The organism is Providencia burhodogranariea DSM 19968, assembly GCF_000314855.2.
Classification (GTDB): domain Bacteria; phylum Pseudomonadota; class Gammaproteobacteria; order Enterobacterales; family Enterobacteriaceae; genus Providencia; species Providencia burhodogranariea.
Genome location: NZ_KB233222.1, coordinates 187,730 through 245,400, shown reverse-complemented (window position 1 = coordinate 245,400; position 57,671 = coordinate 187,730). Strand labels below are relative to the sequence as shown.

Here is a 57,671-nt window from a genome sequence, read left to right as displayed (position 1 = left end):
AGACTATCATAATAAAAAAGACATAAATGGGTGTCATTTTTATGACTTTTTGACGGCCTTCAATTGTCATACCACCAGACAAGCCAAGAAATAGCGCTACAGTAGTTAATGGGTTAGATAATGGTAATAAAACAGCGAGTCCAATACCGATTGCTGTTAACAAATCAAACATGACCACCTCATTTTAATTTAAAATCAAGGTAAAAAACTAAGAATACTTTTAGTATAACTAATATTGACATCTTGAATTTTACTATTCTTGCTTTCTAATGATGATAATATTTTGACTCTATCATGACCTTCTAACACCTGTGTGATAATACCTATTAATATCTCTTTCACCTCTTTATCTTTAGATAATTCATAGATATTCAATAAAGATAATAAAACATAAAGAATATTTAAATTTTTTGTTTTTGAAAATGAATTTAAATTCATAATAATTGTGTTTTTTAACTTTGAAATTTCATTTCCTTTATCTAAAAAAACTTTTACCTTTACAAAAATGAAATTTACTCTTCTTTTTTCTATTTGCTCTGCACTGCTTAATGGTATGATATATAACATCAAAATAACGATAATAATTGAAAAAAGAAGAGCAATTGCCGTATTCGAAAATGAAACAAAATCAAAAACCATCGGATTAGTGAAGTTTATTAGAAATATTATTGATATACATATAACATGTGAAATTAAAAAAGATAATTTCCCTATAGTCTTAAGCACACCTAATAAAAGAAAAACAGGAATCATAATTAATAAAGCCTGTGAAAAACTGGACACTTGAATGAGAAAATAAAACTTCAGGAGATAACTAACCGCAATCACAAATAATGCAACTATAAATATAATAAATGCGAGTTTATTCGCCTTTGGAATAGTAATGCCAAAAGTAAATGAAATACTAACAAGTACTGCTAGAATATATCCGTAATCCCACCCGGTATTAAACCAAAAAACCACACTGATAATCAGACTTAAAACTAATCTCATTGTATTTAAACAAGCATCTCTCCAATCAAAGAAATAATAACAATTAGAATCATTTCCTCTGTCTAATTTATTTTTTATACTAATAAATTGATTATAACCTTTGTATTTCAACATTCCTTTATCGGATAAACCTAGCATAATAAAAGTAATAAACATGGGTAATTTTAACACTTGGCTACTTGTTTTTTTAAATGAAATAAAATTACTTTCATATTGACTTAATTCATCATACGCTACACTTGTCGTAATGATGTCTTTTATATATTTAACTGTATTATCTTTGTGCCCTTTAAATAATTCCGATAGTGCTAATTTTTTGTCCATCTTGATTTTATTCTTAAGCAATTTACTTTGAAAAGGATTTCGTTTAGATGGTAAAACATACATAACAAAAGTATAAGCTACAATACCGATCGTTACTTCCATTAACCGTTCTTCAGACAACTTAAAGATAGTCATCGGTAAAGGATAAACAGAAGTGCCAAATGCAATAATCGCAGAAGTGTATCCAGAGAGCGAAAACATATACTGCATCATGTAGCGTGAAACTAAAGTTAAGAATAAACAAGTAGATAGCCAAGTTATAATTAATGACGTAAATAGCCATTGATCATTAATACTGACATTTGCTATTAGCGTTACGGCAATAACACCAATCAAACTGCCAGCTAACCTTGCTCCCATTTTTGCAAGACTTAATGACAGATCAGGATACCCAATGATTGCAACGGTCATCATTGACCAGTACGGTTTATCAAAACCAAAGTATGAAGATACATACCAAGCTAATATAATTGCCAGCATGTACTTTATTGCAAACATCCAGTTTAATTTCATATTTTATTCTTCAATAAATACAGTACAGGTTGTACCCGGAATAAGGTGTAAACCCTCAATGTCGTTTAAAGAAACTTTAATCGGAACTCGTTGAGCTAAGCGAACCCATGGGTAGTTAGGCTGTACATTTTCAAGAAGCTGATTACCTGTGCTAGAGTTATTATCATCTATTGCTCGACCTATACTTTGCACCTTACCTTTGAGCTCTTCATTATTACTATAAAGTTTTATCGTTACGTTATTATTTATAGCAACATTACGCATTTTTGTTTCTTCTAAATAAGCAATAACATAATAAGAATCTTTATCAATAATAGCGAATAGCGGAGTGGCTGACCTTATATAATTACCTTGTCTTAAATTTAAATTAGTAATGAAGCCATTTACAGGTGATTTAATTTGTGTTCTTGATAAATCTAATTTTGCTTTTTCAATTTTAACTTTCGCTAACTCTATTTTTTTCGTTAAGCTATCCAACCTTGACCTTGCATCTTCAAGTTCCTCCTTCGATATTGCAACCTGGCTGAGTTTAGTACGCCTTGCTAGTTGGCTCTTGGCAAAATTATATTGAACAGTGAATTCATTGAGTTCAATTTCAGATTCACGTAGCTTGATCTCATAATCTGTCGGGTCAACGACTAGTAAAAGCTCACCTTTTTTAACTTCCTGATTATCAATAATTAATAATTTTTCAATTTTACCTGATACTTCAGCTGTTATTTCACTAACTTCCGCTCTAATCCTACCATCTCGAGTCCATGGGCTTAGTGCATAATGATTCCATAATACAAAGATAGATAAAATAATAATAAATATGGATACTACAACCAATAAATATTTTTTTATATTCATTATATAACCACTTATAAATTAGTAATTACATGTGTTATTAATATACAAAAAAACAACATGGAAATATCAAATAGACTCCCCGCGTATTCATTTTTCATAACTAAACCCACATAAAAAACTCTTATTAATAACCATAAAAAAAACCCAAAAAAAAGACTAAGGTTATCCCTGGTATAAAAACTGTACCTCCCAAAATCAAATCTTCCATACAGTCATCCCATGCTCGTTCAAATAAACACTTACACTTTACGTCACTAATTACTCGATATAGTAGTACACTTGCATGATGTATAATAATTTTAAACAGTAACCAGATTAAACATTTGATTAAATAATATGAACAACCTTATTTTGCAGATTATTCATCTAAATAACAAAAGGTAATTTAATGAAATTAGTTTATTATACTGACTAAAAATGACAAAGATTTCAATACTAATTATTAGAATATATATTTGAATATCATACAATTAACCAAAAAAACCCTAATTAACAAATCGTGTTCTTATCATTGATGACCTCTATTTTCAATTCGTAATAATTAAAATAGCATCTGGATAGCATAACTAATTTCTCACTCAAAGAGTGATTTCGCATATATAATTAAAAATGCAAATTAAAACCATCCAATTGACAAATAACGTTATTTTCATCAATTATATTGTTTTATAATTTATATTAATTATAAAAACAACGCATTTAAAAACCCAATAAAACCATTAATCAATAACACCCCAATCATTATAACTGATTTTTAAGCATGATTTTATTTTTGATATTTAACGTTTGTGCTTGATAAGTATATCATTAAATTTAATTTTTCATTTTAATTTAAGGCACGCAGCTTAAATTAACTCGCTATAAATAATTTTAAAAATCTATAGATCAGAAAATATTATTAAGTAATATATCTTTTACTGCGTATATTTTAATCCACTCGTGTTATGATAAAGCTCATTCATTGGAGGATTAATCATTATGCTATTTTTCGATTACCTAATGAAACTAACTGGCGGTCATTCGTCTACAACCAGCGTTACCTGCCCACTTTGTGGCTTTAAATCATCTCAACAAACATCTAAGATTCGCTTAAAGCGCACAATGCTTTGCCCAGGATGTAAAGCGTTATTTATTGCCCCACATTAACACTTTTTTTTCAGTAAAAATTTGCATTCTATATCCGTCATACGTTCAGTTGCATGGATTATATTCTAAACATAGCGGCCTCACTCAGCTAGCTGAGTCACTGTGTTATCAATATTTCTTTTACTTTTTTTCATCAAAACAGCTTCGCTGACTGTGTTCATGCATCTTGAAATATTTTAGGTATATAAGTCATTTTCTTGCAGTCGCTAAATTTGTGACGCCCTTTTTTATCTGAGGGAATGTTTCTTTACGGTTTTAATCGCGACTCCTTTGCATTCACATTGCCATAGAGCAATCCCATGAAAATTAATATTAAGAAGTGGATTAACGCACACCGAATCGTGCCATCTGAATCAGAGAGTTATCGCGCCTCTGATACTAATGTATTAAATGAAAATACAATCAAAGCAGAGTTATTTTCAGCGGCACAAATGGAGTGCTATGGAGAAAAACTCGCGCGCTCACATAAACTTTCTCCTGATAGACTTCCTTATTATCTTCTCAAACGTCTTGGGGAGAATGAAGCTGTCATCACGCAAAATTGTTATTTACTCAATGAAGGCAATAAAGCAAGTATTATGCCTGCGGGAGAGTGGCTGCTGGACAATTACTATTTGATTGAAGAGCAGATCCGAATTGTACGACAACATTTGCCGAAAAATTTTGGTAAAGGGCTTCCCTCATTGACATCACCACATAATTGTCCCCGTATTTATGACATCGCAGCAGAGGCAATTGCTCATGGAGATGGACGTTGGGATAAAGCAAGTTTAGCGAGTTATATCGCTACCTATCAGCAAGTGATGCACCTTACATTAGGTGAGCTTTGGGCATTACCGGGTATGTTACGTTTAGCTTTAATCGAAAATATTCGTCGGGTCAGTATCGAGGTCTCAAAAGCCCAAGAGGGACGTAATCTAGCAGATATGTGGCTAACACGAATTTTTGAATGTGTTGAAAATTCCCCTGCGGATTTGATTTTAGTTATTGCAGACATGGCCCGTACACGGCCGCCTCTCAGTAGCGCATTTGTCGCCGAAATGGTACGCCGTTTACAAGGGCGTGGTAATATACTGGCACTCCCTTTGAGTTGGATTGAACAACGCCTTGCTGAACAAGGTGTCACAACTGATGGGCTTATTTATCTTTTTAATCAACAACTCGCCACCAATCAACTTTCAGTAAGCAATAGTATCGCAGGTCTGCATTTACTGAGCGAAATTGACTGGGCTGATTTCATCGAATCAATGAGCGTAGTAGAGCAAATATTACGGAAAGATCCTGCTGGTATCTACCCTTTAATGCACTTTGATACTCGTAATCATTACCGAAATATTATTGAAATACTCGCGAGACGAAGTCATTTAAGCGAGCTTGAAGTATCTCATTGTTTACTCGAACTCGCTGAAGAAACCGCCCCCAATAATCCCGAAAATCATGTTGGTTATTTCCTGATAGGCGAGGGTCGTAAGCAATTTGAAACACGATTACCCGTAAAAGCATCATTGATTATTCGTATTAAACGTAGTTTTAGTCATGCACCATTATTTTCATGGCTTGGTAGCCTGAGTTTCTTAACCGTTGCGATAACAATCAGTATTTTATATGAAACATCGTTGCAGGAAATTGGCTGGCTTCTCGTACTACTTGTAACGCCACTTCTCGTGGTTATCAGCCAATTAGTGATCAATTTACAAAGTGATGCCACTACTCGGTTTAGCAATCCGCTCCCCTTACCTCGAATGGATTTTTCCACCGAGATCCCAGTGGAATTCACGACAATGGTCGTGACTCCTTGCCTGCTAACTGATCGTGACGCGATAGAAAAATTACTCAACAGCATGGAAGTGTGTTGGCTCGGTAACCAAAGCGACAATCTTTATTTCGCATTATTGACTGACTTTACCGATTCAACGGTGGAAAATTCACCGGAAAATAACACACTACTAGACTGGGTCGTCTCACAAACTCAAAATCTCAATCGACGATATCCGTCTAGCCGACCACGTTTCTATCTACTCCATCGCTCGCCAAAATGGAATCCCCAACAGGGAGTTTGGATGGGCTATGAACGAAAACGAGGCAAACTTGCTTTATTGAACAGCTGGTTGCGCCAACCCAGCTCACAGTTTTCGACTGTTTCAGTTACCAACCCAAGTCAGTTACCGGAACGAGTTAAATATGTCATCACGTTAGACAGCGATACTATTTTACCTCGAGATAGTGCACATAAGCTCATTGCAACGATGGCACACCCGCTGAATCACCCCGTCTTTGACCCAGAGCGTCAACGAGTCGTGAAAGGATATGGTATTTTGCAACCAGGACTGGCAGAAGAGATCCCTCGTAATGGTCAAGGACGTTATGCCGCAATATGCAGTGGTATATCGAGCAATAATCCTTATTTAGTCATGTCTTCGGATATTTATCAGGACCTTTTCAGCGAAGGATCATTTGTTGGCAAAGGGATTTACGATGTTGATACATTTATGTTAGCCACTCAAAATGTCTGTCCAGATAATCTTGTCCTTAGCCATGATTTACTCGAGGGATGCTATGTGCGCTCAGGACTTGTCAGTGAAGTTTTGCTTTACGAACAATATCCAAATAATTATTTATCCGATGCCTCAAGACGTGTGCGTTGGATCCGCGGCGACTGGCAATTGCTTAATTGGTTGAAATCCCGCGTCCAAAAAGCAGATGGGAGTTATAATAAAAATCCATTATCAGCTCTTTCATACTGGAAATTATTCGATAATTTACGACGTAGTTTAGTGACGCCATCCTTACTGGTACTATTATTTTGTTCGTTATTATGGGTACCTAATCCATTTTACTGGTTAAGTATATTAACAATAGTGTGGCTACTGCCAACGGTGCTAACCACCCTTTACGACCTTTTTAATAAGCCTTCACGCCACCCTATTGGGCAACATCTAGTCTTAGTTTTATCAGGCGCTCTAAAACGCCTTTTACGTTCTGGACTCAACTTTCTTACGTTACCGCATGAGGCTGGATATTCGCTTTACGCAATAGCAGTAACGCTCTGGCGCCTAAATGTCAGTCACCGTGACCTTAGTCAATGGGTTAGTTATAGCCCATTAGCTGATCATAAAAAAAATTCACTGATTCGTTTTTATCGAATAATGTGGATGAACGTAATCAGCGGCGTAGTATTGAGTACTTTGAGTTTATATTTCGCACCAAACTTTTTAATTATCTCTGTGTTGATTGGCCTACTGTGGTGTTTAGCACCTTTATTACTCAGTTGGATGAGCAATCAACCTGTTCGTAAATCATTTTCGCCAAACAGCAACCAAAAACAGCTATTGCGCCAGTCAAGTCGTGAGATTTGGGCATTTTTTGAAACCTTTACCTCAGCAAAAGAGAACTGGCTTCCACCAGATAATTACCAAGAAGTACCTCGTTCAGTCATCGCACATAGGACGTCTCCAACTAATATTGGCTTATCACTAATGGCAAACCTGACTGCGTGGGACTTTGGCTATCACCCTGCTGGCGAAGTATTGCAACGGATCACTTTCACGCTTGATACGCTCGACAAAATGGAGCACTTCCGAGGGCATTTGTATAACTGGTATGATACCTTGACGCTTGCCCCCCTTAATCCACGCTATATCTCCAGTGTTGACAGCGGCAACTTCGCAGGACATTTACTAACGCTACGAGAAGGCTTAACTGCCATACGCCATCAGCCATTGCTAAATAGTACACAGATGCTATTAGGTCTGGATGATACTCTGGGAATTATTGAAAAGCACTGGAGAGGAAACGCACCGAAAGCACTGCATTTATTACGAAAAAAATGCACCAAATCCGCCTTGCTACCTCATTCACAGTTATATGCTGAACTCAAAAATATGCTAAACCAAAGTGAACGCTTATCAACCTTATGTCATCAAGATGATCAGCTTGTTTTACGATGGATTGAGCATTTACGTCATCAGCTGTCCCTATTTTGCCAAGAGTGGTCTAGCCTGCTTAGCTGGTTAACACCAATACAGGATCCCCAAGTATTACCATCACTTAGCTGGCTAGTTCAGGCAAAATATACGGGGGATGGTACACCAACAGAATCCGTCATTTCACTAGCTCGTCTCCGGCTAAATATTATCAGTGAGCTAGAACAACGGCTCACTGAACACGCTCGAATGGATTTCACTTTCTTATATAGTAAAGTCACTAATCTACTCAGTGTTGGCTACAACTGTGACAGCAATTTACTAGATAAAAGCTACTACGACCTGTTGCCGTCGGAAATTCGTTTGACTAATTTTCTGGCTATCGCCACCAATCAGCTGCCATTAAAAAGCTGGTACGCACTGGGTCGCTTATTTACTACTATTGATAAAGAAACTGCTCTCATGTCTTGGAGTGGCTCAATGTTTGAATACCTGATGCCAAACCTAGTAATGCCAACGTGGCCGGCTAGCTTACTTGATGAAATGAGCCAATCTGCAGTTAAACGCCAAATACTTTGGGGAAAAGAACGAGGTGTACCATGGGGCGTTTCAGAATCCTGTTACTACTCATTTGATATACAACAAAACTATCAATATCAAGCTTTTGGTGTGCCTGGGCTTGGTTTACGCCGAGGTCTGGCCGATGATATGGTCATCGCGCCATATGCGACATTTCTCGCCTTGATGGTTGCACCACAGAAAGCCTGCGAAAACCTAATCAGATTGGAAAAAAATGGTGCTCGCGGCGAATACGGTTTTTATGAAGCGCTGGATTATACGCCATCACGCCTCGCAACTGGACAGCTCTATGCAGTTGTACAATCATGGATGGCTCATCATCAGGGAATGGCATTTCAGGCACTGTCTCACGTACTACTCGATGCGCCAATGGTTGACAGATTTATATCCAGTAAAGCATTCCAATCAGCAAGTTTGCTTTTACAGGAACAGGTGCCTGATGCCATCGATTTATACAGTACACGTCGTCAATTTGAACATCATACGGGAGTGATAAAACCGGTTCGCTATGAACCTCGGATTTTCAGCGATGCGAACAGCTTGGTACCTGAAGTTCAGCTATTATCAAATAGCCATTATCATCTAATGATGACCCACACGGGGGGTGGATATAGCCGTTGGAATGATCTTGCACTCACACGCTGGCACAGTGATGTAACCTGCGACAACTGGGGAGCCTTCTGCTACATCAAGGACACACTCTCAGGTGATGTTTGGGGCAATACTTGGCAACCCACGGGTAATGCTGATATTGATTACGAGACCATATTTACCGATGCGGAAGCGGACTTTAAGTGTACTAATAAAACACTTAGCGTCAGAACGCAGGTTGTCATTTCTCCTGAAGATGATATTGAACTACGTAGAGTAACCCTGCTACACCGGGGTCACCTACCGAGAACTATTGAGTTAACGACTTATGCTGAAGTCGTCCTTGCACCTGCCACCAGCGATTTGGCACATCCCGCATTCAGTAAATTATTTATTCAGACCGAATTAATTCCCACACACGAAGCAATTTTATGCCATCGACGCCCCCGCACACCAGATGATCAATGCCCATGGCTGCTTCATATGATGGTTGTACACGGTCATTACGCTAAAACCGTTTCGTTTGAGACCGATCGAGCTAAGTTTTTAGGACGAGGCAGAAGCCCAGTAGATGCATTAACGCTCACACAAAGCGGGCAACTTAGTAATACGTCAGGCCCTGTTCTGGATCCAATACTGGCAATACGACAAACCATCACGTTACACCCAAGGCAGCCTGTCATTATAGACATCGTTTATGGTATCAGCGACAGTCGTCAACTTAGTTTGGCTCTTTTGGAAAAATATCGTGATCATACTATCGCTGACCGCGTTTTCGAACTGGCGAGATCACACAGCCGAGTCGTCTTACGACAAATGAATGCAAACGAAGATGATGCAACTCTATTTAACAGACTCGCGAGCGCGGTGCTTTACCCTTGCCCTGAACTCCGTAGTGATGCCAATATCATCAGCCGAAACCGGCGTGGGCAATCCAGTTTATGGGGATGGAACATTTCCGGTGACTTGCCTATTGTACTGCTTAATGTCACCAGTAATGAGAGCATTCGCTCAATAACTACTCTGATTCAAGCGCATCATTACTGGCGGTTAAAAGGATTAGCGGTAGACTTGGTAATCCTCAATAATAGCTCAGATGGTTATCAACAAGGCCTACAAAATCAGATTATGGAGCTAATTTATGCAGGCACAGAAGCAAATCTACTAGATAAAACAGGCGGAATTTTTGTTCGTAATGGTGAACATCATTCTGTCGAAGATAAATTACTGTTGATGAGTGTTGCACAAATTTATCTCGATGATCGCGCTGGTGAATTAAGCGAACAATTAAATCAACGTCTTAATAAAAAAGTAACGCTACAAAAAGACTTTATTCCTCGTTCCGTATTAGGAATAAACCAGCATACTAATTGGATACCAGATACCGAACAGTTACTGCATTATAATGGTCACGGTGGTTTTTCTAAGGATACCCGTGAGTATCACATTATACTCAGGGAAAATTCACCAACACCGGCACCATGGTCAAATATATTGGCAAATGCTGATTTTGGAAGCGTGATTTCAGAAGCTGGGCAGGCCTATACTTGGTATGAAAATGCCCATGAATATCGATTAACACCATGGGAAAATGATCCTGTTAGCGACCATAGCGGAGAGTCATTTTATCTCCGTGACGAAGAAAGTGGTAAAGTTTGGTCACCAACTACGCTCCCCATACGGGGTCAAGGCGATTATTTGACACGCCATGGTTTTGGCTACAGCGTATTTGCTCACCGTGAAAATGGCATTGATAGTGAGCTTACAATACTGGTCGCGGAACATGCCCCCGTAAAACTCGCCATTTTGACACTCAAGAATAGCTCTGGACGTATGCGAAAGCTCTCCGTCACTGGCTATGTTGAATGGACATTGAGTGAGTCTCGTAGTAAATCAGCACTTCACATCATCACGCATTCGGCCAATATCTCAGGGGGCTGTGGTGTGATGGCAAATAATTTTTATGGTAGCAATGGTGCCGAACGAACCGCATTTTTTGCGATAACAGGCGCTCATTGCTCGTTTACGGGCAATCGCCATGAGTTTATTGGTCGCAATGGTAGCTTGCAAAAACCAGCAGCAATGAACCTACACAGACTTTCAAATAAAACAGGGGCTGGTCTCGATCCCTGTGCAGCTGTGCAATCAGCAGTATCTTTAATCGATGGTGATCAGAAAACGTTTATTTTTGTCCTAGGTGTTTGTGAAGATCAGGCGCAAGCACATACGACAATCACTCACTATCTGAACGAAGCTGCGGTTCGTTCAGAACTCAATAATGTTAATCATCATTGGCACTCGGTGCTCGATAAAATCGTTATTAATACGCCTGATACTACGATTAATCCTTTAGTGAATGGCTGGCTGCTATACCAAACAATTGCATGTCGTATCATGGCTCGCAGTGGTTACTACCAGTCAGGAGGCGCATTTGGTTTTCGCGATCAATTGCAAGATAGCATGGCGTTGAGTAATGTCGCACCAGAACGTTTACGTGAGCAAATTTTACTCTGTGCATCACGCCAATTTATTGAAGGTGATGTACAGCACTGGTGGCATCCACCTTATGGTAATGGTGTGCGAACGCAATGCTCAGATGATTATCTCTGGCTACCTCATGCGGTTTGTCATTATGTGGAAACAACGGGAGATAGCGGAATTCTCGAACAATACATCCCTTATTTGGAAGGTCGTCAGCTCAAACAAGGAGAAGAATCCATCTACGATATGCCCGTTATCAGTACCATAGAAGAAACACTCTGGGAACATTGCCTTAAAGCAATTAAGCATGGTCTACAGTTTGGCCAGCATGGGCTATCGTTAATGGGTTCGGGAGACTGGAACGATGGCATGAACCGAGTCGGAATAGAAGGCAAAGGCGAAAGTGTCTGGTTGTCTTTCTTTTTGTACGATATTTTACAACACTTCGCAGATCTTGCTGAGTTACGGCAAGACAATACTGTTGCAGTTATGTGCCATACCGAAGCAACAAGTTTACAGAAAAATTTAGAGGCTACGGCTTGGGATGGTAAATGGTATCGAAGGGGATACTTTGATAATGGTAATCCACTGGGTTCAGCAACCTCACAAGAATGCCAAATTGATGCGATTGCCCAAAGCTGGTCAGTACTTTCTGGTGCAGCCAGTCCAGCACGTAGTACACAGGCAATGCAAGCATTAGATGAACGTTTAGTTGATAGCAATGCTAAATTAATTAAATTATTAACTCCACCATTCAATGGACATGGGCCAAATCCGGGCTATATTCAAGGCTATCTACCGGGTGTACGCGAAAATGGCGGGCAATACACCCATGCTGCCATCTGGGCAATAATGGCCTTTGCAAGAATGGGTAACACCGAACGAGCTTGGCAACTCTGGGAAATGATCAACCCAATTAACCATGGTCTGAATACTAACGATATACAACGTTACAAAGTGGAACCATACGTTATGAGCGCTGATATTTATAGTGTCTCTCCACATATTGGACGTGGCGGATGGAGTTGGTATACAGGCTCAGCAGGCTGGGCATACCGTTTGCTCACTGAAGAATTATTGGGAATTAAACGTCAAGGTGAAGTCATTCGCATACATCCTTTGCTTCCACATAGCTGGCCATCTATTAGCCTGATATACCAGCATGGCACAAGTCAGTACCAAATCACCGTTGTGCGCAGTAACCAAGACTACCAAGCATCGCTAGACGGAGTCATACTCACCGATGACAGAATTCCACTGCTAGAGGATGGGGAAAACCATACTGTCGACATTATACAGAGGTAAGACAAGCCTAAGAAAAAACGATTACGCTGAGCATTCTACTTTTTCTGTATGATATAAAAACTCGCTTCGTGCGAGTTTTTTCTTATTTTCCCATTTTAAATTTAAAAATTAAGACGACTCACTGTAAAATTATATTTATACAAAAAAAATAAAAAACTTAATTAAACCAAATTAAAAACAAATAATTATCCATATTAATTAATATAGTAGATTAATATAAAAAATACATTACCAACTTTATTTACCATACAGTCAGTATTCTCAAGATGAAATTGCATTTTCCTGAACTGCATAAGCCCGCATGGAAGAATGATGCGCTTTGGTCGCCGTCTTATTTTGCTGGTAGTGTGGGCGGTGCGCCTCTTGGGGTTTTAAAGCGGTATATTGAGCAACAAAACCGCCCTCATTAGCCCGCTTGCTCGGGCTTTGCTCTACCTCTCCCCTAAAAGGAAGGGGCTTCCCGCAAAAAAATAGGTGATAAAAGCTTTGAATTTTTAAATGATAAAGCCTTATTTGAACAAGCCGTTATCTTAAGGAGCACATCACGTTGGCACCAAGCTATCAGCGATGCTGATCTTTCTGATACCAGTCTAGGGAAACCATTTTCTAAGGCATTAGGTATAAATATTTCAAGCATCAATACGCCTAATATATACATTATTGAAGCATATATCACTTGATACCGGTACTTGGAGATCGTTAGAAGCAAAAGAAAATTATAAGAGAATACGACCTTTTGTTTTTTTTAATACATCTTCTTGTACACCTAATGAAGACGCTATCCTAATGAAAGATGGATCATATCCATCAGGCCATACAGCGTATAGCTGGGCAACAGCGCTGATTCTTGCTGAAATAGCCCCCTCCAGACAAAATTAAATATTGCAGCGTGGATATGCGTTTGGTCAAAGTCGAGTTATTTGTGGTGTACATTGGCAAAGTGATGTGAAAGCAGGAAGATTAATCGGCTCAGGCGTCGTCGCTCGTTTACACGCTAGCCCTGAATTTCAGCAAGCATTATCTTTAGCCAAGGATGAAATCAATCAAAAAATGAACAGTAATGGGAAATGAGTAAATCTTGACGAGTAATAAGCTCGATTAAATATTCACTGGAGCTAAGGGTTATTGATTTTTGCTGATTAATTTAAGTAAAGGCTTTTAATTCAAATAAAATTGACCTTCAAAGATCCCCCCCTTGAGACAATCCCCATAAATAGCATTAATAATTACCACTAAGAAAATCTAAATCACAGCCAAGATAACTAATATTATTATTACCATTGCAATGATAACCATAAAAACCAAATGCAAAATTAAAGCATATAATAACTTAATATTAGATATGTGTTTATTAAACTGACGAGTTATGGCTTATATCTTGATTTTTAATAACGAATATTGCCTTTCTAACTTCAAGTTTCAATCAAAATAAGACTATTTTAATTTATTAATAATCTATCTTTAATTTTTCATCACTAATGTTCACTACTGAATAATAACCTAGGTTACTAATACTGTACTAGTCTAACGTGAATTAAACTCTTTTTTATAGGTAATAATTATCAATTGAAAATTTTTAAATATAATACTGTCGTCTTATATAGAAAATAACTGTTAAATATAAGTTATTTTATAAAATAGCGAGCATATTTTGTTAAAAATAATGATGATATGTAGAATTTAATGCTAAATAACAGCAATTACACTTATATTCATAATGTAAGTAAATGGGCAAAAAATGAGTGATAACAGCCAAACACAAGCCTAAGCGCAATGCAATAGACCAGATAAATACGACAAGTCAGTACTAATAACTTTATTTAAGTCGGTAGGCAGAATTTAAACCCATGTTTACTTCATGTTATTAATGAGGTTTTTAATTGTTAAATACAAAGTCTATTATGAAATAATTTATTAATGCATTCATAAAGTTTATGTTCAAATGTAAATTATATTAATTTTACATAATTAAGATAAATATAATATATGCAATTTTAATTTAACTTTAATTTGGGATTATACTTGATATGTATTTAGTCAATTGAAAATAGCACTATAATTATTATGTATAAATACTTACTTATCATTTCTTATGTTAAATTTTAATCCTGTATTTATACTTAAATAAAATCAAATATCTTTATCTTCAATAAACTCCAAAAATAAATGAAATAATTCGTTACACTACATTTCATTTATTAATTAATTGACACAACAAAGAAAATAAAATAAAAAAAATCAATAACATGAGTTCAATTACTTTGATTCGTCATAATATAAATCACATTGCCGACATGTTAAACTTTAACAAAAAAAACTCACCAAGTAATGACTAACTCTGTATTTACGCAAAAAAAGAGTGGAAAAAGATTAAAACTAATCTAACATTTAAAACATAGAGACAATATGAATGATATTCATATTTCTTATTTAGAATAAAGAGTCACTAACTACTACATAGCCCTTTTACATTTGAATGACGCGTTAAGTAATTCAACTTAAACTTTATATAAATATTATCTTAGGAATTAAATTATGAAATTAAAAAATAAATTTATCGTTGCAGTTTTAACAACTGCAGCTGCTACCTCTTTCGCTTATGCTGCTGGCGAACAAGGCCAAGGTTCTGGGAAAGTACAATTTCATGGTTATATTATAGATGCACCATGCTCACTCGTTTCTCAAGATCCGATCAAGGTTGAATTTGGTCAAATTTCTCGTAAAGTTTTACAAGCAAGTAATAATACAGGAGAAAGCTCAGTTCAAGCATTTGATATTGAGCTGGCTGACTGTACTTTTGATGAATTACGTCAAGATGATCAACAAAAGGATATTCCGGGTGAGTATGTCGGTGACAAAGTCACTGTAACCTTCACATATGGTGCTGCAATAGTTGGGGAAGATACTAATGGCGATCCTATTGTATCAGATATGGTTGGTTTAGATGGTAAAGGCGCTACGGGTGCAGGGGTTGTTATTGCTTCTAACAATACTATCGTTAAAAATGGTGTACCACTGCCACCACAAAAACTACAAACTGGGCCAAATACATTAGGTTTTTCATCTTATGTTAAAGGATTAGGTATTGCTGACACAGGTACTACCCCATCAATCAAAACTGGTGAGTTTTACGCTACAGCTAATTTTACTTTAAGCTACCAATAATACATTATAACTAAATAATGAAATAACAAAAAACAACAAGACTAACGCAAACTATTAGTCTTGTTGTTTATAAAATTGGTTCTAATTTTACAGCAATCGATGTATTTATACTTGGATATTAGGAAGGCTTATGTTAGCCAAACCAAATACAGTAGCTTATTGCAAATGTAAATTTGTAACTATAGCCGTTTGTTTATTTATAAGTACACTCTCTTTTAGTACTCACGCCAATGATATTGAATTTAGTGTTAATATGCTAAATTTAGATGATAATGAAAACATTGACGTTTCACGATTCTCAAAATCCGACTACATACAGCCAGGCAAATATAATATGGCTTGGCAAGTCAATCAATTAAAAATCCCTGAACAAAACTTCACAATATATCAAGATGAGAAAAATGCAGATAATACTGTTCTTTGTATTCCAAAAGAGACTATTGAAACTTTAACTTTAGATAAAAAAACCTTAAAGGAAATTAAATTATTTCACAATGGGGAATGTTTAGATTTTAGCTCTCTTCCTGGGTCATCATACAAAGTTGATTTTGGCAACCAAACTCTTTATATAACGATACCTAAAATGTATATGGAATATTCAGAGGAAAATTGGGAGCCATCTTCTCGTTGGGATGACGGTATATCTGGCTTATTGTTCGATTACAACGCAAACATTAGCTCAATACATGATAATAGCTTATCTTCAGAGAATTTATCTCTCAATGCAAATGGTGTTACTGGTGTTAATTTAGGCCCATGGCGTTTAAGAGGAAATTGGCAAACATCTAATGGCTACGGCAAAAAAGCAAACGCCAATAACTCAACAAAACTTACCCAACTTTATGCATATAGAGCAATAAAAAGTCTTCAGTCACAATTATTGTTAGGTGAAAATTATTTAGATTCTAATTTATTTTCCAGCTTTAGGTTCATTGGTGGGGCAATTATGACCGATCAAAATATGATCCCCCCAAACTTACGTGATTATGCCCCAGAAGTATCCGGTGTCGCAAATTCAAATGCTTTAGTGATTATTTCTCAAAATGACCGAATTTTATATCAAACTCAAGTTCCTCCAGGACCATTCACAATAGCAGAACTTCCAAGTTACGCTAATGGGGAACTAGATGTCAGAATTGAAGAACAAAATGGGTCCATTCAAGAATACCAAGTTAATGCAACTTCGATTCCTTATTTAGCTAGACCAGGTAGTTTCCGATATAAATTTTCAACTGGCCGGCCTTCAAATGACGATAGACATACTACGGGTTCTGCATTTGCTTCAGGTGAATTTTCATGGGGCGTAAGCAATAACTGGTCTTTATTTGCGGGAAGCTTAAATAATCGGGATTACAATGCATTTTCTATAGGTTTAGGTCGAAACTTATATAACTTTGGTTCAATTTCATTTGATATTACAAAAAGCTATGCAGATCTTAAACAACAAAACAGTGATACCTCTAAAGGGACTGCTTATAGAGTAAACTATATTAAATCATGGGCTGAGCTTCAATCTCAGCTTCGTATGTCATTAGTTAAATATAGCAACGATAATTTCTATTCGATGTCAGATTTTTTATATTATGACTTTTACAATTCAATTGAAAAGAAAAATAAAGAACAATATTCTGTATCATTAAACAAACAATTTAGAGATGCTCGAATTTCAACCACATTAAATTATAATTATAAAACCTATTGGAATAGTGATAAAAATGATTATCGTTATGACCTAATCTTAACTAAATATGTTGATTTTCTTAATTATAAAAATATTTCATTAAATTTTAGTGGCTATAAAGGTCGTAACATGAACTATGATGATAAAGGTTTTTTCTTTAGTGTATCCATTCCTTGGGGAGACTCATCAAGTTTAAGCTATAACCTTGTATCCGATGACAATTACGTAAGTCATACTGCAGGAATGTATAATCGTGTTGATGATAAATTAAATTACCGTTTAAATATCGGTAGTAATGATTCAAGAGCGAGCGCCAATACATTTATAAACTATGATGCAAGCAATGTTAAACTAAATTTAGCGGCGAGCTACACAGAATCACAATATAAATCAATTAGCCTTAATGCCCAAGGTGGTATGACACTAACAGCTCAAGGTGGCGCTTTTCACCGTACAGGTATTGCAGGCAATACCCGCATTTTGGTTGATACAGATGGCGTTGAAGGTATTCCAATTAAAGGATATAGCATACCATCTTATTCAAATTCATTTGGTAAAGCTGTATTGCCTGAAGTCAGAAATTATTATCGAAATAAAATTTCAATTGACTTAAATAAGCTGCCTGATAATGCAGATGTTATAGATACAATTGATTTGGCTACGATGACTGAAGGTGCTATAGGTTACCGTAAATTCCAAATATTATCAGGACAAAAAATGATGAGCGTTATCACTTTACAAGATGGCTCTTATCCACCGTTTGGCGTAGAGGTTTTTAATCGTAAAATGCACAATATTGGAATTGTAGGAGAAAATGGTTATACCTATCTTGCAGGGTTAGTCCCCAGTGAACCTATTATTCTTAAATTAGATGATAACGAATGTGAAATTCAACTACCAGATGAACTTCCATCTGCAGACAAAACATTATTATTGGTCTGTACTAAAATTAAGCAGCAATAAACATAATTAATTTTGAGGTTTTTATGTACAATATAATGAAAATTGCATCGATAACAGCAATGCTGTCTATTGGTTTTTCTGCTCATGCAGCATTATCATTAGATAGAACCCGAATTATTTTCAATGGTGATCAAAAATCAGTAACATTGAATGTTTCTAATAATAGTAATTCATTGCCTTATTTAGCTCAGTCTTGGATGGAAAATATTGAAGGTAAAAAAGTACAAACACCTTTTGCTGTATTACCTCCAATTCAGAGAGTTGAAGCAGGTAAACCAACACAAATAAAAATTGAAGCCTTACCCGTCATTACACAAGAAGTACCTCAAGATAGAGAAAGTTTATACTATTTCAATTTCAGAGAAATACCGCCAAAAAGTGATCAAGCAAATGTGCTGCAGCTATCGATCCAAACTAAAATAAAACTTTTTTATCGCCCAAAAAGTATCATTGTTACAAGTACAGATATTAATAATGACCCATGGCAACCAAAACTAACACTCGTTAAAAATGGCGCCAAAATTATCGCTAAAAATCCAACCGCGTACTATACAACTGTCATTGGTATCGCACCTGCTAGCGATAAAAAAACAGTCGCCAATTTCGAAGCTTTTATGGTTCCACCATTTGGTGAAACAGCATTAAATGTTGACTATTCCTCAATGGGGCCCTCCCCTATTTTAACTTACATCGATGATTATGGTGGACGAGTTAAAATGAGTTTTTCATGTAATGCGACGAACTGTACATATATTAAAGATTCCTTAGTTAAATAACTGTAAGGTAATAAAGGTAAATACAATGAAAAAGGTCCCTAAATTTATTTTCCTGTTTTTAACCTTTTTATGTCCACTCGTATTTTTAAATTTTGCAGTCGCAGCAGATTCAGGCATTTTACAAACAAGGATCGAAGTGAGAGGGATCCTTATTGGTAATACATGTGAGATCGTCAATAATGATTTGAAGGTAGAAATGGGGCCTTATACAAATAAAGATCTGGTGTTTCACGATAGAATGCCCAGTGTTCCCTTTGAAATTCAGATCAAAAATTGTGGTGTTGATTTCAATAAGGACGCAAAAATTACATTCACCGGAAATGAAAGTTCAGTGATTGATTTGCAAGGTTTTTTAGCCTTAGATTCTACGAGTTCGACAAGTGGGTTCGCGATTGGTTTTGAAAATGATGAAGGTAATTTTTTGCCTCTTTATCAGGAAAGTAAAGTCTATCCATTAAAAAGTGATAGCGGCGTATTGAAGTTTAAAGCTTTTTTGAAAGCTGATAAAAACGCAAAGCGAATCGCGAGTGGTGAATTTTTTGCTACTGCAAACTTTTTAATTGAATATGAATAACGTTTAATGTGATAAACACTTGAAGATAACTTCGACTCATAGGCCATAAACTATGCTTAAGAAATTTTTATTATTATCTTACTGCCTATTAGCGGGATATATAGGATTGCAACCACTGACAGCCATTGCAGACAATGACTGGTACGTCAGTATTCCTGAATCTATCATTGATATGAACGCCCCTTGGAATCAACGATTTCAATATACTTCCGTTGTTTATTTGACTGATCAGGGATTAAAATCAAAAATTCCATTGCCATATAATTGTTCTACTGGATGTTGGGTTGCCGTTAATACCCAGAATGCAGGTAATATAAACGATCCTCGTTATGTTGATCCTGGCCAACCTAATGTCCGATTTAGGGGGGAAACTACTGGTGATGCATTAACTGCTCTTTATAACGATATAGGATCGATGATTTATACGTCTAAAGGAACTGCTCCAGATAGAACGGGTGAAGGTATTACATGGTGCGGAGCAGTTGCTATATCTCCATCTGGCGGTGGCTCTTCATATATTCTTCTACCTGGTGGTGAATGTGGCCGTTTGCCGCCAACTACACTATCATGTGTATTATTAACACCGGATGTGTTACTTGATTATGGTGAATTTCATAAAAGTGATCTTTTAGATAACACGATTGATAACCGTAAGGATGGAACATTTAAAATTAAATGTGATAGAGATGCGACGGTTCTATTATCTGTTATCAGCCAAGATGAAGAAAATAGTACCAATAGAGGCACACGAATTGTTTTTGATGATAATTTTGACCTTGTAAGTTATTTAACCATTAATGATAAAGCCGCTCTAACACCAACACCTTTTGAAGTGACTGGTGGCGATAATGGAACTGAATTTAAAGTGACATCAGAGCTTGCTTTAGAAGGTGAACAAAAAGTGGTTTTAGGACCATTTTCTGCCTATGCCTATATTGTATTATCGTATCAGTAACTCATTATTATCCCTTCGAATCAGAGCTGTTTAATTCCACAAATTCAAGCATAAACATTGTTTAGGATTATGAAATTAAACAGCTCTATTCCCTTTATTTCCCCCACATTATAAACATCAAAAAATATTGGTAATCGTTGAGTTAATCAAATTCGTAACATCGTTTTAATACACTAGATTGTTTCACCATGATAGGCATTATTCTATTGAAAATACTTTGTTTTTGATAAATGTTACACAAATATAGTATTTTCACCCAAGGTTAACTATACTCAGCAAAAGTGTATTTACGATGTTAAATTAAGCCATCAAATACCGATGTTGAGCAACTGTTTTGCACTAATCTTATTTGCGTACCAAAACAATTGCTATATGTATTGATTATAATGCAGGTACGAATATTTATGGTGAATGCAACACCATCCATTAAGCTTAGAAGCTTTCTTCAAATGGCCCCCTATCTCGCTATGCGAGGAGTATCTTCATTAGAGTTTTTTCAACGTCTTGGTATTTCTACTAATGTTTTTCAAAACCCTGATATTTGGGTACCTCGAGCGGCCTGCTTCCATATTGCTAATGAAATGGCGTCTATTGCAGATGACCCATTCGCTGGTGCCTATGTGGGATATCTGACTGAAATACGTTCACTCGGTGTTTGGGGCGAGATGATCATGGGTTCAACAAACATTGCTCAGGCTTGTGCATTTGCTGCAACTCATGCAGCCTTATTGCATCAAGGAGGAGAGGTAAAAATTGTTACCGAAGGACGTACCACAAAACTGATTCATCAATTCACTGGGCTATATGAAGCAGACCCGCAACAATTTATTTTCGGTAGCCTTGCTGTGCTCAGAAAAGTCCCTCTCATGTCCGGAGAACCTTCCGCTATTCGTGTACATATCAAAACATCAAGAAAGAGAGGTGACGATGCCCTTGAAGAATGTTTAGGGAGTAACCTTGTAATGAATGCAAGATACAACATGATCGAATTCGACCGTGATTTACTCGCTCTTCCCCTGAAACATATTCGGGATGATGCTTGGAAAACTACCGAAGCCCTAAAATCAACAATTGATACTGCCTCTGTCATACATAAGCAAATATCTGATCTGGAACAACCGAAACTTAGAACAATTTCAAAAAGTGTTGGCCTATCTCCTCGTACTTTGCAGCGTCGGCTTAAGTATTGTGGTGTTGAGTTTGAAACTTTACGTGATGAAATGCGCCGTAGCGAAGCGCTCCAGTTAATCTCTAGCGGTAAATATACTGCAACTGAAATTGCCTACATGGTGGGTTATAGTGACCAAGCGCACTTTACTCGAGCCTTTAAACGTTGGACTGGATACACGCCATCATTTTATCGTTCCTCCTTTAAGATTTAAGAACAGTCGATGATTGCTATCCTAAAGCTCGCTTATTTTTACTGTACCAACTAACAAAATAACAATAATCCCATCATATTACGTATTAAAATGATTAAAAAAACTCACTAAAACCCCACATCTAACGAAAAGCGGTTTTCCGCTATATTGAGCGTGTCGTGCTTAGCCCACTAGGTAGCGAACCGCTAGCTTTGCTTCTTTTAACCTTAAATAATGGCTTTTCATCCAAATAAAAATTTACCTTCTAAGCTCCTCGCACTTAATTTTATACGAAACTGCCTATTCCATCCTTGGCGCCAAATGGCAAGTCTTCATTAAGAAGTTCTTATATTGTCAATAACGATAATTTCAAACCCCGCAAATGGCCTATTCAATTTACCACTCGTGAGGCTTGAAATTGAGGTACTGGTCTATGTTTTTATCATCAGGGGGTTTAAATGTCGTATTTATACAGGGCTAGTATTGCCGCTCTCACATTGGCAATACTAGGAAGCGCAAACGCTCAGTCCGCCTCTGATGAGACGATACTTGTTGGTGTTGATAATTTTGTGCGCGCCGAGTCTGATCTCTATATGGGGAATATGGTGGCAAATGGAGGTTTAGGGAAGTTTGTACATAGCCGTGAACCTGTTCCGATTGATGCTCAAAGTGTCATCCGTATGAATCGAGATACTCTCTATTCAAGTGCTGTATTCGATCTTGATGCGGGTCCAGTAACCATCACATTACCTGAAGCTGGTGATAGATTTATGTCGATGCAAATCGTCGATGAAAACCACTACGTACCTGCTACTTTTTACGGTGCTGGCAGCCATACACTGACAAAAGAGGAAATCGGTACTCGCTATGTTTTTGTTGCTATCCGCACACTTGTCGACCCTGCTGATCCCAAAGATCTTAAGCAAGTACATACTCTTCAGGATGCAATCAACATCAATCAGGCACAGATAGGGGAATTTGTTGTACCAAAATGGGAGCCTGAGAGCCAAAAAAAGGTTCGCGATGCCCTTCTGGTACTTGGCGTGACGCTTCCTAACTATAATCAAGCTTTTGGCACAAAAAATACTGTTGACCCAGTTCACCATTTAGTCGGAACAGCATCTGGATGGGGTGGAAATCCAAGTAAAGATGCGACCTACCTCGGTGGTGTGATGCCTAAAAATGATGGTAAGACGATTTATCGACTCAAAGTCGAAGATGTTCCAGTTAAGGGCTTTTGGTCTGTGAGCGTTTATAACGAGAATGGTTACTTCGAGAAAAACGCATATGACGCTTACTCATTAAATAACCTTACAGCGACAAAAAATGATGATGGATCGATTGTTATCCAATTTGGGAGTTGCGACGGTAAAATTGCTAACTGTTTGCCAACGATGCCCGGTTGGAACTATACAGTCAGGCTGTATCAGCCTGAAGATGAAATTCTAAACGGTCAATGGAGTTTCCCACAGCCACAGTAATTTGTTCGGCTCAATCGAAGCCGCTTCCCCCTAAAAACGATAAGTCATCGGTCTCAGCTCCGCCGAGACCGAACCATAATAATTATAAAAATGGAGAGCGACATGAAATCCAAATGGTTTCTGATGTTTATTGGAGCATCCGGAGTAGCCAATTTTTCTGCCGTAAATGCGGAAGAAGTCGAATTTGCAAAGAAGTTAGCCAACCCTGTAGCTGCCTTGGTCAGTGTCCCATTTCAGTTTAATTACGATAAAGGCTATGGCTCCGCGAATGGCACTCGATCAGGGATAAATATTCAGCCCGTTATTCCATTTGCCATTAATAACGACTGGAATGTTATTTCTCGTACAATTATGCCGGTTATTTCTCAACATGACATCGTCGGGAAGTCAGGCGATCAATTTGGTATGAGCGATATTACCCAAAGTATCTTTTTTCTCCAAAACAACCCACCTCAAATGGACTCATCTGGGGAATTGGACCCGTCCTTTTAATACCTTCTGCTACTGACTCGCTTTTAGGCGCAGAAAAGTGGGGTACTGGGCCTAGTGCGGTTTTATTGACACAAAAAGGGAGTTTGACCTATGGCGCACTTACCAATCATGTTTGGTCCTTTGCAGGACATCGTGATCGTCAAAACATCAATGCAACTTTCTTACAACCGTTCTTTTCTTATACCACAAGTAATGCTTGGACGTTCGGAGTGGATGCTGAAAGCTCATACGACTGGAATGATGAGAAATGGAGTGTTCCTGCCAATTTCACCATTTCAAAAGTGGTCAAGCTGGGATCTATGCCTGTTAGTTTTCAAGCCGGTACACGTTACTGGATAACTGCACCTGATAATGGACCAAATGACTTAGGTTTTCGCGCAGGTATAACCTTCTTATTTCCTCATTGATCAAGAGGTTGTCCTTCTTATTTAGTTAGCTCTCCAAGCCATGAATCGGGCAATTGTGGCTTGTTTTTTTACCTAAAAATATTTTGTTAATAACGCGGTGCCATTTGAGGCATATATCGAATCTGGAGATAATAATGAAGAAAACACACCACCTTCTGTACCTAATAGCACCTTTAGCTGGCTTATTATGTTCTAACCTTGCGATGGCAAGTGATACTGGGCCAGACGTAACCGATCCTCATTTCAAGCTCGAACCTGGTTACCTTGAACCCGCAAGCTTACCTGTACATGTAGCTTTACTCGGCGCACCACCAAAACCTGAATCAGCAGCCTTCCAACGCGATGAAGAGGCTCGTCTAGCTGCATTAGCATTGCGTGGCACAACTCGTGAAAAGTTAGCGGCAACAGATGCCGAATTGACATTTCCAGCTCCAGCAAAAGCATTTTCATGTGCATTTGGCACTGACATTAACGAGAAAAATACGCCGCACCTTTATTCCATGATGCAACATGTATTGACGGACGCTGGCGGCTCAACCTATGCAGGAAAAAACGCTTATAACCGTACTCGCCCTTTTGTTCAACATAACGAAGGAACTTGTCGTAAAGACATGGAGCCAGTGCTAAGACAAGATGGCTCATGGCCATCGGGTCACTCGGCTGCTGGCTGGGCTTGGGGATTAGTGTTGTCTGAAGTTCACCCTCAACGAGCAACCGAGCTGTTAGCTCGTGGTTTGGCATTTGGTCAAAGTCGCGTAGTTTGCGATGCACATTGGCAGAGTGATGTCGATGCGGGACGTATTATGGGCGCAGCAACAGTAGCCGTGTTACATGATAATCCTGCATTCCAAGCAGATCTGGCAGCAGCGAAGCGTGAAGTACAAGCAGCAGTTAAAGCCGGCTCGAAACCGACTGAAGACTGTGCAGCTGAACGCACTGCTCTCTCCTTAAGTTTACACTGAGAAGGTCTTGATTATGACAAACAGTGACTGTGTGCAAAACAAGCTTGTTTGGTGGGCTCTACCATTAGTATTTTTAGCTTCTGGCATTTTGAGCCTCCCAGCAGGGGCGACTCAAATAACATATCAGGCATATCAACCTGTAGAAGAGTGGCAGTTCACTGTTTCTCCGTATATATGGGGGGCTGGTGTTCGTGGAGACGTTGGCCATCGGTCAACGGGTACTCAATTCATGAAAGCTGATTTTTCGGATATTGCCCATACCCTTGATGTTGCAGTAATGGGGCTAGCGGAAGCTCGCAAAGGTCCATACAGCCTATTGGTTGATCTGATGTACATTGATACAACCACTAAAAATAGCCTACCAAATGGAGCAACATCACGCCTCAAGGTTGATAATCAAACATTTTCTGGTTTTTTTGGTGGGGGATATACCTTACTGGAAAGCAACGGAAGCCGTCTTGATGCAACAGGCGGCATTCGAGTCTGGTACAGCAACACCACATTAAAATTTCAAGGCGGATATGCCGATGGGATATCAGGCAGTGACAGTGCAACTTGGGTGGATGGTGTTGCAGGACTGCGAGGCCACTACGCTTTGACACCAACTATCTGGCTATCAAGTTGGGGATTAGCGGGTGGTGGACAATCTCGATTTGATTGGGATGCCGCAGCGTTAGTCGGATGGGAATTTACACCCGGTTTTTCTGCTGTTGCAGGGTATCGTGCTATGGGGGTTGATTATCGTCATAACGGATTTGTATATGATGTTGTACAGCAGGGACCAATATTGGGAATAAGCGGTACATTCTGAGAGTACGTGCACAATAAACAGCATCTATAAACTGTTTTTTTATTGTTAATCAATAACCACTCTTCATTCATTTCGCAAAAATAGCGCTGATAAATGCTACCGTTGCAAGCTCGTTACTTATCGTAACGAGCATTTTTTTGTACTACGAATAACTATATTAATGCTGATATACAAAGCTCAAACAGTGTTTCAGATATCAGCGCTATATATTCTTATATTGTATAGTTTCATCATTAACAATTATTTTTCCCATATTAATTAACCTCGTTCACTGCATTAGATTGTTTCGATTTTAAAAACAGTTCATGCAGATCTTTCGGATTATCAAATCAATCGTTATCGGCTATTGTTTTCTTAATCAAACATGAGGAAGTAATTATGCCAAAGACTGTATTAATAACAGGGAGTTCATCCGGAGTGGGTGAAGCGACAGCTAAACTATTTGCAGAACAAGGATTTAATGTTATCGCAACCATGAGAGCGCCAGAAAAAAATAATCGTCTCGATGGGATCGCAAATTTAATTAAAACTAAACTTGATGTAGAGGATATTCACAGCATTGAAAGTGCTATTTTTGAAGGTATAGATGCTTTTGGAAAAATAGATTTAGTTATTAACAATGCAGGCTTTGGGCAATACGGAGTATTTGAAGGGATTCCGATAGAAAAAATCCGTAAAAATTTTGACGTCAATCTTTTCGGCGTAATGAATGTAATGCAACAAATCGTGCCTATTTTCCGTCAGCAAGGCGGTGGCATAATTTTAAATGTGAGCTCTTGTGGTGGCATTATCGGTTTACCCTTAATCTCAATTTATGCATCGACAAAATTTGCATTAGAGGGGTTTCTAGAGTCAGTCTCCTATGAATTAGCATCGCAGAATATAGTCACTAAAATATATGAACCCGGTGGCATAATAAGCCCTTTCCATGAACGTTCAGCACATGAAAATACTGGAACTAATGGCATTACAAGCTACGATACTTTTGCAGATAATGTAAACAATGCTATGCAAAAAATGGGGCAAGGCGCTGCGACTGTCGAGCAAGTCGCACAAGATATTTATTTAGCAGCAACTGATGGAACTGATAGGTTACGTTACTGCGCACCTTATGGTGTAGAGAATTTGGTTAAAGCGCGACGAGAGCTTGGCAATGATGCCTATGAGAAATATGCTCGCACACAGCTACCAACAAAATAAGTCACATCTGGAAAATAAACAATGAACAAACCCCATATTATTTGCCATATGTTGACCTCATTAGATGGTAAAACAACTGGCGATTACTTAGCTGCACCTGAAACTGAACCCGGTTTACTTGCATATGAAACAACTCATGCCAGTTTTCATGCGACGGCTTGCCTAGCAGGTCGAATTTCAATGGAAGAGAATTTTACCTTTTTCCAAAAACCCGTCTTTGATTCAAACCCAACGCTATATTCTCGTGAGGATTATATTGCAGAACAAAATCTAAATGACTATTTGGTAGTTATCGATACTTCAGGGAAAGTCGCTTGGCAAACTAATATCGTGCAATATATGGAAAGGCCTCCAGCGCATATTATTGAAATATTGACGCATAAAGCGACGGACGAATACATTTCATATCTAAGAAAACATCAAATATCTTATCTATTTGCCGGTAATAGTGAGTTAGATCTACCTTTAGCATTGGACAAATTGTATCGACTTTTTGAGATTAAAACCCTCATCGTTTCTGGTGGCGGCCGCACTAACGGTTATTTTTTGCGCGAAGATTTGATTGATGAAATCAGTATCATCGTTGTTCCTGTTATTTCAGGTGATGACAACGCAGTGACGTTATTTACTGGCGCTGATAATTTACCTACAGCAATATCGACAAGATTTAAATTAAACAAAGTAGAAACACTTGAAGGCAGTTGTGTTTGGATGCGCTATCATGATAAACACCAATAGATAATTTCGATTTAACTCAGCCTATATTAATTTAAGCGATTACGATGAAATTCTCAAAAACCACATTGTTTGATCTTCGAGCTGTCATGGCGATAGAAAAGCATCGTAACTTTCGCAAAGCTGCGCAGGCGTTAGGTATATCCCCTTCTGCATTAAGTAATTCAATCTCTGCATTAGAGGCCAGTATCGGGGTTCGCTTATTTAATAGAACAACCCGTAGCGTCTATCTTTCAGATGCTGGTCAATCTTTTTTACAACGGATCAATCCTGTTGTTCATGAATTAGAACAAATATTAGAAACGGTGAGTGAGTTTCGTGATACACCAAAAGGAACGCTAAGAATTAGTACTTCGGAAGTTGCGGCGAGAATTATTTTCCCAACCGTATTAGATAAATTTTCTGAAATGTATCCCGAACTCACTTTGGATTTAATTGTTCAGGAGCAATTAGTTGATATCGTATCTGAAGGAATGGATGCGGGGATTCGGTTAAAAGAAATGGTGCCTAAGGATATGATTTCGATTCCAATTGGCCCTGAATATTTTCGTCCTCTCGTTGTTGCCTCCCCATGTTATTTTGAAAAACATGGAACACCTTCTACACCTAATGACTTAATTCATCATAACTGTATCGCATTTAGGTTTAATAGCGGAAAAATATATCATTGGGAATTTATTAATAATGGCATTTTCACCGAGATTAAACCTATCGGAAACCTGATAGTCAATAACCATAATATCGCCATTGATGCGGCAAAAAGTGGTTCAGGCATTGCCTATATTAATGATTGGAGCATACGAAATGAACTCGCACGTGGCGAGCTGGTTTCGGTATTGAGCAATTATGAAATCACCTATGAAGGAATGGCGCTATATTTCCCCGGTCATCGACTCATTCCATCAGGGCTTCGAGCATTAATTAATCTGCTGCGCGATCATGCATATTAAACGATTTAATTATCAGCGTTCCCCTAACATTGATATCAATGCAATCCCCCATTAATAGATAATTTTTTCAAAAAAACATCGTTGTTTAAGATAGATGAAAATACATAATTTTGGTTATAAAAACAGGCAGACATCCAACAATCCCAGATAAGGATGTTAAATATACTTCCACTCAACAAATATTATCTCGTCTATCCACATCAATAATGTGATAAATTAAATTTCAATTACTTTCACCCACTCGACACTTATGTTCTAACTATAGAAAATTGAGGATCCATAGGGATTAAAGTAATTAAAAATCAGTTAAACACCCCATCTTATACTAAATAGATATACTTATTAATTTAAATTACAATGACAAATATAAATATTTAATATAAACATTCATTGTTTATGTGATTTATTGATTAACAGTAAATAATGTTTAAACTAGAACATTATTTATATAAGGAATAATAATGAATCTGTTTAAAAAAATCACTTTAGTATTAGTTGTGTTACCTTTGACTGCATGCGGTATCGTAAATAGAGAAAAATCACCGACAATTCCTAATGGCATTTCCCCAGAATCTGCATTATCAGTAATATCGGAAACGCCACTAAAAAAAATTTATAATGAAAGCTTTGTTACCTATACAGTTCCAACAAATAAGATTCATTCTTGGGATGAATCTTACACTAAAAGTTATGTTGACTACTGTTTTAATGAGGGATATCAGGTTTATAGTGTAACAGCCCCCCTTGGTGCATATATCCGCTGCGTAGATGAAAAACAAGACGTTACGTTTCAAATTACCAAAACCCGCTCTTACTCATTGATAGCTAAGTTATCAATTGCTGATAAGAATAATATCACTCCTTATATGAATGAAATGAATAAATTTGCAAAATCAATTAACGCAGAAACTCCATTTACGAAGAGTGAAATTAAATTCTTAGAGTTCTCTAATGAGCATGAAAAACAAAGACAAGGTATACTTAATGAGAAAAAACAATTAGCTAACTCTTTAGAATTAGCAAAAACAGCAGGTGTAGGAACATATGCATGCTTTGATAAAAATCATATGACATATATTGGCTCTATTGAGCAAATAACAAACGAAAAATTTAAAATCTATATCTCACGTGTATTATCATCTGGATACATGAGCAACATACAACCAGAAACAATTTGGATAAATAAAGCAGAATTAGGTTGGTATATTTGTGATTTCAATCTAACTATGAATTAATAATAAGGATTGAATAAACATCCCCTGCATGCAGGGGGTTTATATTTAGTACTATTCATTAGTAATTATAAAAACGTAAGTATTATTACCAATAAAATACAGACTCTTTATTTATCAATACTCCTGAATTTTAGTAACTAGAGGTAGTTAACACAGGGGTAATTTGACCTTTTTTTGAAGAGAAATGGTAATAAATGAAACGTTATATCTACGCATCAAGGGAGCACAAAGTTCCCTTCAAATGATAGGAATAAAACTACATATGAATATATACATAAGCAATAATCAACCAATACATTCTGTTCTATCTGGATTCATTGCACTTGATACGAATAAATCAGAGGTGAAAGCATTATCACAGACCAGAACCATCCCAAGCTCGGGAACACCTCGTGTTAATTTATCCTTCATTGTAAGGAGTTTTGCTTATATCTATAGTCTAAAAATTCCTCGATTTATCTCTTTTTACTTTAAGTAATAATTTTTACTTCGAATAAACATTGACCTTTACTACTTGCCTTTACAACTACACTTGAATAAAAATAAGGGGGAAAGTAAATTTGACTTAGCACTCATATATCTTTGAATATAAACTGCCTTACGGATTCAAATAAAAGACGTTTCACACCTTCACAATTCACTCGATACTCACTCTATTTCCACACTCATCCGTGATTAATTAAGCTAGCGGTTATTTCCTGGTTTTTTGAACTTATACAAAATATGGCGCATGATTATTGGAATACAATAATATCATTATCAATATTGTGACCTGTATCAATATTGACAACATACTGTAAATTTCATCAGACTTATCGATTTGATCTAGTATAAAGAATATATTTAGACACTAGTCGAATATTCTAATATTAATGTTAAAATTAGGTATAATCACATGACAAACTGGAAACCAAGTGAATAATCTTTTCGAAAAAAAATAATTTTTATGATTATCCAAATAAAATTTAAATAGCGTTTAATCCCGAACAAATAAAAAAGTAAGATCTAGTTCACATTATAAATTCATTAAAACATCTAACTTTTTACTTCAATAAATAATCAACCCCACTTATCAAACAACATTTCCTACAAAATATTATAAAACCCTATCATAATGAAAAATAAACAATTAATTATAAACTTCCAATTATAAACACGTAATTGCATTAGGATTAATCAATAAATATTAATTTATTGTTCTTGGTCATGCCTTTTAGGCATGACTAAGAACATTTTGGAATATTGTCAGGAAAACAGTTTCATAGTTAGTATGAATCTGCACAGGGTAAGTGTTTTTATAAATATGCACAGTTCTTCTCAATAACAATTCCTATAAAAGGTAACACTATGGGTATATTAAAAGATAGTAAGTTGCTTTTGGTTGGTTTATTTATCATTCTTCTTGCGGAAGCAATAGGGCAAATTAAAATCGGTCTGGTGATGATTTTTCCGATGCTTTATTCCATGTTAATGGGTGGTATTATAAGCTTTCCGAAATTCAAAATTCTCAATGAAAAAAACATGGCTCATGCAGCCTCAATTATGAGTGTGGCTTTAGTCGTACTCATTGCCAAACTCAGTACTTCCGTTGGCGCATCTTGGGAAAAAATTATTCAGGCTGGTGGTGCACTGATCCTTCAGGAAGTCGGTCACTTTATCGGTACTATCATTATGGGTCTGCCATTGGCAATTATGCTTGGCATGGGACGTGAAGCTGTTGGTGCCACTTATTCTGTTGGCCGTGAACCCAATATCGCAATTATCGAAGCTAAATACGGATTAAGCTCACCAGAAGGTCGTGGTGTGATGGCAATGTACATCTGCGGAACGTTATTCGGCGCTATCTGGATGGGCATACTCGCCAGTGTTATCGCAGGTCTAGACATACTAAGTCCGCTCGCACTAGCGATGGGGGCAGGTGTCGGAAGTGGCTCTATGTTAGCAGCCGCTGTTGCACCTTTGCTGGAGCTCTATCCTGACCAAGCTGCGGATATTCAAGCATTCTCATCCTCTGCGAATCTAATGTCATCCGTATTAGGCCTGTATGTCTATATTTTCTTCTCCTTACCATTTGCTTCTTATCTGTACAACAAGCTGTCAAAAAAACGTATTGCAGCAGCCGCAAATAGCACTAAGGATAACGAATAATGAAAAAAATGACAGAAATTGCCGTACTCCTAGTTATCGTGGTGATCTTAACCGCTCTGGGTGATGCAGTCGGCGGATCAATGTACGGTCGTGGTGAATTTACACAAGTATTTAGTGATACATTACTGGCAATGGCACTGCTAGGCGCTATGTCTTTTGTGGCTTATCTGATTGCACAGATCCCACTATTAGGAAAACTGCCGGTTATCTTCTGGGTTTCGCTGATTGCCGCTGGCCTATGTTCACCATTGTTCCCATACGACAAAGAAATGATCGCAATGACAGGTAAAGTTTCGATTGCCGTTATCAGTACCACTGTACTGGCATTTGCAGGTCTTTCACTCGGTAAAGATATTGATAAGTTCAAAGCAATTTCTTGGCGTATTATCCCGGTATCACTGGCAGTATTCTCAGGGACATTCTTATTTGCTGCGCTTATTGGTCAAGTGACACTCTCATGGAGTGGTCTTATCTAATCAGGGGAAATATTCAATATGACAATAACCAAAGATCAATTGAAAGCAAAAGTCTGCGAAGTCATTGCAAGTCACAAAGACGATATTAAGAAACTTGCAGAGAATATATGGGCAGAGCCTGAACTCGGTTATAAAGAAACTAAAACAGCAAAGAAAGTCGAAGCTGCATTTGATTCACTGGGCGTCAGCTACCGTAATCAATTAGCACTAACAGGTGTCAAAGCCCGACTTAAAGGTGGAAAAGGTAGCAAACGCAGTATCGCGGTGATCGGTGAACTAGACGCCATTATCTGCGCTGAACACCCTGATGCGGATGATCAAACGGGTGCTGCGCATTGCTGCGGTCATAATGCACAAATAGCTAATATGATGGCAGTGACAATTGGGTTAGTTAATTCCGGTGCCATGGAATATCTAGCTGGTGATGTAGTACCTTTCGCCGTTCCTGCGGAAGAATATGTAGAGCTTGCCTATCGCAGTAAGCTGATTAAACAAGGGAAAATAAGTTATATCGGTGGTAAGCCAGAACTGATTTCTCTCGGTGAATTTGATGATGTTGATATGGCATTACAAATCCATCTAACAAGTGTCAAACCTGAACGTGATAACGGCTTTATCGAAATGTCCACGACCACGAATGGGTTTATTGGTAAGCTGATTAATTATAAAGGTAAATCATCACACGCCGCAGCTGCACCGCATGATGGTGTTAATGCTCTGAATGCTGCCATGATGGGCATCATGGGGGTGAATGCTATCCGTGAGACCTTTCAGGAAAAAGATTACATTCGTTTCCACCCGATCATCACTCAAGGCGGTGATTTAGTGAATGTAACGCCGAGTGATGTGCGTCTGGAAAGTTATGTTCGCGCCTCAAACGTCTCTGCAATGATAGATGCTAACGAGCGAATTACTCGTGCGTTAGTGGCAGGTGCGATGGCTATCGGCGCTGAGGTTGAAGTCAAAGATTTGCCAGGCTATCTACCACTATATAACAATGACACTTTGAATGACCTGTTGCAGCATAATGCAGAAGATCTGATTGGCGATGAAAATGTCTGGATTGCAAAGCATATGACGGGTAGTACAGACACTGGCGATCTATCTCATATCATGCCTGTTAGCCATCCTTGGATTGGCGCAATCCGCGGCGGTTTACATGGCAAAGATTATGTAGTCTTTGATGATGATATGGCTTACATCCGCCCTGCTCAAATGATGGCAATGACAATTATTGATTTGTTGTTTGATGATGCATCGGCAGCAGAAGCTCTGTTAGCTGATTACAAGCCTCTGATGAGCAAAGAAGAATACCTTGCGTTTATTAGTTCATTTAATAACTAATCATCTCGTAAGCTCCTTGATACGCCGCCAGAAATGGCGGTGCATCTATCAATCAGATATCGCGTTTGAAGTGATTCATTCGAGAATGGTGCCAAATATAGAACAATTACATTAATGCTGTATATTTATTCTGTAATCCAAGTGTCATTTGTATTAACAATAAAATTTTCAGTAATAAAGAAAATTTTTAGTAGTAATTATGTGAATAGCAGGAAAACTGACTGGATAATATGAAAGAGAGTTAGCTATACATAAATAAATTCATCTTAAATTTAGATTAATAAGATTGTATATATTTTTATCATCGGTATTAGATTTATAATTCCATAGTTTAATTGACAGTAGAACGTTAATTTTAACCAATTGATATTAAATGAATTTATTATATAAAGTGACTGTGTAATTTAAACTTATTGTATTATCATCATTATTGTTCATGCTCCATGCAATACTGATATGGTATAAATACGATCTTCGTCACGCTTAGTTTATTAATATCAACGTTAAAATCAACACTCTAAAGAATAACGATTAATTACTGCTAGCAAAAAGCTAGAGGCTTCATAAAACAGAATTTTATCGTAATACTAAAATGCACTAATTTTGAGCAGATGTAGTTATGCATCACTAATGCTCGCGCTTACACCAGGGATGCTTTTATCAGCATACAAACCAGCTTCAATATACGAGGTATTATGTAATGACCAATAAATATAACATCAGTGAAAAGCTATTCACTCTTGAAGCATTCAGTAAAAAAACACGTCAGGATTTACATAAAATCCCTGAGATATCTGGTCAAGAATACAAAACCTCAAAGTATTGCCGTGAATTGATGGAAAGCTTCGGTTATTCCATCCGTAAGTTTGAGGAATATACTGGTTTTACAGCAGATTTAATCATTGATCCAGCAAAACGTCTGATTGCTTACCGTACTGACATCGACGGCCTTGAAATGCCGGATCTGACCAATAACGAGCACACTTCTGTACACGAAGGTCGTGCGCACAACTGTGGTCACGATACTCACATGACCATAGCCCTGACAGCAGCCAAGTATCTAAGTGAGAATCGTTCAGAACTGACTCATAACGTCCGCTTTATTTTCCAGATGGCTGAAGAAGATATGCGCATTCCAGGTGCGGACAAAATGGTCGAAATGGGCTGTATGGATGGAGTCGATGAAGTTTACGGCTTACATAATGATGCCGCAATTGACACTGGATTCATCCGTTTTAATTCTGGAGTGATGTCATCTTATGGCTCCGCATGGACCCTTGAGGTACATGGCGTTTCTGCTCACGGTTCTACTCCACACAAAGGGCTAGACGCAATTCGCGAAGCGACTCGTATTATTGATTATATGGATTATATTGTCGCTAAAAAAACAGATCCTTTCAGCCCTGCAGTATTTGGCTGCGGTATGATTAACGGCGGAACTATCCCAAATGCGCTGGCTGATTATGTTCAAGCACGTGGTACTATCCGCTCAATGGATGAAGAAACAGATAAAGTCTTAAAAGCGAGCTTTAAAGAAATTGTCGCTCGTAGTGAAGCTGGTGGTTTCAAAACAACTCTTGAAGCCTCTGGCTATCCGGCTGTCATTAACCATCCTCAAGCGACCAAAGCAATTTACGATGCCGCTGCGGCATTCTTGCCAGTAGAAAATATTGAAGCAAACGGCAAACCAATGACAGGTAGTGAAGATTTCAGTTATATGATTAATGCCACCAAAGATAAAGTCGGTGCAATGTACTTTTTAGGCAGTGGTAATAAAGCGAAAGGTATTAATAACTATCTGCATGCTAACCCCTATTTTGTCGATGATGATAGCCTGCTGATTGGTGCTCAAATCTTTATTAATATTGCTACCCGTTTAAAATAGAAACTATATTCTAAATAATCCGAGTGGTATGCAGTCAACAATACTGCAACTTGAAATATAACGAACTAAAGTCCGGTAACAAATTAATGCTACCGGACTTTTTATTTAACTGAGTTCAGGTAAGGAGGAATAAAGCAGGTCACGCGCTTTTTGATCAACCGGTAACCATTTTGCTGGTTGATGAATATAATTTAGATCAAGATGGGGGGCATAACAGGAAATAAAATCATACATATAATCTTTCAAGTGCGTATGACGACTAATACAAATATGGGTATAACTTGGTTTCACCAAATTGCTAATATTAATACAGCGTAATGTTTCACTATCCTCTTCTACATCAAACGCAACTGATGAAATAATACCCACACCAACCCCACGTTTTACGTAGAATTTAATAATTTCTGTATCAACTGCCGTTAATACCACGTTCGGAATCAAGTTATTCTGATAAAACACCTGATCCAGTTTGGAACTCCCAGTAAAACCAAATACATAAGTAATCAAGGGATAATTCGCCAGCTCTTTAATCGTTAGCTGTTCGTCCTGAGCTAGTGGGTGATCATGCGGAACAATCACGCTACGGGACCACTGATAACAAGGCATTGTCAGCAAATCATCATAGAGGTGTAGAGATTCGGTTGCTATCGCAAAATCCACATCACCATTATTGACCATTTCGGCTAACTGAGCGGGAGCACCTTGATGAAAATGCAGCGAAATATTTGGGTAGCGTGCTTTGAAGCGCTCGATGACTTTAGGTAATTTATAACGAATCTGGGTATGAGTTGTCGCAATATGAAGGCTTTGTTTTGTGTTGGTATCTTCTTGCGCGACTAAGCTTTTTATTTTATCGAACTGCGCAAGGATATCACAAGCGACATGATGGACTTTTTCGCCAATCGGGCTGAGTGATAATAAGTTATTATTTTTTCGATTGAATAAAGAAACGTTTAGTTCATCTTCCAGAATTTTAAGTTGCTTACTCACTGTTGGTTGTGAGGTATACAGTTTTTCGGCAGCATTTGTGATATTGAAATCACTCTTGACAACCTCAACGAAACTTTTGAGCTGACTAATGTTCATTGCTTATTTATCCAGTCATAAAATGGATTAAAAATATTAGAATTATTGATAGACAGAATATAGGTGAGATGCAACATACTCTATCTTATGAATGATAACATAAGATAGGTGATTAATAAATAAACATACCCGACAAGAGCCACTACAGAAGTCGTTATTGCTATACCTTAAATTAAATACCAAAAAAGTTTACACGACTTAAAGACAACTTAATCCATTATTCCCTATACAGTCGACTATATAGTAATGGTGTGAGTAATTCATACCAATATAACACTTAACGCATAGGTACAAGTTTATTACTTCAATTGAGGGCAGCCTTTTGAATCTGGCAAAATATCACCTATAACCATATGATATTTTTATAATATCCATATACTTTACATCTGCTAAATAAAACAAAAATACTCAGTAAATAGATATTCTTGGCAATTATATCTCAATTATCAAAAATGTTAGGTTTTATCTATCGTTAAATAATTAAAAACGAATTGTGCTCAAAAAATCTCAACCATAATAGATTAATATTTTTGGCATTAAATATTATCTCAACAAACCTAAAACGAGTGTTTATACTTAAACCGATTTTTATTGAAAAATAAAATATTTTTATTACCTGTCTATCTTTATATTTTTGCTCATTCTAGCTTCAAAATTTCCAAAGGTAATTGTCTATTGACCCATGCTAATCTTTTATCGTGCTGATCAAATGTCCTTCAGCAAATTCTAAATTATCATATTCTTGTACAACGCTACGCCAAAGCCCGTATACCAGATAATAAAAAACCCGTACTAGACGGGTATCATTAGGGTCTGTTTATCTTTGCTGCTGATTTTTACCATACCAATCGGTTTAAATAACAGCAATATAATCATATCACGTATTTAGGTGCCTAAAAAACATCACCAAAAACCCTAATCCGTAAATGAAAGCGCCCTTCGGGTTCGATTAAATATGATTTTTCGCTGTATTGAGCGACTCTTGCCGAGTTCACTCGGCGGCGAGCCACTCGCCTTGCTTCTTTTTGTCTTAACTAAAGACGTGTCATTCGAATAAAAATTGACCTTCAAAGATAAACAGCCCCTAATCTAAATTTATTTTTTTGTATATCTTTGATTATCTGTGAAAGTGACTCAATCTCTTCCTCTAGATATCTAATGGTATCATCTGAGTAGTGTCGGTTTAGCTTTGTGGCTCCCGTCGCACCTGAATAATGGTCATAACAATTACGACTTACTTTATCTATGGCTCGTTTTAGTCCCTTAATCCTATATTCATTTCCATACTGTTTCGCATAACTCAATTGCTTTTCCAAATTATATAGTTTCTTTTGACAACTATAATTTCTTGAATCAGCGTTTGATGCTATCGGGATGAGAGCCAACGATAAAGCAATTAGCAAAGCCTTATTCATAATTTCCCTATAATTTAATAAGTTAATTTAAACTAATATGTATAACATCATAGATACTGAGTGAATAGGATTGGAACTATCTTAATTTGATGTGTTTATAGTTATTACTCTTACTTAAAAGTCTATAAAACAGACTTAACAAATAATATACCCTTAATTTAAGTGAGATTTACAGAATTAAAATAAAAATGACATGCAAGAAGATATACTTATTTGCAGAGGCATTTAGGTGAAAATGGACGATATATTTACTTTATGTTCATTTAAGCTATAAATACGGAATATGACAAATAACAGGTGAGCTGATTAATTTTTATATTTTGCTCTAGTAAGGCATTTTTCAATTGCCTGTGATAAATAAAAAACTTTTGAAGAATTAACGCAATATTCTAATTCTGACCTTTCTTCTTCGGTTAAATTCATTCCTGAGGCCTGAGAGACTAAATGTGGAATATTAGCTAAACCTGGATCTTTTGTAGTAGACGAGATAGTCAGAAAACCAATGAAACCTATTGTTTGCAATACAATAATTAACACTAGGAAATAAATTATTTTAGACAATGTTAATCACTCCGCAAAAAATATATCCATTTATACCAAATATCAGCAATAGCCACTATACCAACAGCAGAATATATTAAAATGAAAGGGATGATCTGACTGACAAAAGCGAATCTGACGCTATGAGGAGTGTACACTAAACGAAATGAATTTCCAAAGCTTCAAAAAACGAAGGATGGACTTTTGTGGGCTGGCCTAAAAGTATCTATAGAGACAATATTGAAAATGATGATAAATTTAACTAACTTAACCCATTAATTGACCTGTTAAATTAATCAATTTCATCTGACTTTCTGTAACTCATTGAGTTGAATGGTACGCCCTACAGGGTTCGAACCTGTGACCTACGGCTTAGAAGGCCGTTGCTCTATCCAGCTGAGCTAAGGGCGCATTTTACAATGCTTCAGCCTATCTGGCTGATGGCGTTGAATTATACGGTTGCTGAGCGCCGAGTCAATGGCTTTTATCCACTTAAATTGCTATATGCTCATTTTATGTTTCAGAGAGGACTGACATTAAGCCTAAGTTCTGACAAAATAGACACATCGCAAAGCCTCATATATGGATTAAATCACAGATGTTAGCAAAAATTATTGATGGGAAAACGATTGCGCAAACAATTCGGCAAGAAGTTGCCCAAAAAGTACAACAACGTATAGAGCAAGGCAAACGAGCCCCCGGCCTTGCTGTTGTTCTGGTTGGTGCAAACCCTGCTTCTCAAATTTATGTCGGCAGTAAACGCCGTGCATGTGAAGAAGTTGGCTTCCTATCTCGTTCTTATGATTTGCCTGATACCACAAGCGAAGCTGAGCTCCTCAAACTAATTGATGATTTGAACCAAGATCCTGAAATTGATGGTATCTTAGTACAATTACCATTACCCGCTGGTATCGACAACGTTAAAGTGATTGAACGCATTCATCCAGATAAAGACGTCGATGGGTTCCATCCGTATAATGTCGGTCGTCTATGTCAACGTGCACCACGCCTGCGCCCTTGCACACCAAGAGGTATCGTCACTCTACTCGACCGCTATGGCATTAACACTTATGGCTTAAATGCCGTGATCATTGGCGCTTCAAACATTGTTGGTCGCCCAATGAGTTTAGAGTTATTACTTGCTGGTTGTACAACAACAGTGACGCATCGCTTTACTAAAAATCTCGAACAGCACGTCCGTAATGCAGATTTACTGGTTGTTGCGGTCGGAAAACCGAATTTTATTCCCGGAGAGTGGGTTAAACCCGGCGCAATCGTGATTGATGTAGGGATTAACCGTCTTGAAAATGGTAAAGTAACCGGTGATGTTGACTTTGATGAAGCATCAAAACACGCATCTTGGATCACCCCTGTTCCCGGTGGTGTTGGGCCAATGACAGTGGCTACACTTATCCAAAACACGTTACAAGCGTGCGAAGAGTATCACGATATTTAATGTAATCAGGAGCAGTAATGGAAATTTTTAAACTTGAAGGTCACCCACACATTGAACTGTGTGATTTGCTTAAAATTGAAGGATGGGCAGAAAGTGGTGCAATGGCCAAAGCGATGATCGCTGATGGTTTAGTTCAAGTTGATGGCGTCATTGAAACTCGTAAGCGCTGCAAAATCCCCGCAGGCAAAATTGTTTCTTTGGGAACTCAAAAGATCAAAGTCGAAGACTAAGCCATGACAGATAGTAAGCTGAAGTTGATTTCAGCTTACTTTTCTTATCATCAACCCCATTAAATTTATTATCCTCTTTTTAATTCGCATCTTACCTTTAAAGTAGTTTACTTTATCTCTAACATGCTTAAAACCCCACTTAAATTAATAAAAATCAAAATGATAGAAATAATCTCATCATTGAAATAGCGCTGAACGTACTCAATTAGCGACATGTTCAATATTATTTAAGCTATTTCAAAAGCCATGGTTACAATCGTGTTTTTTGCTAGTTAAATTCCCCTCCCCTTTGTTTTTTTGTATAAAAAAAGACTGCTAACATTTCGATTCTTTCCTTTCTTATAAAACAAAATGGACTTCAGCAAACATTCAGCCCTATAATAAATTACGTTAATTAATGCGAGAATGATCACACTTACGCATTATTTCATTGGTCAGTAACCGACAAATTCGAGTAAATTAATTCCATAACACGAAACGTTTCAGCTTTATTGGTAACGATAACATTTACAAGCAAAGCTCAACATCATACGTTTTCTTCACCCTTGCTGAATCGATTCTTTAACGGTGATACTCAGGAGAAATTATGTTTAACCTGTCAGTTCAAGATATTCATCTTGCCGCAACCGCAGATAGTAAAGAAAATGCTATCAAACAAGTTGCCTCCGCGCTGACTGAAGCCGGTTATGTTAAAGATGGCTATGTACTTGGGATGCTAAATCGAGAAAACCAAGCACCAACCTTCCTTGGTAACGGTATTGCTATTCCTCACGGTACAACAGATACCCGCGATCAAGTTCTTAAAACTGGTGTCGCTGTCTTTCAATTTCCACAAGGTATTGATTGGGGTGAAGATCAAACTGCTTATATCGTTATCGGTATTGCAGCGCAATCTAATGAACACTTAGCCTTACTACGTCAATTAACCCATGTACTTAGCGATGAAACTATTACTCAGGCAATGGCTAAAGCTGATTCAGCAGAGCTTTTACGTAGCTTGCTAATGGGTGAGAAAAAGATCCAGCCAATTAAATTTGATGGCTCAATGGTGACATTAAATACAGATGCTAAAAGCCTAAGTTCTCTGCAAGCACTGAATCTGGTTCATTTACAAGATGAGCAAGTGATCGCGCCTGAGTTTATGACTCATGTATTAACGAATACACCACATTATCTCGGACAAGGTGTTTGGCTGAGCGATAGCCCTAATGGCAATCTGCACAGCGCCATCACTCTGGCGACGCCGAAATCACCGCTAACCCATCAAGATTTACCTGTAAAAATACTGGTTACTTTATCTTATGCGGATGATCAACCAGCCGCGTTTTTAAGCAATCTCAATCAACTTCTTCAGCATCAACAAATTGATACGCTGTTACAAGTAACTGATGCTGATGCACTTGCTGCATTGCTGATAGGATCAGATCAGTCGCAATCAGCATCTACAGACGGCCTTACTGAAGAGTTTGTTATCCGTAATCCACATGGATTGCATACTCGTCCAAGCACATTACTGGTAAGTACAATTAAGAAATTTGAGAGCACGATTACGGTTGCCAATCTTGATGGTACGGCAAAACCAGTTAATGGACGCAGTTTAATGAAAGTCGTCAGCTTAGGTGCGAAAAAAGGTCATCGATTACAGTTCCATGCTGAAGGCGTGGATGCAGCTGAAGCGATGTCTGCAATTGGTCAAGCCATTAATGATGGCCTTGGTGAGGAGGTCGCATGAGCCGCAGAGTCGCTACTATTACCTTAAATCCTGCTTATGATCTGGTTGGCTTGTTACCAGAAATTGACAAAGGTGAAGTTAACTTAGTTAATACCGCTGGCCTTCATGCCGCAGGTAAAGGCATTAACGTTGCCAAGGTACTCAAAAATTTGGGTATTGATGTGACTGTCGGTGGCTTTTTAGGTAAAGAAAATCAGGATGGTTTTCAAAAAACTTTCAGTGAAACAGGTATTGCTAATCGCTTTCAAGTTGTTGAAGGACGTACGCGGATCAATGTGAAACTCACTGAGAAAACGGGTGAAGTCACAGACTTTAACTTCTCAGGTTTTGAAGTCACTAAAGCTGACTGGCAACGATTCGTGACTGACTCACTTAGTTGGGCCGGTCAATTCGACATGATTTGTGTGAGCGGTAGTATTCCACAAGGTGTTGCATTAGAAGATTTCACCAAATGGATGATGCGCCTACGTAATGAGTGCATGTGTGTCATTTTCGATAGTAGCCGTGAAGCCTTAGTCGCGGGGTTAAAAGCCTCCCCTTGGTTGGTAAAACCAAATCACCGTGAGCTAGAGATTTGGGCAGGGAAACCACTACCAACACGTAAAGATGTTGTTGATGCGGCTAATCAACTTCGCGCTCAAGGCATTGCTCATGTGGTGATTTCTTTAGGTGCTGAAGGTGCAATGTGGGTTAACTCATCCGGTGCTTGGTTCGCTAAACCACCAAAATGTGACGTGATCAGCACTGTTGGTGCGGGTGACTCCATGGTTGGGGGGCTGATTTATGGCCTTATGATGCGCCAAACCAGTGAACATACCCTGCGTTTGGCAACAGCGGTTTCTGCTCTTGCTGTTTCGCAACCTAATGTTGGCGTGACAGATCGTGAACAGCTTGCCCGTATGATGGCGCGTATCGATTTACAACCCTTCAAGCCTGAGTAAGGAAGGACACTATGAAAATTTTTATTACAGCAAGCCATCAACAAGCTCCAGCAGCTGCATGGCTAGCACTCGATGCATTAAAAATGAGTGCAGCTGCACAGGCATTGACTCTCACCGAATCACTCTCAGATTCGGACGTTGTTATTGTCGCGGGAGCTCATGCGCCTGCTGATGCAGATCTTACTGGTAAAAAAGTCTATTTTGGCTCGCTAGAAAGTGCGATCCAAGATCCTGCTGAATTTTTAAAGCAAGCACAGCAGCAAGCAACACTTTATACGCCTGTTGATCAACCTGCTGATACTTCAGCAACACTTTCTGTTTTAGCTGTAACAGCCTGCCCTACTGGCGTTGCACATACTTATATGTCCGCAGAAGCACTCGAAGCTGAAGCTAAAAAACGCGGCTGGGATATTAAAGTCGAAACTCGAGGGTCTGTGGGGGTTGGTAATGAAATTACCCCTGAAGAAATCGCAAAAGCTGACTTAGTGATCGTCGCTGCTGATATTGAAGTAAATGTCGATAAATTTGCGGGTAAACGCATGTATCGCACTTCCACTAGCGCAGCACTGAAGAAAACAGCTCAAGAAATGGATAAAGCGCAAAAAGAAGCGTCAATATTCACACCTCAGGGCGGTAGTTCAGGCACACAATCCAGTGGCAAAAGTGAAAAAGGCGGTGTCTATCGTCACTTGTTAACAGGTGTGTCTTATATGCTGCCAATGGTGGTAGCCGGTGGTCTGTGTACCGCACTCTCTTTTGCGTTCGGTTTAGATGCTTCCAATGTCGAAGGCTCTCTGGCTTGGGCATTAAGCTTACTTGGTGGTCAAACTGCTCTGGGTCTGATGGTACCAGTATTATCGGGTTACATCGCGTATTCGATTGCAGATAGAACAGGTTTAACACCCGGCTTAGTCGGTGGTGTACTGGCAACAACATTAGGGGCTGGGTTCTTAGGTGGTATTATTTCCGGTTTCCTTGCCGGTTACAGTGCGCACTTTATCAGTACTAGATTGAAATTACCTCAAACCATGGAAGCGTTGAAACCCATCTTAATTGTGCCGCTGATTTCAACACTGATTACTGGGCTAGCAATGATCTATGTCATCGGACATCCAGTGGCTTGGTTGATGGATTCGCTAACTCATTGGCTCAATACCATGGGTACCACTAATGCGGTCATTCTTGGCGCTATTTTAGGTGCGATGATGTGTACAGATATGGGTGGACCGGTAAACAAAGCGGCTTACGCCTTTGGTGTTGGCTTATTAAGCTCACAAACCTATGCGCCAATGGCGGCTATCATGGCGGCAGGTATGGTACCACCGTTAGCGATGGGTATTGCGACCCTAATTGCGAAACATAAATTTGTGCCAGCAGAACGTGAAGCCGGTAAAGCCTCTTTCGTCCTTGGCTTATGTTTTATTTCAGAAGGTGCGATTCCATTTGCAGCTAAAGACCCTGTACGTGTATTGCCATCATGTATTATTGGTGGCGCAATCACGGGTGCATTATCAATGTACTTCGGTATTCACTTGATGGCACCACACGGTGGATTGTTTGTTCTATTAATTCCTGGCGCAATCAACCATGTATTGATGTATTTAGTGGCCATTATTATCGGTACGCTAGTTTCTGGTATCTTGTATGCGTTACTGAAAAAAGCAAGTACACAAGAAGCACAAAAAGAAATGGCAAGTCTAAGTTAATTACAATAATGACCTCTATTCGATCCCCCATTATTGGGGGATTTTTATTTAGCTATGTTGCCTAATTAAATCTCGATTTTAATTTTTGTCCTACTCCGATGAATTATCTCATGTAACTCTAGATTGATATTTATCGCCTCTACGCTTTTTATCATGAATAATTCGCAATTTACTTATACACAGCAGCGGTTACTGATGATCGTCGACTTACTTCTCTATACACTCTATACGCATCATATTTCAAGTTGCATGAATCAAAATAGAAAAACCCCAATAAACTCACTTTGGTTTTTTGACCAAGGCAAGCTTAGTGGGGCTTAATTAGATCAAATTACTTACGACGCCAAATAGTTCCTTGCGCGCCATCTTCAAGCACAATGCCCATTGATGTCAGCTCATCACGTGCTGCATCAGCCAGTGCCCATTCTTTGGTTTTACGTGCATCATTACGTTGCTTAATCAGTGCTTCAATTTTAGCGACTTCTTCATCGTCTTCACCTTGTGCACTACCTTGTAAGAAGGCTTCAGGATCTTGCTCAAGTAAGCCCAGCACTCCCGCCAATCGACGCAATTCTGAGGCCATCGCATTCGCAGCAGCCATATCCTCTGATTTCAAGCGGTTGATCTCACGTACCATATCAAACAGTGCGGAGTAAGCTTCTGGGGTATTAAAGTCATCGTTCATCGCTTCTTCAAAACGCGCTTTGAAGATTTCACCACCAGCAGGAGCAACATTTTTATCTGTCCCACGTAATGCGGTATATAAACGTTCTAATGCGGTACGTGCTTGCTTCAAGTTTTCTTCGGTATAGTTCAACTGGCTACGATAATGGCCAGATAACAAGAAGTAACGCACCGTTTCAGCATCATAGTACTCAAGTACATCACGGATAGTGAAAAAGTTGTTCAGCGATTTAGACATTTTCTCACGGTCAACCATCACCATCCCAGAATGCATCCAATAATTCACATAAGGGCCATCATGAGCGCAAGAAGATTGAGCAATTTCATTTTCATGGTGTGGGAACATCAAATCAGAGCCGCCGCCATGAATATCAAAATGGTTACCGAGTGCTTTACTATTCATTGCTGAACATTCGATATGCCAACCTGGACGGCCAAGACCCCATGGGGATTCCCAGCTAGGCTCACCTTCTTTGGACATTTTCCACAGTACAAAGTCCATTGGATTACGTTTAACATCCGCAACTTCTACACGAGCGCCAGCTTGTAATTGTTCTAAATCTTGGCGGGATAATTTCCCATAATCTTCGTCAGTTTTAACTTCAAACATCACATCGCCATTTTCTGCCACATAAGCATGACCACGATTGATGAGAAGTTCAGTAATTTCAATAATTTCAATAATATGTTGAGTCGCGCGCGGCTCGCTATTAGGACGTAAAATATTCAATGCATCAAAATCTTTGTGCATTTCAGCCAACATACGGGCTGTTAGTGCATCTACTGATTCATTATTTTCAGCAGCGCGTTTGATAATTTTGTCATCAATGTCCGTTACGTTACGCACATAGTTCAGGTCATAGCCCAAATAACGTAAATAGCGGCTAATAGCATCAAATGCCACAAAAGTACGCCCGTGACCGATATGGCACAGATCGTAAATGGTGATACCACACACGTACATCCCAATTTTCCCTGGATGAATTGGTTTAAACTCTTCTTTTTGACGACTCAGTGTATTAAAAATCTGTAGCATCTGGATTATTCCGTTTATGTGTGCGTGTTTATACTTCTAACAATTTGAATTGTCTCATTGTTGGCAGCACTTAGCTGCCCGAGCCATAGGCTCATTGGGTAGCCTTATTTGTTGCCGAGATGCAACTCGCATTATTTAGGTATATCTATCTGTGAAAGTGAAAAATCAAATAACTTTTATTGTATTGATGCTTCACTCTTAATATCAAATCAATCATTTTTCCTTAATACTTCCAGTGGCATCGAAACAAATTACGTCGATGCATTATTCAGATTACAGGCTTCACCTACGCGTGCAGCCAATAGCATTTGAAGTATTGCGGAGAGTGATATTGAAACCCGATAACCACAATAATGCAAGGTATAGCCGCTATCTTTGTCACTCTATTGTTATGGTACCCAGCATTTCAAAACCTTACTGTGACTTCAAGTCAGGTTTTATCTGTGGTATAAACTTTCTGACAACAACGTCTTCATAAGAAGGCGTACAAAATACAATTATTCAGGATAGCTATTATGGTGACTTTTCATACCAATCACGGTGACATTGTTATTAAAACTTTCGACGATAAAGCCCCAGTTACTGTCGAAAACTTTTTAAATTATTGCCGTGAAGGTTTTTACGATAATACCATTTTCCACCGTGTTATTAACGGTTTCATGATCCAAGGTGGCGGTTTCGAGCCAGGCATGAAACAAAAAGATACGAAAGCACAAATCAAAAACGAAGCTAACAATGGCTTAAAAAATACGCGTGGAACGCTGGCAATGGCTCGTACTAACGACCCACATTCAGCAACTGCACAATTTTTCATTAACGTTGTTGATAACGACTTCCTTAACTTCCGTTCAGAGCGCCCGGATGGTTGGGGTTACTGCGTGTTCGCAGAAGTAGTTGAAGGTATGGACGTTGTTGAAAAAATCAAAGGTGTATCAACGGGTAACAGTGGCCATCATCAAGACGTGCCACGCGAAGATGTTCTGATCGAAAAAGTGACAATAAGCGAGTAATCTGACGCGATATGTCCACTTACATCATTGCAGATTTGCATTTGAGTGAAGATGAACCGGCGATCACCGCCGGTTTTATGCATTTTATCCATCAACAAGCCATTCATGCCGATAGCCTGTATATCCTTGGTGATTTTTTCAATTACTGGATTGGCGATGATGATCAAACTGAACTTCACCAGCAAGTTTCTGGTGCTTTAAAAATGCTGACTGATAAAGGCATCCCTTGCTACTTTATTCACGGTAATCGGGACTTCTTAATCGGTAAACGTTATGCCAAACAATGTGGCATGACTATTTTAGTGCAAGAAACATTGCTTGAGCTTTATGGCAAACGTGTTCTCATTTTACATGGTGATACACTTTGCATCGATGATATTGCCTATCAAAACTACCGCAAAAAAGTCCACACTCCTTGGATCCAATGTCTGTTTCTGAGCTTACCGCTATTTATTCGCCGCCGTATCGCTCAAAAAATGCGTAAAAATAGTCAGTATGCCAGCAGTATGAAAACCGAGTCAATTATGGATGTAAACCCACAAGCCGTTGTTAATGCTTTAACGCATTATCAAGCTGATTGGATGATCCATGGGCATACTCACCGCCCTGCTATTCATGAAGTTTTAATTAATAATAAGCTCTGCTATCGTGGTGTACTGGGCGCATGGCATCATGAAGGTTCTGCATTTGTGATTAATGAGCAAGGCATTGAGTTGATTTTCTTCCCGTTCTAACATCATTAATTCAATTTATTCAATTGACGTTTGATTGCTTGTTTTTTAATCACGCAAACGTTTTCCTTACGCAGTTACCATGATATGATCATCGCGATTTATTTTTCCCACCTCACGGTGAAGATTTATTAACCACAGGGATCACATCAAATGACAGCCCAAGTACCTTGTCAATCTACGGCAAAAATTGCCATTGTTATGGGTTCTAAAAGTGACTGGACGACCATGCAACATGCAGCCGATGTTTTAACCGAACTGCAATTGCCTTTTCATGTTGAAATTGTCTCAGCACACCGTACACCTGACAAATTGTTCTCCTTTGCTGAACAAGCTAAAGGAAATGGCTTTGATGTGATTATTGCTGGTGCCGGTGGCGCTGCGCATTTACCCGGCATGATAGCGGCAAAAACCTTAGTTCCCGTATTGGGTGTACCGGTCCAAAGTGCCGCATTAAGTGGTATTGATAGCCTATATTCTATTGTACAAATGCCTAAAGGTATCCCTGTTGGCACATTAGCGATTGGTAAAGCTGGTGCAGCAAATGCAGCATTATTAGCCGCACAAATATTAGCAAATACCGATGATGTCCTATTTATCCGCTTATCCACTTGGCGTGAAAACCAAACCAACGATGTGCTCAATAACCCAGATCCTCGGGAGGCACAATGAAACCTGTTTGCGTCCTTGGTAATGGTCAATTAGGCCGCATGTTGCGCCAAGCTGGTGAGCCTCTCGGTATCGCTGTTTTTCCTGTTGGCTTAGACGCTGAGCCAGAGGCTGTTCCTTATCAGCAAAGTGTGATTACGGCTGAAATTGAACGTTGGCCTGAAACACCTCTCACCAAAGAGTTAGCGCGGCATAATGCCTTTATTAATCGTGATATTTTTCCACGTTTGGCAGATAGATTCCCACAGAAAAGTCTATTTGATTCATTGGGTCTAGCTACAGCACCTTGGGCTAACCTTGATTCAGCAGATCAATGGCCGCAACTATTCGCGACACTTGGTGATTTTTTGATTGTTAAACGCCGGACAGGTGGTTATGACGGTCGAGGCCAGTGGCGCGTTCGCCCGGGTGATGAAGTTAATCTCCCTGATGAAATTTATGGTGAATGCATTGTTGAGCAAGGGATACCTTTCGACGCAGAAATCTCGGTGATTGGTGCGCGTAATCGAGCTGGAGATTGTGTGTTTTATCCAATCACCCACAACTTGCATCAAGAAGGGATATTACGCACGAGTATCGCATTCCCAAAAGCGAGTAACCCGCAACAGCTGAAAGCACAAGCGATGTTAAGCGCAGTGATGAATGAGCTGGATTATATCGGCGTAATGGCAATGGAATGTTTTGTTGTTGGCGATAAATTGCTGATCAATGAATTAGCACCTCGCGTGCACAATAGTGGTCACTGGACGCAAAATGGCGCTTCTATTAGCCAATTTGAGCTACATCTGCGAGCAATCTTAGATTTACCAATGCCTTCACCAGAAGTCTTTAGCCCATCGGTTATGGTGAATTTGATTGGTACAGCCGTCAATCAAGACTGGCTTAGCTTGCCGCTAGTTCATCTGCATTGGTATGAAAAAGAAGTCCGTCCGGCTCGTAAAGTTGGCCATTTAAATTTAACTCACAGCAATATAAGCACGCTTTCCTCTACGTTAAATGCTCTGGTTAATATGTTGCCATCTGAATATAAAAGCAGCATTGTTTGGGCAAACGAAAAATTAGACTGGTACTTCTCTCAATAAACATGGAAAATGGCACCATACAATGCCCGAAAATCAAATGTTCGGGCATTTTGCTATTTATACCCAAAAATAATTCAAGCGAATTGTCGGCAACAAGCTAGGGGCTGTTGACCTTTAAAGGTCAATTTTTATTCGAATTAAACATCTTTAGTGAAGACAAAAAGAAGCAAGGCAAAAGCTGCTCAAAGCAGCAAAAAATCACGTTTAATCGAACCCAAAGGGCGCTTTTCATTTACGGTTTATCCTTGTATTGATGTTTTTTTAGGCGCTAAGGACGCGACATGACTACATTGGTGTTATTTAAACCGCTTAGTGAGGTAAAAATCAGCATCTCCTAAACTATTCCGATAAATAAAGCTCTACGGTCGTAATAAATACTGAGATTGAGCTGTCGCCTTTGCTTACGTATTGCCAACGGCAACTTGAGTTATGATAGGTATTATACCGTTGCCTTAGTAATACTTAATTGAGTTGAAAAATAGGCAGCATTACCGGAGTTGACATGGCAGCAACAGATTCCCCATCGTTTAGCCCACTGTATCAGTGGAGTATCCTCATTCTTTTGGGGTTAGTTTATTTTTTAGCAACCGCGACCACTTTTACCTCACTGGGTGTTGTGCTCCCGGGTATGATTGGCGAGCTACAATGGAGTTGGACTGAAGCAGGCTTTGGTTTCACATTACTTGGCTTAACTTGTGGGCTTGCCAGTTTTCTACCATCATTATTAATTCGTAAAGTCGGAGTTCGTCTCACACTGTTATTAGGGACATTAGTTTTTGTTGCGGGCTTTTATAGTCTGTACTCAACGGAAACTATTGGACGTTATTTTCTAGGGACTGCATTAATTGGTATCGGTTTTACCCTACTCGCCACCGTCCCCGGCACTTATGTTCTTTCACGCTTATTTGAGAAACAATCACTGGCTTTTGGCCTCTATTTTACGATAGGTGGCTTAGGTGGGGTTGCAGGTCCTTGGATTTATTTCTTCGCATCGAACCATTTAGGTTCATGGCGTATGCACTGGGCACTATGTGCCATTTACCTCAGCGTCATCACATTAATCACTATCGTCATGTTGCGCGAAGGCAAGCGAGAGCAAGCTCACGCCAAAAGTGTGATGCAAAAGCAGGTCAGTGAGGCAAGCCAACCGATTTATCGAACTAAAGAGGTTTGGACGGTGCATCGTGCACTGCGCACTTGGCAGTTTTATTTAATTGCCGCGACTTATACTTCATTTTTATGGTGCGGGATCACAGTCAACAGTTTTGCAGTTGCTCATATTGAAGATCGTGGATTTAGTATGACAGTTGCCGTTTCATTGCTTAGCACCATGGCTTTTGTGAATGCATTTTCGAGATTTATCGGTGGTGCTGCCGGCGAGTGGCTAGAACCGAAAAAACTCTTAATTGGTAGCCTTATTATTATGGTTCTGGGGGTTGTTTTTCTCAGTATCGCTACCTCTTGGTTATGGTTAATTTTATTTGTGCTCTGTGTCGGTATTGGCTACGGTATGACCTTCTTGGCTTCTAGCGTTTTGCTCTCTAACTATTTTGGCCGTGGTCCTTACTTAGAACTGTTTTCTGTGGTTAACCTGATATCAACCATTGCATGTTTAGCTCCATTTATCGCAGGAGCAGTTAAAGATTACACACACAGCTTCACGCCAGCATTTTTAATTATTGCCGCGCCAGTTATTGTCATTCTCATATTCACGCTAATGATGAAACCACCGTCCTTATCTAAAAAGAAATAATGGGTTTGTTAAATGATTTTAGTTGCTAATAATCTAGCTTGAAGAGTGATGAATATAAAAGCATTGGTAATTAAAAACTAATGCTTTTTTTATCATTGTGACATGTCACGAAATTTTTTATTTATGTGGCTATTTTCTTGTTTTTTTCATTAAGTAAGGTCTGTAAATCCCGCCAACACTAGGTTTCACCTTTCATCACTTCACGATGATATAGTACATACACTTCTATTTATTAACTTATAATTTTTATCTTATGTTAAATATCTAGCCTTGATAGCTGTTATTCTTTTAAAAAAATTAATCATGCTCATTTCAATTATCATTTTAGATAAAATAGTCTTCTTCAATAATAAAAAAGCCCGGGCGCTATCGCCCGAGCAAATTAATGCAAACAAGGAAATTAAGGATTTAACAACGCGGATACTTTTAACAGAATAAATTCATTATCGTCAGCTTGATTAGGCTCACGACTCGATGAGAATGGATAGTTGTTGTCATTACCCACAATGATATGTTCACTATCTACGACATCGACGTTTTCAATGGTGAAGAATGGGAACGTAAATACGCCATCATTTAACGGCTTTCTCGCCACTTTATTCGGATCTTTAATATTCATCAAATCAATATAGGCTTGCTTATCAACCGCTGCACCTTGGTTTTTATCTGAAAATTCAATGCGATAAACACGCTTAAATTTCGCCAGATTACTAAAGCAGTTTTTGGTATCCGTCACGCCTTCTGCACAGGCTTTATCAGCAGTTCCTTCACCATTATCGCGCTCAATGATCAAACCATGAGTATCATCAATTAAGTTAAAATCACCAATCGCATTTTGGTTATCTTCAAACACATATAACCAGCTACGCCCTGTCCAGTGCTGTTTTTTCACATCAAATTCAAGAATTCGTGCGGCACGCTTACCATCTACGCTTTCATAATCTTGTTTTTCTTCATCCCATAGCGCGCCTTCAAGCATTGGATAAAGTCGACTACCATCGGGTGATGAAGCCATTCCTTCAAAACCTTTTGAGCGGTTAACTTGAAAACTGACTTTATCCATTGGTTTGCTTGGTGTTGTCACCTGATAATGATCTGGCGAAACCACTTTTTTGCCATTCACTTCAGTTTCAAACAGGGCGAGCACCTTGCCATCCAAATCCATTTTTATCAAATAAGGCCCAAACTCGTCACCAACCCAAAGAGCACCATCCGCAAACTGGAAACTTTCAGGATCAAAATCACTACCCGTCAAATAGCGTTTATTTGTACTTTCGTTAATGATGTGAAAAGGAATGATTTTATCGGGATCGTGGAAGAAAACAGTTTTCAGTGGGTTAGCTTTGCCACTTTTAAAATCAATATCGTATTGGGTTAAATAGAGCATTGAATCAGGCGAATTCATTTTGTTGCCGTAGCCATTGTCAGTTAGTACCCAATAGGTGCCATCAACCATGCGCTTAATACCTGAATGTCCTTGTAATGGCTGGCCTTTGATTGGCACACTCATACCTGTTGGACGATCGGCTGATTTCCCTTCTACTTTGCCAAGCTCATCAATACGATTACCTGTCGTGTATTTGCCACTAATCTGTAAGTCTTTAGGTGCATCAGCGGGTGATAGCACTGTTGCATCAACTGCTAACATCGCATGGCCAGCCAGCGATACTGGCACTTCTTGTTGAGCATACCCTGTGGTAGAAAAAGCAATTAATGTGGCAAGTAGCGATAACGAACTGAGTTTTATTGTGCGGCGATGCTGCATTATTATGTTCCTATCAAGTGGTTTATCAATAATTGACCGCGGAATCATAACCAGAGCAAATGACAGTATTGTGATAAATAGAAGACAGTTTGAATTCAAAGAAGTGATAATTTTTAAGATAACTTACCACGTCTTCTTTTAGTAACAGCGATTGTGTTATTTCTTGGATAATGTTCTAGATAATGTATCGACAATGGTTCTTGTCATTTGGTCTATTTCATAATTGAGGAAATCGCCCACTTTAATCTTGTCAAAATTGGTGATTCTTAAAGTTTCTGGGATCAAGTTTAAGGCTAGAGTTCTATTTTCTTCATCAATAGCATTGATGGTTAAACTACAACCATGAAGCCCAATAAAACCTTTTAGGAAGAAATAGTTAATGTTGTCCTCAGGAATTCTGATAACCAACCGATAAGTTTCACCGGTTGGCATAAATTCTATGACTTCGGCAAACCCTTCAACATGTCCATATAAGCTATGACCACCATTTTCTTGATTCATCTGATGCGATCTTTCAACATTAACCTCATCCTCAACGCTAAGTAATTTTAAGGTTGTACTATCAGCGGTAAAATCAGAGATATCAAATGAAACTCGGTCCTCGGTAAATTTAGTGACGGTCAAGCAAGTTCCATTAATAGAAACACTAGCTCCCACAGCAACACCAACAAAAAAACGATTATGATTACTAACCGTTAATGTGCTGAAACCATCATTTTTATTAAGTGATAATACACTCTCTTTACCTTGTACAATTCCGGTATACATCACTATCCCCTTTTTTGAAGTAAAAATAATCCTGTTGAATAAGAGACTTTATGCTCATTTGAAAGATACTTATCGTATAACTGCTGATAAAAATCGTTAACCGCATTTTCTTGATCTTTCTTGGAAAATTGCTGCTATATAACAGAACCACTTCCTAAGTGCCAATCCCGGAAATCATCATCGCTTGAAAAATCAATAGCTTCTTCAATTCTATAGCTTTTAAGTATTTTAAAATCTATCGACAAGCCAGACGCTTGCTATAAGCAACTCTCAGATTTACTACGCAACTGTGAATTGGGTGGTGTGATGTTAATCTTTCCTGATTATATTAAGGGATTAAACATATTCGCTGAGCAGATCCTACCCAAATTGAAGAGTGAGTTTGGCTAATTCACTCATAGTCATTATCTATCAAAAAGATGATATTTCTTTAAAAAATGAGAATCCTTATATGAACAGTTTCTCATTTATGTCCAATAAGTTAGAACAGTTCCTTAAATAATCCAATTGACAGATGAGAAAATATAACAACGCCACATCTTGAAGGATCACCGGATAATTCCCTAAATAATTTTCTATCGCGAACCTAAAAAAGTGCAAGCCCGAGTCACATAACTACCTATGTGACTCGGAAGAATGATGCTACTGATAAAACTATCGGCGCAAAGTATGATGGGAATTGAGTAAGCGGATGCCTAACCATCCCCCGCATATCGACAACAATAACGCAGCGCATAGTGGCAACATAATCCACATTGACCACTCAGGTTGCCAAGGGAAATCAAACACTTTAGTTTGTAGTAACCACAATGCAACTTCGGCACCAAATGCAGCGGCTAATCCTGCCATCAAACCTAATAGCGCAAACTCACTCCACAAGGTTCGACGCATCAACTTTTTGCTGGCGCCTAAGGTACGATAAACCACCAACTCGCGCTCACGTTGACTCATTCCCACTTGGATTTGGGCTAATAGTAACAACAGGCCGCAGAAGATAACCAATACCACCATAACCTCTAATGCTTGGCTCACTTGCTGCAAGATTTGCTGAATTTGCGCAATCAGAGCACCTGTGTCTAACACATTGATGGTTGGAAAATGACGACTAACATCTGTTAATAATTTCCCATCACCATCATAGTGAAAGCTACTCATCCATGTCGAAGGAACATCGGCTAATGTATTTTCGGAAAAAATGAAGAAAAAATTCGGACGTAAACTTTCCCAATCAACCGTTCGAATGCTACTCACAGTTGCACTAAATACCTGAGCACCCGCATTAAATGTCAGTTTATCGCCGATCTTTAATCCCAATTGTTTGACAACAGTCTGCTCAATCGACACTTCCCCCGCTTTAGGTGGCCATGTTCCCTGATCAAGCACATTGGCTTCAGGCAGCGTAGACTTCCAAGTTAAGCTCAATTCACGTCTAACCGTATTGTTATCAGGATCACGCGCATCAGCCCATTCAATCGCCGATGTGTCATTAATATCCGACAGCCGCGCCAATACTACGGGATAGAATTCGGTCGGTTTCACTTGATATTGAGCAAGCAACTCAGTCACTGGTTTTATTTGTGACGCATTCATGTTAATCAGAAAATAATTTGGACTATCGGCTGGAAGTTGCTGCTGCCAGCGATCAAGTAAATCCCCTCTGACTAAAATCAATAACGCCAATAACATAAACGATAGCGAAAATGCACTCATTTGCGTGATAGTTTGCAAAGGCTGACGTAACAAACGACTAACCGAAAGCCGTAAACTCAGTTGGCGAAATTTAAATTGACGTAGAACCCACAGCCCCACCCAGCCAATTAATGCCAACAATATCGCCACAATCACAATGCCAATAAGAATCGACCAAAGTAGAGGATTGACGCCAGCGAATAGGAACAAACCACCAACAACAATCAAAGCAACAACAGGTAAATAGTAACGTAATGGCCAAACAGGCGAGTTAGCATCCTCACGCAATACGCGTGAAGGTTGCGTTGCCATTAATTGACGATAAGGTCGAATGCCGACAATAATTGCGATGATAAATAAAGTCCCAATCGCCCATACCCACGGCCATAAACTGGCCGATGGTAGCTCTTTAGGTAGCATCGCACCTAAAATTTTCATCAAAATGCCTTCAAAGGCTAGCCCAAGCAACGAACCTAAAAATGCGGCAGCAAGTAAAATAACTAACCACTGGCCAATGACCCATTTTTGCAATGCTGAACGCCCTGCTCCCAACGTTTTGAGTACTGCAACTAATTGATAGCGACTGCGACAATAATGAGTCATCGAAACAACTACAGCAGCAATCGCTAACAACAGTGTTAACAACACTGAAAGCAATAAAAATTGTTGTGCCCGCTGAAATGTTTTACCCACTGCACCATTATTGTCATTCATGGTAAACCAGCGTTGGTCAGTTCTCTGTTTCCCATCAAATTGTGCTTTAAAGGCATCAATTTTCGCGGTTTCCCCCGCAAACATATCGCGGTAGGTTAAGCGACTGCCTATTTGTACTGCACCTGTTGATTCGGCATCATCAAGTGAAATCAAGACACGGGGCGCAATCTGAAAGGGATTAAAACCACTATCAGGTTCTTGCACTAACTGACCTGCAACTTTCAATGTGGTATCACCAATATCAATACTGTCGCCAATTTTTAAATTGAGTAATTCAAGCAAACGTGGTGTGACTAATATTTCCCCCTTCGTTGGGCGAAGACCAGGGGGATCAGTGATTAAATCACCATACAATG

43 protein-coding genes, 1 tRNA gene and 1 pseudogene (2 of these 45 running past the window's edge) are annotated in these 57,671 nt (G+C 38.6%); 34 read left to right on the top strand and 11 right to left on the bottom strand.

Translation table 11 applies throughout. From position 1 onward, the window contains the following. The 3 genes in view from OOA_RS01010 to OOA_RS01000 are tightly spaced (at most 23 nt apart) and all read right to left on the bottom strand, a layout consistent with a single transcriptional unit that may run on beyond the window. Positions 1-172, bottom strand: partial view of a MarC family NAAT transporter gene (locus OOA_RS01010; RefSeq protein ID WP_008910251.1) — the 5' end (the start) only. It extends 488 nt beyond the left edge of the window; the window shows 172 of its 660 coding nt (coding positions 1-172); its start codon is at positions 170-172; the stop codon falls past the left edge of the window. Positions 173-195: 23 nt separating this feature from the next. Further along, on the bottom strand, positions 196-1,830 hold the full coding sequence (locus OOA_RS01005) for an FUSC family protein (RefSeq protein WP_008910250.1): 1,635 nt from the start codon (positions 1,828-1,830) through the stop codon (positions 196-198). Between the two features lie 3 nt (positions 1,831-1,833). Next, positions 1,834-2,682, bottom strand: a complete 849-nt coding sequence (locus OOA_RS01000) for an efflux RND transporter periplasmic adaptor subunit (protein WP_008910249.1) — start codon at positions 2,680-2,682, stop codon at positions 1,834-1,836. Positions 2,683-3,660: 978 nt separating this feature from the next. On the opposite strand from OOA_RS01000, the gene OOA_RS20800 reads away from it, so the two are divergent. The 24 genes and pseudogenes from OOA_RS20800 (at position 3,661) to OOA_RS00895 (ending at position 36,308) form a co-directional block, all read left to right on the top strand. Further along, positions 3,661-3,828, top strand: coding sequence for a YnfU family zinc-binding protein (locus OOA_RS20800; protein ID WP_269078028.1), 168 nt, complete (start codon positions 3,661-3,663; stop codon positions 3,826-3,828). A gap of 299 nt (positions 3,829-4,127) precedes the next feature. Continuing rightward, complete coding sequence (locus OOA_RS00995; protein WP_008910248.1) at positions 4,128-12,707, top strand: glycoside hydrolase family 94 protein; 8,580 nt, start codon at positions 4,128-4,130, stop codon at positions 12,705-12,707. Positions 12,708-12,958: 251 nt separating this feature from the next. Next, positions 12,959-13,117: pseudogene (locus tag OOA_RS20975) on the top strand (transposase); the annotation flags it as partial. Between the two features lie 250 nt (positions 13,118-13,367). Next, positions 13,368-13,586 (top strand): phosphatase PAP2 family protein, encoded by a 219-nt coding sequence (locus OOA_RS21350; protein ID WP_071524204.1) that lies wholly within the window; start codon positions 13,368-13,370, stop codon positions 13,584-13,586. Between the two features lie 3 nt (positions 13,587-13,589). After that, positions 13,590-13,778 (top strand): phosphatase PAP2 family protein, encoded by a 189-nt coding sequence (locus OOA_RS19675; protein WP_008910246.1) that lies wholly within the window; start codon positions 13,590-13,592, stop codon positions 13,776-13,778. 1,464 nt (positions 13,779-15,242) lie between these two features. Next, positions 15,243-15,872, top strand: a complete 630-nt coding sequence (locus OOA_RS19670) for a fimbrial protein (RefSeq protein WP_008910245.1) — start codon at positions 15,243-15,245, stop codon at positions 15,870-15,872. Positions 15,873-16,002: 130 nt separating this feature from the next. Beyond that, positions 16,003-18,516 carry a fimbria/pilus outer membrane usher protein gene (locus OOA_RS00975; protein WP_008910244.1) on the top strand — a complete coding sequence of 838 codons (2,514 nt, stop codon included), beginning with the start codon at positions 16,003-16,005 and terminating at the stop codon, positions 18,514-18,516. A 23-nt stretch (positions 18,517-18,539) separates the two neighbouring features. Next, positions 18,540-19,292 carry a fimbria/pilus periplasmic chaperone gene (locus OOA_RS00970; protein ID WP_040690701.1) on the top strand — a complete coding sequence of 251 codons (753 nt, stop codon included), beginning with the start codon at positions 18,540-18,542 and terminating at the stop codon, positions 19,290-19,292. A 25-nt stretch (positions 19,293-19,317) separates the two neighbouring features. Then, a complete protein-coding gene (locus OOA_RS19665; RefSeq protein ID WP_008910242.1) occupies positions 19,318-19,866 on the top strand; it encodes a fimbrial protein in 549 nt (182 codons plus the stop codon). 52 nt (positions 19,867-19,918) lie between these two features. Further along, positions 19,919-20,821 (top strand): MrpH family fimbial adhesin, encoded by a 903-nt coding sequence (locus OOA_RS00960; RefSeq protein WP_008910241.1) that lies wholly within the window; start codon positions 19,919-19,921, stop codon positions 20,819-20,821. A 404-nt stretch (positions 20,822-21,225) separates the two neighbouring features. Further along, the gene (locus tag OOA_RS00955) at positions 21,226-22,203 is read left to right on the top strand and encodes an AraC family transcriptional regulator (protein WP_008910240.1); all 978 of its coding nucleotides are present in this window, start codon (positions 21,226-21,228) and stop codon (positions 22,201-22,203) included. A gap of 437 nt (positions 22,204-22,640) precedes the next feature. Then, positions 22,641-23,663 (top strand): DUF1254 domain-containing protein, encoded by a 1,023-nt coding sequence (locus tag OOA_RS00950; protein ID WP_008910239.1) that lies wholly within the window; start codon positions 22,641-22,643, stop codon positions 23,661-23,663. Between the two features lie 102 nt (positions 23,664-23,765). Further along, positions 23,766-24,155 (top strand): hypothetical protein, encoded by a 390-nt coding sequence (locus tag OOA_RS20750; protein WP_201764570.1) that lies wholly within the window; start codon positions 23,766-23,768, stop codon positions 24,153-24,155. Between the two features lie 65 nt (positions 24,156-24,220). Then, entirely contained in the window at positions 24,221-24,562 is a 342-nt protein-coding gene (locus OOA_RS20745; RefSeq protein ID WP_201764569.1) for a hypothetical protein, read from the top strand. 134 nt (positions 24,563-24,696) lie between these two features. Then, positions 24,697-25,524, top strand: coding sequence for an acid phosphatase (locus tag OOA_RS00940; RefSeq protein WP_008910238.1), 828 nt, complete (start codon positions 24,697-24,699; stop codon positions 25,522-25,524). Positions 25,525-25,537: 13 nt separating this feature from the next. Beyond that, positions 25,538-26,335, top strand: coding sequence for a hypothetical protein (locus tag OOA_RS21160; RefSeq protein WP_008910237.1), 798 nt, complete (start codon positions 25,538-25,540; stop codon positions 26,333-26,335). 378 nt (positions 26,336-26,713) lie between these two features. Then, positions 26,714-27,535 carry an SDR family oxidoreductase gene (locus tag OOA_RS00930; protein WP_008910236.1) on the top strand — a complete coding sequence of 274 codons (822 nt, stop codon included), beginning with the start codon at positions 26,714-26,716 and terminating at the stop codon, positions 27,533-27,535. A 21-nt stretch (positions 27,536-27,556) separates the two neighbouring features. Further along, a complete protein-coding gene (locus OOA_RS00925; RefSeq protein ID WP_008910235.1) occupies positions 27,557-28,273 on the top strand; it encodes a RibD family protein in 717 nt (238 codons plus the stop codon). Between the two features lie 44 nt (positions 28,274-28,317). Further along, positions 28,318-29,220, top strand: a complete 903-nt coding sequence (locus tag OOA_RS00920; RefSeq protein ID WP_008910234.1) for a LysR family transcriptional regulator — start codon at positions 28,318-28,320, stop codon at positions 29,218-29,220. Positions 29,221-29,681: 461 nt separating this feature from the next. After that, positions 29,682-30,455, top strand: a complete 774-nt coding sequence (locus OOA_RS00915; protein ID WP_008910233.1) for a hypothetical protein — start codon at positions 29,682-29,684, stop codon at positions 30,453-30,455. Between the two features lie 1,347 nt (positions 30,456-31,802). Then, positions 31,803-32,603: a DUF3100 domain-containing protein gene (locus OOA_RS00910; protein WP_008910232.1), complete on the top strand. Its 801-nt coding sequence runs from the start codon at positions 31,803-31,805 to the stop codon at positions 32,601-32,603. Then, positions 32,603-33,079, top strand: coding sequence for a hypothetical protein (locus OOA_RS00905; protein ID WP_008910231.1), 477 nt, complete (start codon positions 32,603-32,605; stop codon positions 33,077-33,079). Before OOA_RS00910 ends, OOA_RS00905 begins: the two co-directional genes overlap by 1 nt. A gap of 18 nt (positions 33,080-33,097) precedes the next feature. Then, the gene (locus tag OOA_RS00900; protein ID WP_008910230.1) at positions 33,098-34,423 is read left to right on the top strand and encodes an amidohydrolase; all 1,326 of its coding nucleotides are present in this window, start codon (positions 33,098-33,100) and stop codon (positions 34,421-34,423) included. A gap of 700 nt (positions 34,424-35,123) precedes the next feature. Further along, positions 35,124-36,308, top strand: coding sequence for a M20 metallopeptidase family protein (locus OOA_RS00895; protein WP_008910229.1), 1,185 nt, complete (start codon positions 35,124-35,126; stop codon positions 36,306-36,308). Positions 36,309-36,413: 105 nt separating this feature from the next. On the opposite strand, the gene OOA_RS00890 is transcribed toward OOA_RS00895, so the two are convergent. The 4 genes from OOA_RS00890 to OOA_RS00875 all read right to left on the bottom strand — a co-directional run bounded on the left by OOA_RS00890 (position 36,414) and on the right by OOA_RS00875 (position 39,760). After that, the gene (locus tag OOA_RS00890) at positions 36,414-37,394 is read right to left on the bottom strand and encodes a LysR substrate-binding domain-containing protein (protein ID WP_008910228.1); all 981 of its coding nucleotides are present in this window, start codon (positions 37,392-37,394) and stop codon (positions 36,414-36,416) included. Positions 37,395-38,461: 1,067 nt separating this feature from the next. After that, a complete protein-coding gene (locus OOA_RS19660) occupies positions 38,462-38,809 on the bottom strand; it encodes a DUF1090 family protein (protein ID WP_008910227.1) in 348 nt (115 codons plus the stop codon). Positions 38,810-39,115: 306 nt separating this feature from the next. Further along, positions 39,116-39,370 (bottom strand): hypothetical protein, encoded by a 255-nt coding sequence (locus OOA_RS00880; protein ID WP_148284478.1) that lies wholly within the window; start codon positions 39,368-39,370, stop codon positions 39,116-39,118. Positions 39,371-39,683: 313 nt separating this feature from the next. Then, positions 39,684-39,760: transfer RNA gene (locus OOA_RS00875), tRNA-Arg, on the bottom strand. Between the two features lie 187 nt (positions 39,761-39,947). Here OOA_RS00875 and folD point away from each other — a divergent pair. The 5 genes from folD (at position 39,948) to fruA (ending at position 45,414) form a co-directional block, all read left to right on the top strand. Further along, positions 39,948-40,805: a bifunctional methylenetetrahydrofolate dehydrogenase/methenyltetrahydrofolate cyclohydrolase FolD gene (folD, locus tag OOA_RS00865; RefSeq protein ID WP_008910226.1), complete on the top strand. Its 858-nt coding sequence runs from the start codon at positions 39,948-39,950 to the stop codon at positions 40,803-40,805. Between the two features lie 17 nt (positions 40,806-40,822). Then, complete coding sequence (ybcJ, locus tag OOA_RS00860) at positions 40,823-41,035, top strand: ribosome-associated protein YbcJ (protein ID WP_008910225.1); 213 nt, start codon at positions 40,823-40,825, stop codon at positions 41,033-41,035. A 586-nt stretch (positions 41,036-41,621) separates the two neighbouring features. Beyond that, entirely contained in the window at positions 41,622-42,767 is a 1,146-nt protein-coding gene (fruB, locus tag OOA_RS00855; protein WP_008910224.1) for a fused PTS fructose transporter subunit IIA/HPr protein, read from the top strand. Then, positions 42,764-43,708, top strand: a complete 945-nt coding sequence (gene fruK, locus OOA_RS00850) for a 1-phosphofructokinase (protein ID WP_008910223.1) — start codon at positions 42,764-42,766, stop codon at positions 43,706-43,708. The genes fruB and fruK overlap by 4 nt, the downstream gene beginning before the upstream one ends. An 11-nt stretch (positions 43,709-43,719) precedes the next feature. Then, complete coding sequence (fruA, locus tag OOA_RS00845) at positions 43,720-45,414, top strand: PTS fructose transporter subunit IIBC (protein ID WP_008910222.1); 1,695 nt, start codon at positions 43,720-43,722, stop codon at positions 45,412-45,414. 331 nt (positions 45,415-45,745) lie between these two features. Here fruA and cysS read toward each other — a convergent pair whose 3' ends face one another. Continuing rightward, positions 45,746-47,134 carry a cysteine--tRNA ligase gene (gene cysS / locus OOA_RS00840; protein ID WP_008910221.1) on the bottom strand — a complete coding sequence of 463 codons (1,389 nt, stop codon included), beginning with the start codon at positions 47,132-47,134 and terminating at the stop codon, positions 45,746-45,748. Positions 47,135-47,649: 515 nt separating this feature from the next. Between cysS and ppiB the strand changes: the two genes are divergently transcribed. The 5 genes from ppiB to OOA_RS00815 all read left to right on the top strand — a co-directional run bounded on the left by ppiB (position 47,650) and on the right by OOA_RS00815 (position 52,379). Beyond that, positions 47,650-48,144: a peptidylprolyl isomerase B gene (gene ppiB, locus OOA_RS00835; RefSeq protein ID WP_008910220.1), complete on the top strand. Its 495-nt coding sequence runs from the start codon at positions 47,650-47,652 to the stop codon at positions 48,142-48,144. A gap of 11 nt (positions 48,145-48,155) precedes the next feature. Next, positions 48,156-48,878 carry a UDP-2,3-diacylglucosamine diphosphatase gene (gene lpxH, locus OOA_RS00830; protein ID WP_008910219.1) on the top strand — a complete coding sequence of 241 codons (723 nt, stop codon included), beginning with the start codon at positions 48,156-48,158 and terminating at the stop codon, positions 48,876-48,878. Positions 48,879-49,028: 150 nt separating this feature from the next. After that, positions 49,029-49,547 carry a 5-(carboxyamino)imidazole ribonucleotide mutase gene (gene purE, locus OOA_RS00825; protein ID WP_008910218.1) on the top strand — a complete coding sequence of 173 codons (519 nt, stop codon included), beginning with the start codon at positions 49,029-49,031 and terminating at the stop codon, positions 49,545-49,547. Next, entirely contained in the window at positions 49,544-50,626 is a 1,083-nt protein-coding gene (purK, locus tag OOA_RS00820) for a 5-(carboxyamino)imidazole ribonucleotide synthase (protein ID WP_008910217.1), read from the top strand. Before purE ends, purK begins: the two co-directional genes overlap by 4 nt. 502 nt (positions 50,627-51,128) lie before the next feature. After that, the gene (locus OOA_RS00815; protein WP_008910216.1) at positions 51,129-52,379 is read left to right on the top strand and encodes an MFS transporter; all 1,251 of its coding nucleotides are present in this window, start codon (positions 51,129-51,131) and stop codon (positions 52,377-52,379) included. 400 nt (positions 52,380-52,779) lie between these two features. On the opposite strand, the gene OOA_RS00810 is transcribed toward OOA_RS00815, so the two are convergent. The 3 genes from OOA_RS00810 to ybbP form a co-directional block, all read right to left on the bottom strand. Continuing rightward, positions 52,780-54,144 (bottom strand): esterase-like activity of phytase family protein, encoded by a 1,365-nt coding sequence (locus OOA_RS00810; RefSeq protein ID WP_008910215.1) that lies wholly within the window; start codon positions 54,142-54,144, stop codon positions 52,780-52,782. Between the two features lie 156 nt (positions 54,145-54,300). Continuing rightward, positions 54,301-54,912 carry a riboflavin synthase gene (locus OOA_RS00805; protein ID WP_008910214.1) on the bottom strand — a complete coding sequence of 204 codons (612 nt, stop codon included), beginning with the start codon at positions 54,910-54,912 and terminating at the stop codon, positions 54,301-54,303. A gap of 654 nt (positions 54,913-55,566) precedes the next feature. Further along, on the bottom strand, positions 55,567-57,671 hold the 3' portion of the coding sequence (gene ybbP / locus OOA_RS00800) for a putative ABC transporter permease subunit YbbP (RefSeq protein WP_008910213.1). Its footprint extends 331 nt past the window's final position; only the last 2,105 of its 2,436 coding nucleotides appear in the window; its start codon lies off the right edge, out of view; the stop codon is at positions 55,567-55,569.

What these genes read in the sequence shown, in the direction of transcription:
- OOA_RS00810 (WP_008910215.1), bottom strand. Translation starts at nt 54,144, where the DNA reads ATGCAGCATCGCCGCACAATAAAACTCAGTTCGTTATCGCTACTTGCC.
- purK (WP_008910217.1), top strand. Translation starts at nt 49,544, where the DNA reads ATGAAACCTGTTTGCGTCCTTGGTAATGGTCAATTAGGCCGCATGTTG.
- lpxH (WP_008910219.1), top strand. Translation starts at nt 48,156, where the DNA reads ATGTCCACTTACATCATTGCAGATTTGCATTTGAGTGAAGATGAACCG.
- OOA_RS19660 (WP_008910227.1), bottom strand. Translation starts at nt 38,809, where the DNA reads ATGAATAAGGCTTTGCTAATTGCTTTATCGTTGGCTCTCATCCCGATA.
- OOA_RS00905 (WP_008910231.1), top strand. Translation starts at nt 32,603, where the DNA reads ATGAAAAAAATGACAGAAATTGCCGTACTCCTAGTTATCGTGGTGATC.
- OOA_RS20750 (WP_201764570.1), top strand. Translation starts at nt 23,766, where the DNA reads ATGAAATCCAAATGGTTTCTGATGTTTATTGGAGCATCCGGAGTAGCC.
- OOA_RS00925 (WP_008910235.1), top strand. Translation starts at nt 27,557, where the DNA reads ATGAACAAACCCCATATTATTTGCCATATGTTGACCTCATTAGATGGT.
- OOA_RS00900 (WP_008910230.1), top strand. Translation starts at nt 33,098, where the DNA reads ATGACAATAACCAAAGATCAATTGAAAGCAAAAGTCTGCGAAGTCATT.
- OOA_RS00975 (WP_008910244.1), top strand. Translation starts at nt 16,003, where the DNA reads ATGTTAGCCAAACCAAATACAGTAGCTTATTGCAAATGTAAATTTGTA.
- OOA_RS00890 (WP_008910228.1), bottom strand. Translation starts at nt 37,394, where the DNA reads ATGAACATTAGTCAGCTCAAAAGTTTCGTTGAGGTTGTCAAGAGTGAT.
- OOA_RS21160 (WP_008910237.1), top strand. Translation starts at nt 25,538, where the DNA reads ATGACAAACAGTGACTGTGTGCAAAACAAGCTTGTTTGGTGGGCTCTA.
- OOA_RS00930 (WP_008910236.1), top strand. Translation starts at nt 26,714, where the DNA reads ATGCCAAAGACTGTATTAATAACAGGGAGTTCATCCGGAGTGGGTGAA.
- OOA_RS01000 (WP_008910249.1), bottom strand. Translation starts at nt 2,682, where the DNA reads ATGAATATAAAAAAATATTTATTGGTTGTAGTATCCATATTTATTATT.
- OOA_RS19670 (WP_008910245.1), top strand. Translation starts at nt 15,243, where the DNA reads ATGAAATTAAAAAATAAATTTATCGTTGCAGTTTTAACAACTGCAGCT.
- purE (WP_008910218.1), top strand. Translation starts at nt 49,029, where the DNA reads ATGACAGCCCAAGTACCTTGTCAATCTACGGCAAAAATTGCCATTGTT.
- OOA_RS00955 (WP_008910240.1), top strand. Translation starts at nt 21,226, where the DNA reads ATGGTGAATGCAACACCATCCATTAAGCTTAGAAGCTTTCTTCAAATG.
- ybcJ (WP_008910225.1), top strand. Translation starts at nt 40,823, where the DNA reads ATGGAAATTTTTAAACTTGAAGGTCACCCACACATTGAACTGTGTGAT.
- OOA_RS00995 (WP_008910248.1), top strand. Translation starts at nt 4,128, where the DNA reads ATGAAAATTAATATTAAGAAGTGGATTAACGCACACCGAATCGTGCCA.
- OOA_RS00950 (WP_008910239.1), top strand. Translation starts at nt 22,641, where the DNA reads ATGTCGTATTTATACAGGGCTAGTATTGCCGCTCTCACATTGGCAATA.
- OOA_RS00970 (WP_040690701.1), top strand. Translation starts at nt 18,540, where the DNA reads ATGTACAATATAATGAAAATTGCATCGATAACAGCAATGCTGTCTATT.
- folD (WP_008910226.1), top strand. Translation starts at nt 39,948, where the DNA reads ATGTTAGCAAAAATTATTGATGGGAAAACGATTGCGCAAACAATTCGG.
- OOA_RS00895 (WP_008910229.1), top strand. Translation starts at nt 35,124, where the DNA reads ATGACCAATAAATATAACATCAGTGAAAAGCTATTCACTCTTGAAGCA.
- OOA_RS19665 (WP_008910242.1), top strand. Translation starts at nt 19,318, where the DNA reads ATGAAAAAGGTCCCTAAATTTATTTTCCTGTTTTTAACCTTTTTATGT.
- OOA_RS00940 (WP_008910238.1), top strand. Translation starts at nt 24,697, where the DNA reads ATGAAGAAAACACACCACCTTCTGTACCTAATAGCACCTTTAGCTGGC.
- OOA_RS00815 (WP_008910216.1), top strand. Translation starts at nt 51,129, where the DNA reads ATGGCAGCAACAGATTCCCCATCGTTTAGCCCACTGTATCAGTGGAGT.
- fruB (WP_008910224.1), top strand. Translation starts at nt 41,622, where the DNA reads ATGTTTAACCTGTCAGTTCAAGATATTCATCTTGCCGCAACCGCAGAT.
- cysS (WP_008910221.1), bottom strand. Translation starts at nt 47,134, where the DNA reads ATGCTACAGATTTTTAATACACTGAGTCGTCAAAAAGAAGAGTTTAAA.
- ppiB (WP_008910220.1), top strand. Translation starts at nt 47,650, where the DNA reads ATGGTGACTTTTCATACCAATCACGGTGACATTGTTATTAAAACTTTC.
- OOA_RS20800 (WP_269078028.1), top strand. Translation starts at nt 3,661, where the DNA reads ATGCTATTTTTCGATTACCTAATGAAACTAACTGGCGGTCATTCGTCT.
- fruK (WP_008910223.1), top strand. Translation starts at nt 42,764, where the DNA reads ATGAGCCGCAGAGTCGCTACTATTACCTTAAATCCTGCTTATGATCTG.
- OOA_RS00915 (WP_008910233.1), top strand. Translation starts at nt 29,682, where the DNA reads ATGAATCTGTTTAAAAAAATCACTTTAGTATTAGTTGTGTTACCTTTG.
- OOA_RS00910 (WP_008910232.1), top strand. Translation starts at nt 31,803, where the DNA reads ATGGGTATATTAAAAGATAGTAAGTTGCTTTTGGTTGGTTTATTTATC.
- fruA (WP_008910222.1), top strand. Translation starts at nt 43,720, where the DNA reads ATGAAAATTTTTATTACAGCAAGCCATCAACAAGCTCCAGCAGCTGCA.
- OOA_RS00960 (WP_008910241.1), top strand. Translation starts at nt 19,919, where the DNA reads ATGCTTAAGAAATTTTTATTATTATCTTACTGCCTATTAGCGGGATAT.
- OOA_RS00920 (WP_008910234.1), top strand. Translation starts at nt 28,318, where the DNA reads ATGAAATTCTCAAAAACCACATTGTTTGATCTTCGAGCTGTCATGGCG.
- OOA_RS00805 (WP_008910214.1), bottom strand. Translation starts at nt 54,912, where the DNA reads ATGTATACCGGAATTGTACAAGGTAAAGAGAGTGTATTATCACTTAAT.
- OOA_RS01005 (WP_008910250.1), bottom strand. Translation starts at nt 1,830, where the DNA reads ATGAAATTAAACTGGATGTTTGCAATAAAGTACATGCTGGCAATTATA.